This window comes from Sphingomonas melonis DAPP-PG 224 (assembly GCF_000379045.1).
GTDB lineage: Bacteria > Pseudomonadota > Alphaproteobacteria > Sphingomonadales > Sphingomonadaceae > Sphingomonas > Sphingomonas aquatilis.
Genome location: NZ_KB900605.1, coordinates 925,496 through 981,206, shown reverse-complemented (window position 1 = coordinate 981,206; position 55,711 = coordinate 925,496). Strand labels below are relative to the sequence as shown.

54 protein-coding genes, 1 tRNA gene and 1 pseudogene (2 of these 56 cut by a window edge) are annotated in these 55,711 nt (G+C 68.2%); 33 read left to right on the top strand and 23 right to left on the bottom strand.

Translation table 11 applies throughout. The features are described 5' to 3' along the window. Both egtB and egtD read left to right on the top strand, forming a co-directional pair. Positions 1-205, top strand: partial view of an ergothioneine biosynthesis protein EgtB gene (gene egtB / locus SPHME3_RS0104915; protein ID WP_017980391.1) — the end only. It extends 1,052 nt beyond the left edge of the window; only the last 205 of its 1,257 coding nucleotides appear in the window; the start codon falls outside the window, past its left edge; the stop codon is at positions 203-205. Next, positions 205-1,182 carry an L-histidine N(alpha)-methyltransferase gene (gene egtD, locus SPHME3_RS0104910; protein WP_017980392.1) on the top strand — a complete coding sequence of 326 codons (978 nt, stop codon included), beginning with the start codon at positions 205-207 and terminating at the stop codon, positions 1,180-1,182. The genes egtB and egtD overlap by 1 nt, the downstream gene beginning before the upstream one ends. Positions 1,183-1,204: 22 nt before the next feature. Here egtD and SPHME3_RS0104905 read toward each other — a convergent pair whose 3' ends face one another. Together SPHME3_RS0104905 and SPHME3_RS0104900 are read right to left on the bottom strand one after the other, a co-directional pair. After that, positions 1,205-2,272 (bottom strand): DUF1176 domain-containing protein, encoded by a 1,068-nt coding sequence (locus SPHME3_RS0104905; RefSeq protein ID WP_017980393.1) that lies wholly within the window; start codon positions 2,270-2,272, stop codon positions 1,205-1,207. Positions 2,273-2,283: 11 nt separating this feature from the next. After that, positions 2,284-3,129, bottom strand: coding sequence for a CPBP family intramembrane glutamic endopeptidase (locus SPHME3_RS0104900; protein WP_018250592.1), 846 nt, complete (start codon positions 3,127-3,129; stop codon positions 2,284-2,286). 92 nt (positions 3,130-3,221) lie between these two features. On the opposite strand from SPHME3_RS0104900, the gene SPHME3_RS0104895 reads away from it, so the two are divergent. After that, positions 3,222-4,091: a 3-hydroxybutyryl-CoA dehydrogenase gene (locus SPHME3_RS0104895; RefSeq protein WP_024310323.1), complete on the top strand. Its 870-nt coding sequence runs from the start codon at positions 3,222-3,224 to the stop codon at positions 4,089-4,091. Between the two features lie 11 nt (positions 4,092-4,102). After that, the gene (locus SPHME3_RS21285) at positions 4,103-4,249 is read left to right on the top strand and encodes a hypothetical protein (RefSeq protein WP_017980396.1); all 147 of its coding nucleotides are present in this window, start codon (positions 4,103-4,105) and stop codon (positions 4,247-4,249) included. Between the two features lie 144 nt (positions 4,250-4,393). Here the strand turns inward: SPHME3_RS21285 and SPHME3_RS0104885 are convergent, their stop codons facing one another. The 5 genes from SPHME3_RS0104885 to gluQRS form a co-directional block, all read right to left on the bottom strand. Beyond that, positions 4,394-5,671 carry an amino acid permease gene (locus SPHME3_RS0104885; protein WP_017980397.1) on the bottom strand — a complete coding sequence of 426 codons (1,278 nt, stop codon included), beginning with the start codon at positions 5,669-5,671 and terminating at the stop codon, positions 4,394-4,396. Positions 5,672-5,830: 159 nt separating this feature from the next. Next, positions 5,831-7,165 (bottom strand): NupC/NupG family nucleoside CNT transporter, encoded by a 1,335-nt coding sequence (locus SPHME3_RS0104880; protein ID WP_017980398.1) that lies wholly within the window; start codon positions 7,163-7,165, stop codon positions 5,831-5,833. A 1,076-nt stretch (positions 7,166-8,241) separates the two neighbouring features. Beyond that, positions 8,242-8,790, bottom strand: a complete 549-nt coding sequence (locus tag SPHME3_RS0104875) for a cob(I)yrinic acid a,c-diamide adenosyltransferase (RefSeq protein ID WP_017980399.1) — start codon at positions 8,788-8,790, stop codon at positions 8,242-8,244. 18 nt (positions 8,791-8,808) lie between these two features. Beyond that, a complete protein-coding gene (locus SPHME3_RS0104870; protein ID WP_017980400.1) occupies positions 8,809-9,039 on the bottom strand; it encodes a twin transmembrane helix small protein in 231 nt (76 codons plus the stop codon). 9 nt (positions 9,040-9,048) lie between these two features. Then, a complete protein-coding gene (gene gluQRS, locus SPHME3_RS0104865; RefSeq protein ID WP_017980401.1) occupies positions 9,049-9,942 on the bottom strand; it encodes a tRNA glutamyl-Q(34) synthetase GluQRS in 894 nt (297 codons plus the stop codon). A 116-nt stretch (positions 9,943-10,058) separates the two neighbouring features. Between gluQRS and SPHME3_RS0104860 the strand changes: the two genes are divergently transcribed. The 3 genes from SPHME3_RS0104860 to ppc all read left to right on the top strand — a co-directional run bounded on the left by SPHME3_RS0104860 (position 10,059) and on the right by ppc (position 14,022). Then, positions 10,059-10,625 carry an HNH endonuclease gene (locus SPHME3_RS0104860; protein ID WP_017980402.1) on the top strand — a complete coding sequence of 189 codons (567 nt, stop codon included), beginning with the start codon at positions 10,059-10,061 and terminating at the stop codon, positions 10,623-10,625. A gap of 28 nt (positions 10,626-10,653) precedes the next feature. After that, the gene (locus tag SPHME3_RS0104855; RefSeq protein WP_017980403.1) at positions 10,654-11,109 is read left to right on the top strand and encodes an EF-hand domain-containing protein; all 456 of its coding nucleotides are present in this window, start codon (positions 10,654-10,656) and stop codon (positions 11,107-11,109) included. A gap of 228 nt (positions 11,110-11,337) precedes the next feature. Beyond that, positions 11,338-14,022 (top strand): phosphoenolpyruvate carboxylase, encoded by a 2,685-nt coding sequence (ppc, locus tag SPHME3_RS0104850; RefSeq protein WP_017980404.1) that lies wholly within the window; start codon positions 11,338-11,340, stop codon positions 14,020-14,022. 826 nt (positions 14,023-14,848) lie between these two features. Here ppc and SPHME3_RS0104845 read toward each other — a convergent pair. The 4 genes from SPHME3_RS0104845 to SPHME3_RS0104835 are packed head-to-tail and all read right to left on the bottom strand — an operon-like array spanning position 14,849 to position 17,879. Continuing rightward, positions 14,849-15,244 (bottom strand): acyl-CoA thioesterase, encoded by a 396-nt coding sequence (locus SPHME3_RS0104845; RefSeq protein ID WP_029720511.1) that lies wholly within the window; start codon positions 15,242-15,244, stop codon positions 14,849-14,851. Further along, positions 15,241-15,636 (bottom strand): DedA family protein, encoded by a 396-nt coding sequence (locus SPHME3_RS19970; RefSeq protein ID WP_018250591.1) that lies wholly within the window; start codon positions 15,634-15,636, stop codon positions 15,241-15,243. The genes SPHME3_RS0104845 and SPHME3_RS19970 overlap by 4 nt, the downstream gene beginning before the upstream one ends. Beyond that, a complete protein-coding gene (locus SPHME3_RS21520) occupies positions 15,637-15,774 on the bottom strand; it encodes a hypothetical protein (RefSeq protein WP_018250590.1) in 138 nt (45 codons plus the stop codon). It lies immediately after the preceding gene. Positions 15,775-15,803: 29 nt separating this feature from the next. Continuing rightward, positions 15,804-17,879, bottom strand: a complete 2,076-nt coding sequence (locus SPHME3_RS0104835) for a S9 family peptidase (RefSeq protein ID WP_024310322.1) — start codon at positions 17,877-17,879, stop codon at positions 15,804-15,806. Positions 17,880-18,140: 261 nt separating this feature from the next. Here SPHME3_RS0104835 and SPHME3_RS0104830 point away from each other — a divergent pair, with 261 nt between their 5' ends. Together SPHME3_RS0104830 and SPHME3_RS0104825 are read left to right on the top strand one after the other, a co-directional pair. Continuing rightward, a complete protein-coding gene (locus SPHME3_RS0104830) occupies positions 18,141-19,070 on the top strand; it encodes a DUF808 domain-containing protein (RefSeq protein ID WP_017980408.1) in 930 nt (309 codons plus the stop codon). A 152-nt stretch (positions 19,071-19,222) separates the two neighbouring features. Beyond that, the gene (locus tag SPHME3_RS0104825) at positions 19,223-21,025 is read left to right on the top strand and encodes an aminopeptidase P family protein (protein WP_017980409.1); all 1,803 of its coding nucleotides are present in this window, start codon (positions 19,223-19,225) and stop codon (positions 21,023-21,025) included. On the opposite strand, the gene SPHME3_RS21280 is transcribed toward SPHME3_RS0104825, so the two are convergent. Next, positions 21,022-21,177: a hypothetical protein gene (locus SPHME3_RS21280; RefSeq protein WP_017980410.1), complete on the bottom strand. Its 156-nt coding sequence runs from the start codon at positions 21,175-21,177 to the stop codon at positions 21,022-21,024. The two genes, SPHME3_RS0104825 and SPHME3_RS21280, sit on opposite strands and share 4 nt — an antisense overlap. A gap of 95 nt (positions 21,178-21,272) precedes the next feature. On the opposite strand from SPHME3_RS21280, the gene SPHME3_RS0104815 reads away from it, so the two are divergent. From SPHME3_RS0104815 to SPHME3_RS21740, 3 genes and pseudogenes are all read left to right on the top strand, one after another. Continuing rightward, a tRNA-Thr gene (locus SPHME3_RS0104815) sits at positions 21,273-21,347 on the top strand. Between the two features lie 359 nt (positions 21,348-21,706). Beyond that, on the top strand, positions 21,707-22,606 hold the full coding sequence (locus SPHME3_RS0104810; protein ID WP_017980411.1) for an HNH endonuclease: 900 nt from the start codon (positions 21,707-21,709) through the stop codon (positions 22,604-22,606). A 345-nt stretch (positions 22,607-22,951) separates the two neighbouring features. Next, positions 22,952-23,284: pseudogene (locus tag SPHME3_RS21740) on the top strand (glutathione binding-like protein); the annotation flags it as partial. Between the two features lie 123 nt (positions 23,285-23,407). Here the strand turns inward: SPHME3_RS21740 and SPHME3_RS0104800 are convergent. Beyond that, positions 23,408-24,292 (bottom strand): LysR family transcriptional regulator, encoded by an 885-nt coding sequence (locus SPHME3_RS0104800; protein WP_017980413.1) that lies wholly within the window; start codon positions 24,290-24,292, stop codon positions 23,408-23,410. Between SPHME3_RS0104800 and SPHME3_RS0104795 the strand changes: the two genes are divergently transcribed. Then, the gene (locus SPHME3_RS0104795; protein WP_231376741.1) at positions 24,230-25,906 is read left to right on the top strand and encodes an MFS transporter; all 1,677 of its coding nucleotides are present in this window, start codon (positions 24,230-24,232) and stop codon (positions 25,904-25,906) included. The two genes, SPHME3_RS0104800 and SPHME3_RS0104795, sit on opposite strands and share 63 nt — an antisense overlap. Positions 25,907-26,123: 217 nt before the next feature. On the opposite strand, the gene SPHME3_RS0104790 is transcribed toward SPHME3_RS0104795, so the two are convergent. Together SPHME3_RS0104790 and SPHME3_RS0104785 are read right to left on the bottom strand one after the other, a co-directional pair. Beyond that, entirely contained in the window at positions 26,124-27,389 is a 1,266-nt protein-coding gene (locus SPHME3_RS0104790) for a type II toxin-antitoxin system HipA family toxin (protein ID WP_017980415.1), read from the bottom strand. Beyond that, a complete protein-coding gene (locus SPHME3_RS0104785) occupies positions 27,386-27,634 on the bottom strand; it encodes a helix-turn-helix domain-containing protein (protein ID WP_017980416.1) in 249 nt (82 codons plus the stop codon). Before SPHME3_RS0104785 ends, SPHME3_RS0104790 begins: the two co-directional genes overlap by 4 nt. Before the next feature lie 445 nt (positions 27,635-28,079). Here SPHME3_RS0104785 and SPHME3_RS0104775 point away from each other — a divergent pair, with 445 nt between their 5' ends. After that, a complete protein-coding gene (locus tag SPHME3_RS0104775; RefSeq protein WP_017980418.1) occupies positions 28,080-29,351 on the top strand; it encodes a dicarboxylate/amino acid:cation symporter in 1,272 nt (423 codons plus the stop codon). 181 nt (positions 29,352-29,532) lie between these two features. Here SPHME3_RS0104775 and SPHME3_RS0104770 read toward each other — a convergent pair whose 3' ends face one another. Further along, on the bottom strand, positions 29,533-31,314 hold the full coding sequence (locus tag SPHME3_RS0104770; RefSeq protein ID WP_017980419.1) for a hypothetical protein: 1,782 nt from the start codon (positions 31,312-31,314) through the stop codon (positions 29,533-29,535). Between the two features lie 59 nt (positions 31,315-31,373). Here SPHME3_RS0104770 and SPHME3_RS0104765 point away from each other — a divergent pair, with 59 nt between their 5' ends. Continuing rightward, positions 31,374-31,805 carry a GtrA family protein gene (locus SPHME3_RS0104765; protein WP_017980420.1) on the top strand — a complete coding sequence of 144 codons (432 nt, stop codon included), beginning with the start codon at positions 31,374-31,376 and terminating at the stop codon, positions 31,803-31,805. A gap of 3 nt (positions 31,806-31,808) precedes the next feature. Continuing rightward, a complete protein-coding gene (locus SPHME3_RS0104760; protein WP_017980421.1) occupies positions 31,809-32,537 on the top strand; it encodes a class I SAM-dependent methyltransferase in 729 nt (242 codons plus the stop codon). 172 nt (positions 32,538-32,709) lie between these two features. Here SPHME3_RS0104760 and SPHME3_RS0104755 read toward each other — a convergent pair whose 3' ends face one another. Further along, on the bottom strand, positions 32,710-33,729 hold the full coding sequence (locus SPHME3_RS0104755) for a glycosyltransferase family 2 protein (RefSeq protein WP_017980422.1): 1,020 nt from the start codon (positions 33,727-33,729) through the stop codon (positions 32,710-32,712). A gap of 167 nt (positions 33,730-33,896) precedes the next feature. Further along, the gene (gene pyk / locus SPHME3_RS0104750) at positions 33,897-35,351 is read right to left on the bottom strand and encodes a pyruvate kinase (RefSeq protein WP_017980423.1); all 1,455 of its coding nucleotides are present in this window, start codon (positions 35,349-35,351) and stop codon (positions 33,897-33,899) included. A 75-nt stretch (positions 35,352-35,426) separates the two neighbouring features. Here pyk and SPHME3_RS0104745 point away from each other — a divergent pair, with 75 nt between their 5' ends. From SPHME3_RS0104745 to SPHME3_RS0104730, 4 genes are all read left to right on the top strand, one after another. Beyond that, positions 35,427-35,816, top strand: coding sequence for a DUF1244 domain-containing protein (locus SPHME3_RS0104745; protein WP_026151867.1), 390 nt, complete (start codon positions 35,427-35,429; stop codon positions 35,814-35,816). 118 nt (positions 35,817-35,934) lie between these two features. Beyond that, positions 35,935-36,198 (top strand): DUF2312 domain-containing protein, encoded by a 264-nt coding sequence (locus SPHME3_RS0104740; RefSeq protein ID WP_018250588.1) that lies wholly within the window; start codon positions 35,935-35,937, stop codon positions 36,196-36,198. Between the two features lie 52 nt (positions 36,199-36,250). Next, positions 36,251-36,541 (top strand): DUF1294 domain-containing protein, encoded by a 291-nt coding sequence (locus SPHME3_RS0104735; RefSeq protein ID WP_017980426.1) that lies wholly within the window; start codon positions 36,251-36,253, stop codon positions 36,539-36,541. A gap of 68 nt (positions 36,542-36,609) precedes the next feature. After that, entirely contained in the window at positions 36,610-37,047 is a 438-nt protein-coding gene (locus tag SPHME3_RS0104730; protein ID WP_018250587.1) for a nuclear transport factor 2 family protein, read from the top strand. Positions 37,048-37,053: 6 nt separating this feature from the next. Here the strand turns inward: SPHME3_RS0104730 and SPHME3_RS0104725 are convergent, their stop codons facing one another. Beyond that, complete coding sequence (locus SPHME3_RS0104725; RefSeq protein WP_017980428.1) at positions 37,054-38,517, bottom strand: ATP-binding protein; 1,464 nt, start codon at positions 38,515-38,517, stop codon at positions 37,054-37,056. Between the two features lie 122 nt (positions 38,518-38,639). Here SPHME3_RS0104725 and SPHME3_RS0104720 point away from each other — a divergent pair, with 122 nt between their 5' ends. The 7 genes from SPHME3_RS0104720 to ruvB all read left to right on the top strand — a co-directional run bounded on the left by SPHME3_RS0104720 (position 38,640) and on the right by ruvB (position 42,973). Beyond that, a complete protein-coding gene (locus SPHME3_RS0104720) occupies positions 38,640-39,170 on the top strand; it encodes a DUF1003 domain-containing protein (RefSeq protein ID WP_017980429.1) in 531 nt (176 codons plus the stop codon). Positions 39,171-39,240: 70 nt separating this feature from the next. Then, positions 39,241-39,984 (top strand): YebC/PmpR family DNA-binding transcriptional regulator, encoded by a 744-nt coding sequence (locus SPHME3_RS0104715; protein ID WP_017980430.1) that lies wholly within the window; start codon positions 39,241-39,243, stop codon positions 39,982-39,984. A 154-nt stretch (positions 39,985-40,138) separates the two neighbouring features. Then, positions 40,139-40,645 (top strand): crossover junction endodeoxyribonuclease RuvC, encoded by a 507-nt coding sequence (ruvC, locus tag SPHME3_RS0104710; protein ID WP_017980431.1) that lies wholly within the window; start codon positions 40,139-40,141, stop codon positions 40,643-40,645. Further along, positions 40,642-41,238 carry a Holliday junction branch migration protein RuvA gene (gene ruvA / locus SPHME3_RS0104705; RefSeq protein WP_017980432.1) on the top strand — a complete coding sequence of 199 codons (597 nt, stop codon included), beginning with the start codon at positions 40,642-40,644 and terminating at the stop codon, positions 41,236-41,238. Before ruvC ends, ruvA begins: the two co-directional genes overlap by 4 nt. A gap of 74 nt (positions 41,239-41,312) precedes the next feature. Further along, on the top strand, positions 41,313-41,480 hold the full coding sequence (locus SPHME3_RS19965; protein ID WP_020486629.1) for a hypothetical protein: 168 nt from the start codon (positions 41,313-41,315) through the stop codon (positions 41,478-41,480). A 1-nt stretch (position 41,481) separates the two neighbouring features. After that, positions 41,482-41,961: a hypothetical protein gene (locus SPHME3_RS19960; protein WP_017980434.1), complete on the top strand. Its 480-nt coding sequence runs from the start codon at positions 41,482-41,484 to the stop codon at positions 41,959-41,961. After that, the gene (gene ruvB, locus SPHME3_RS0104690) at positions 41,951-42,973 is read left to right on the top strand and encodes a Holliday junction branch migration DNA helicase RuvB (protein WP_017980435.1); all 1,023 of its coding nucleotides are present in this window, start codon (positions 41,951-41,953) and stop codon (positions 42,971-42,973) included. Before SPHME3_RS19960 ends, ruvB begins: the two co-directional genes overlap by 11 nt. 24 nt (positions 42,974-42,997) lie before the next feature. On the opposite strand, the gene SPHME3_RS0104685 is transcribed toward ruvB, so the two are convergent. Next, positions 42,998-43,408 carry a hypothetical protein gene (locus tag SPHME3_RS0104685; protein ID WP_196795648.1) on the bottom strand — a complete coding sequence of 137 codons (411 nt, stop codon included), beginning with the start codon at positions 43,406-43,408 and terminating at the stop codon, positions 42,998-43,000. Between the two features lie 209 nt (positions 43,409-43,617). Between SPHME3_RS0104685 and ptsP the strand changes: the two genes are divergently transcribed. The 6 genes from ptsP (at position 43,618) to SPHME3_RS20445 (ending at position 51,506) form a co-directional block, all read left to right on the top strand. Beyond that, a complete protein-coding gene (gene ptsP, locus SPHME3_RS0104680; RefSeq protein WP_017980437.1) occupies positions 43,618-45,891 on the top strand; it encodes a phosphoenolpyruvate--protein phosphotransferase in 2,274 nt (757 codons plus the stop codon). Positions 45,892-45,993: 102 nt separating this feature from the next. Continuing rightward, positions 45,994-46,983, top strand: a complete 990-nt coding sequence (locus tag SPHME3_RS0104675) for a helix-turn-helix domain-containing protein (protein WP_017980438.1) — start codon at positions 45,994-45,996, stop codon at positions 46,981-46,983. Between the two features lie 76 nt (positions 46,984-47,059). Beyond that, on the top strand, positions 47,060-48,004 hold the full coding sequence (locus tag SPHME3_RS0104670) for a tetratricopeptide repeat protein (RefSeq protein WP_017980439.1): 945 nt from the start codon (positions 47,060-47,062) through the stop codon (positions 48,002-48,004). Continuing rightward, on the top strand, positions 47,967-48,992 hold the full coding sequence (gene tilS, locus SPHME3_RS0104665; protein WP_017980440.1) for a tRNA lysidine(34) synthetase TilS: 1,026 nt from the start codon (positions 47,967-47,969) through the stop codon (positions 48,990-48,992). The genes SPHME3_RS0104670 and tilS overlap by 38 nt, the downstream gene beginning before the upstream one ends. Positions 48,993-49,066: 74 nt before the next feature. Then, positions 49,067-51,046, top strand: a complete 1,980-nt coding sequence (gene ftsH, locus SPHME3_RS0104660) for an ATP-dependent zinc metalloprotease FtsH (protein WP_017980441.1) — start codon at positions 49,067-49,069, stop codon at positions 51,044-51,046. Positions 51,047-51,131: 85 nt separating this feature from the next. Continuing rightward, positions 51,132-51,506: a hypothetical protein gene (locus tag SPHME3_RS20445; RefSeq protein WP_145957884.1), complete on the top strand. Its 375-nt coding sequence runs from the start codon at positions 51,132-51,134 to the stop codon at positions 51,504-51,506. Positions 51,507-51,623: 117 nt separating this feature from the next. Here the strand turns inward: SPHME3_RS20445 and SPHME3_RS0104650 are convergent, their stop codons facing one another. From SPHME3_RS0104650 to SPHME3_RS0104640, 3 genes are all read right to left on the bottom strand, one after another. Continuing rightward, positions 51,624-52,724: an AI-2E family transporter gene (locus SPHME3_RS0104650; RefSeq protein ID WP_017980443.1), complete on the bottom strand. Its 1,101-nt coding sequence runs from the start codon at positions 52,722-52,724 to the stop codon at positions 51,624-51,626. Positions 52,725-52,793: 69 nt separating this feature from the next. Further along, on the bottom strand, positions 52,794-53,333 hold the full coding sequence (locus SPHME3_RS0104645) for a SixA phosphatase family protein (protein ID WP_017980444.1): 540 nt from the start codon (positions 53,331-53,333) through the stop codon (positions 52,794-52,796). After that, positions 53,330-55,711, bottom strand: partial view of an ATP-dependent DNA helicase gene (locus tag SPHME3_RS0104640; protein ID WP_017980445.1) — the 3' portion only. Its footprint extends 348 nt past the window's final position; 2,382 of the gene's 2,730 nt are visible here — the last part of the coding sequence; its start codon lies beyond the right edge, outside the window — the gene reads right to left on this strand; the stop codon is at positions 53,330-53,332. The genes SPHME3_RS0104645 and SPHME3_RS0104640 overlap by 4 nt, the downstream gene beginning before the upstream one ends.

Here is a 55,711-nt window from a genome sequence, read left to right as displayed (position 1 = left end):
CAGCGCCTATCGCCCCTACCCCGGCTTTCGCACCGTCGACGGCGCGGTCGGCGAATATAACGGCAAGTTTATGAGCGGGCAGTTCGTGCTGCGCGGCGGCAGCTGCGCCACGCCGCGCGGCCATGCCCGCCCCTGCTATCGCAATTTCTTCTACCCCCACCAGCGCTGGCAATTCACCGGCGTCCGGCTCGCCAAGGATATCTGATGCTGAAGCCCGAAATCGAGGACGGTCAGGCGAGCCTCGCCGATCCGCAATTCCGTGCCGACGTGCTGTCGGGGCTCGAGCGGCGCCCGCGCGCAATCCCCGCGCGCTGGTTCTACGATCGCCGCGGATCGGAGCTGTTCGAGGATATCACCGTGCTGCCGGAATATTATCCGACGCGCACCGAAACCGCGATCCTGGAAGAAATCTGCCCCGAGGTGACCGAGGTCGTCGGCCGCGGCCGCGCGGTGGTGGAGTTCGGGTCGGGATCGTCGACCAAGACGCCGCTGCTGCTGCGCTGTGCCGCGCCGTCCGCCTATGTGCCGATCGACATTTCGGGCGATTTCCTACGCGAATCGTCGCGCGTGCTCAGCGAAGCCTTCCCCGACCTGACCGTGCTGCCGTTCGAGGCGGACTTCATGCGGTCGCTGACGCTGCCGGCCGAGGTGGCGGACACACCGAAGCTCGGCTTCTTCCCCGGTTCGACGATCGGCAACATGATCCCGCTGATGGCGGTTGACCTGTTGCGCGCGATGCGCGCGTCGCTGGGCGAAGGCGCGATGCTGCTGATCGGCATGGACCGGATCAAGGACGAAAGCACGCTGGTCGCCGCCTATGACGATGCGGCGGGTGTGACGGCGGCGTTCAACCTCAATTTGCTGGACCGGATCAATCGCGAGCTGGACGGCACGATCCCGGTCGACGCCTTCGCGCACGAAGCGCGCTGGAACGACGATCGGGCGCGGATCGAGATGCATCTGGTGGCGCAGCGCGACGTCGCCTTCACCATCGAAGGGCGCCCCTTCACCATCGGTGCGGGCGAGAGCATCCACACCGAGAACAGCCACAAATACGCCTCGCGCGATGCGCGTATCCTGCTGCGCTCGGGCGGGTGGACGCCGATCCGCGAATGGACGGACCCCAAGGGGCTGTTCGGCCTCTACCTGGCCGAAGCGCAGCCGGAGCGGCCGGCGCCATAAGCGCGCCAGCCGCCGGAGGGCGTCACGGCCGCATCGTGGCGCGCCATGTCGCGATATATTCGGTATTGCCGCGGCATTCGCTCATCTCGTCCTGCGACACCAGGCGATAGCGGCTGCCGTCCCACGCGAAGGTCTGACCCACACCGCAATCCCCCAGGCCGCGGCCCTTGGCGTAACTGGTCAGGACGTTGCGGTCGAAATCGCCGTTGACGACGCTGTGGACGGGGGTCTGCGAATCCGCGCCCGTCGCGTCGAAGCCGGCGAGCGCGTCGACCTGCGCCGGGCGGACGTCGGTGCCGCGGACGACGAACAGCGCGCCGATGACGTTATACGCCCCCGCCGAACAGGGCTGGATCACCAGCAGGCGCCCGTCCGGCGTCCTGGCGACCGAGGGGGTCGAGTCCATCCCTTCGGACAGGTCGCACCGGCCGATCCGCTTCATCGTCGCGACCACGGATGGCGGCAGCTTGGCGGTATAGGGCGTCAGCCGCTGTGCGGCGACGATCGGCAGCGCCGGTGCGGGCGGCACGCTCGCTGCGGGCTTGGCGCCCGTCGCGACGGTGGCCGTCACGGTCCCGGCGCGCCCCTGCATCGCATCGATGTAGCGCAACGCGGCCGAGGCGCCCTTTAGCGAGATCGTGCCGCCGGGCACCTTGAGAACCCGACCGTTCGCCATCGCGGCGGCAAGGGCATTCGCGTCGCGGCCCAGATCACGACCGTCGACGGTGAAACGGACCGCGGGCTTGCGCCCCGACGCATCGGTCACCCCCTCCCCCAATATCGCATGATAGCGACCCTGCGGGCCCGGGTCGCGCGTGAGGTTGAGCGTCGCGCCCGCACCGGCACCATCGTCGGGCAGCAGCGACGCCATGGTACACACCAGCCCATTGTCGCAGCCGACCTGCCAGTCGCCGAACGTCTTGAGCACGCCGGGTTTCGGCGTGACCGGCGCATCCGTCTTCGCCGTCGCGGGTTGACGTGCCGCCGTGTGGGGGGTGGCCTCCGGCGTCCGGGTTGGCGTCGCGTCGGCCTGCGGCTGGTTGGAGCAGGCGGCGAGCATCAGGGCGGCGAGGGCGACATGGCGGGTCATGATGGTCCTACTCAGCGAACGGGCTCCCGGTTCCAACGCCGCAACGCCGCGCGCAGCACCACGACGAAGATGACGAAGCCGACGATCACCGCGGGCAGCGACGCTTCGGGTCCGAAGGCGCCGCCGCTCAGCCAATCGGGACTGCCCTGCACCGGCGCGCTGACGAACAGGCTGCCCGTGTCGGTGCCGCCCGACACGCGCGCGCCGAACACCGGCCCCTGAACGAATTTCCACGCGGCATGCACCCCCACCGCCATCCAGATGCGCCCGGTGACGAGGTAGAAAGCGGCGAGCATCAGCCCCGCCTCCACCGCGATCGCCAGCGCGGCGACCAGCGTCGCATTGGGGTTGGCGAGGTGCATCGCCCCGAACAGCAGCGCCGAGATCGCCAGTGCCGGCCACAGGCCGCCCGCGCGCATCAGCAGGCGGAACACGACGAGGCGCAGCAGCAATTCCTCGGCAAATCCGGTGCGCAGCGCCCAGACGATGTCGGTCGGCCAGTCGCCCCATTGGCCGGGCGCCAGCGTGTAGACGCCGAGCAGGCGCAGGCTGGTGAAGACGAGCGCGAACATCCCCGCCCCGATCGCGAGGCCGGCGAGCAGTTCGGGCAGCAGCGGCCGGGCGGCGATCTCCACCGGCGCGCGCCGCTCGCCGTAGCGGACCGCCAGCGCGTAGACCGCATAGGCGACCAGCACCGATCCGATCCGCACGGCGTTGCGATAGGCAGGCGCCGCATGCAGCCAGCCGGGGAAGAGCAGGACGCTCATCACCGCGAACAGCGCGACCATCCAGCCGATCGCCGCCAGCCACCGCCACCGGCCCGGCCGCAACAGCCCGCTATCCCCCAATATGATCATGCCCCTCTCCTCTGTGCGCGCGAGCCTATCCGGCTGGCAGGCGCCGGGAAAGCGGCTATGGCGAACGACAAAGCGATCGATGGAGAGACATGATGCAGGCAGTGGGTGTGATCGGTGCGGGCCAGATGGGCGCCGGCATCGCGCAGGTGAGCGCGGCCGCGGGCTATCGCGTGATCCTGTCCGACGTGTCGGTCGAGCGCGCCGAGGCGGGCAAGGCGGGGATCGCCAAGCTGCTCGCTCGTGCGGTCGAGAAGGAGAAGATCGACGCCGCGACGCGTGACGCTACGCTCGACCGGATCGAAGCGGTTGGCGACGTCGCCGCCATGGCGCCTTGCGGCCTCGTGATCGAGGCGGCGACCGAGCGTGAGGAGATCAAGCGGGCGATCTTCGGCAACGTCGGCAAGGTGCTCAGGCCGGATGCGATCCTCGCGTCGAACACCTCGTCGATTCCGATCACCCGGCTCGCCCAGGCGACGCCCGATCCGGCGCGGTTCATCGGCGTGCATTTCTTCAATCCGGTGCCGGTGATGGGCCTGATCGAGGTGATCCGCGGGCTTGCGACGTCGGACGCCACCGTCGGCGTCATCAAGGATTATGCCGAGCGGCTGGGCAAGGCGGTGGTCCGCGCCAACGACGCGCCGGGCTTCATCGTCAACCGCGTGCTGATGCCGATGATCAACGAGGCGATCTTTGCGCTGGGCGAGGGCGTCGCGACGATCCGCGACATCGACCTTGCCTGCCAATTGGGGCTCAACCATCCGATGGGGCCGCTGACGCTGGCCGACTTCATCGGCCTCGACACCTGCCTGGAGATCACCCGCGTGTTGTTCGAGGGCACCGGCGACCCCAAGTTCCGGCCGGCGCCGCTGCTGGTGAAGTATGTCGAGGCCGGCTGGTACGGCCGCAAGACCGGCCGCGGCTTCTACGATTACAGCGGACCGCAACCCGAGCCGACGCGCTGAGGAGACTGGCCATGAGCCTGGACGACACGATCGTCGATACGCCCGAAGGTCCGATGACCTTCAAGGAATGGAAGAAGAAGAACCCGGTGCAGCTGCCTTCGCGCCGGACCAAGGGCAAGGATTTGCCCAACAAGGTGAAGACCCGGACGGGGGAATGACCTGCAAGTCCTCCCCCGCCAGGGGGAGGTGGCAGCGAAGCTGACGGAGGGGGAGGACGGCGGCGTCCTGCACCAAGAACGGCGCCGCTTACCGCCCCCTCCGTCACCGCTGCGCGGCGCCACCTCCCCCTGGCGGGGGAGGACTTACGGGCGCCGGAGCCACACCGCATACACCCCCGCCAGCACCGCCAGCACCGGCACGCCGTAGACCAGCGTGAGTGCGAAGGCCGCGGTGAAGGGTGTCGTCGCCAGGATCGTGAGGATCGCGCCCGCGCCGGCGAGGCTCACCCACGGATAGCCCCACATCCGGAACCCCGCCGGCGGCCCGTGCCGTCGCCGGAACGCGAGGTGCGTGACGAAAATCATGCCCCAGGTGAACAGCGCGCCGAAGATCGACACGGCGATCATCACGCCAAGGGCCGCATCGGGCCGCCACGCATAGACGCCGCCCGCCACCGCAATCCCCGCCGCCGACACGAGCAATGCCGCCACCGGCACGCCGCGCGCATCGACCATGCCCAGCCGCCGCGGCGCGAGGCCGCTGTCGGCGAGGCTAAACAGCATGCGCGAGGCGGTGTAGAGCTGGCTGTTCATCGCCGACAATGCCGCGACCAGAACGACGGCGTTGATGACGCCTGCCGCATAGGGCAGGCCGCTCGCGGCCATTACCGTCACGAATGGGCTGGTCGCGGTGCCAGCCTGCGTCCACGGCAGCACCGCCAGCATCACCGCGAGGCTGCCGAGATAGAATAAGGCGAGGCGCAGCATCGTCGAGCGGAAGGCGCGGACGATCGCGCGTTCCGGGTCGCGTGCCTCCCCAGCCGCGACCGCGATCATCTCGATACTGAGGTAGCTGAAGATCGAGACGATCACCGCGCTCCAGATGCCGCTGAGGCCATGGGGCGCGAAACCGCCATGGGCGGTGTAGTTCGCCAGCCCGACGCCCGGTGCGCCGCGGCCGATCACCCACAGGCCGAGCGCAATGAAGGCGGCGATCGCGACGACCTTGATCGCCGAGAACAGATATTCGACCGCGCCGAACGCCCGTACGCTGACGAGATTGACGGCGAGCAGCGCGAGGCCGAACCCGCCGATCCACCAGGCGCCGGCGATGTCGGGCAGCCAGTAGCGCATGTAGATGGCGACCGCAGTCACCTCCGTCCCGATCGCCAGGATGATGCAGGTGACGTAGGCGTAGCGGACGAGGAAACCGGCGAAGCGGCCGAGGTAGCGTTCGGCGAACAGCCCGAACGATCCGGTCGCGGGGTCGGCGACGGTCATTTCGGCAAGGCACCCCATCAGCGCCAGCGTGATCAGCCCGCCGATGGAATAGCTGACCAGCACCGCCGGCCCGGCGAGCTGGATCGCGAAGCCGCTGCCCAGGAACAGCCCGGTGCCGACCGCCCCGCCGATCGCGATCATCGCCAGCTGGCCCGGCCCAAGCGTGCGCTTGAGGGCTTTTTTGGAACCCTGCGGAAGAGCAGGGTTCCCGGCGGTGCCGGGCCGCCCCCCCTCCCGGCCCCCCATCAGGATACCGTATGGGTGGTCGGGAGGGGGAGCGGGCCGGTCATAGCGTTCGCCTTAGCCGATCAGCAGGCCGGCGAGCGCCGCCGACATCAGGTTGGCTAGGCTACCCGCGGCGAGCGCGCGCAGGCCGAGCTTGGCGATCATCGGGCGCTGGTTGGGGGCGAGGCTGCCCGTCACCGCCATCTGGATGGCGATCGACGAGAAATTGGCGAAGCCGCAGAGCGCGAAGGTGACGACGGCGATGGTGCGCGGGCTGAGCTGTGCGGCCTGCTTGCCGAGATCGATATAGGCGACGAATTCGTTGAGCACGATCTTCTCGCCGAACAGGCCGCCGGCGATCCCCGCCTCGTTCCACGGCACGTTCAGCAGGAACATGACCGGCTGGAAGAGATAGCCGAGCAGCGCCTGGAAGCTGAGGCCGGGCAGGCCGACCATATTGCCGAACCCGCCGAGCAGGCCGTTCGCCAGCGCGACCAGAGCGACGAAGGCGAGCACCATCGCGCCGACCGCGACGGCGAGCCGCACGCCGGTCTGCGCGCCTTGGGCGGCGGCCATGATGAGGTTGGCGGGCTTTTCCTCGTCATGCGTCGCTTCGGGCAGCGGCTCGCCCGGCGTGCCTTCCGGCAGCAGCGCGGCGGGGCCGGCGCCGCTGATGCGATGGTCGGCGAGCGCGATCACGCGATTTTCGTCGGGCACGTCGCCCAGCGGCAGCTCGCCCTCGGGCGGCATGGAGCGATCGGGCATGATGATCTTGGCCATCAGGATGCCGCCCGGCGCGGCCATGAAGCTGGCGGCGAGGAGATATTCGATGCGGATGCCCATCGAGGCATAGGCCGCGAGGATCGTGCCCGCGACGCCCGCCATGCCGCTGGTCATCACCGTGAACAGCTGCGGCGGGGTGAGGCCGGCGAGATAGGGGCGGATCACCAGCGGCGATTCGGACTGGCCGACGAAGATGTTGGCCGCGGCACACAAGGATTCGACCTTGGACGTGCCGATCACCTTTTCGATCGCGCCGCCGACCCAGCGCACCACGACCTGCATGACGCCGAGGTAGTAGAGGATCGACACGAGGCTGGCGAAGAAGATGATGACCGGCAGCGCCGCGATCGCGAAGCTCTGGCCGCCGATATCGGGGCTGGCGAGCTTGCCGAACAGAAACTCCGTGCCCCGCTGCGAATAGCCGAGCAGCGCCGACACGCCCGCCGACGCCCCCGCCAGCGCCGCACGACCCGGCCCCCAGTAGAGCACGATCGTCGCGATCGCCGCCTGCAACGCGAACGCCGCGCCGACGACGCGCAGCCGGATCGCCTTGCGGTCGGTGGACAGCGCGAAGGCGATGACGAGGATGACGAGGATGCCGGCAACGCCGATCAGGATACGGTTCATGGTGTTTCCGCGAGGATAGGGAAAAGCCGCGGCCCCCCGGCAGCGACGGGGCAGCATACACGCGCTTTTTGTCGAGGAAAGTGAGGATTGAAGCGCGGTGCTCCGGCGGGGCGCGGCGATGGCGCGAATCGGGGTTTGCGCGGGAGGGCGCGCGCGGAAGTGGACGAAGTGGACGGTATGCTATCGTCGGAAGCGAGGGGTCCGCGGCGCCCGTCGCGCATCGGCGGGGCGAGGGGCGGACGGGTCATGACGGGGGTGTAGCAGATGGGGGGCGTGTAGGACAGGGCCGACGGGGTGCACGCTTCCTGAGTCCTATGGCGCGTTACCTTGCCGCACCCACCCCGTCACCCCGGACTTGGTCCGGGGTCCACCGGGCCGCGAGGGAACGGCAAGAGGCTCCGGCCATCCCCCTCGCCGCAGAGTGGACCCCGGAACGAGTCCGGGGTGACGGGTCTTTTTTGGGCTCGGTTCCGGCCGCCACAGTGCGTCGCTTCAGCGCAGGTTGGGGCTTGTGGCGCGCTGGTGCCTCCACTCGCAGGTCCTGCCTTAGGCGTCTGGTACATGCATTGCAGCCGCCCCACCCACCCCGTCACCCCGGACTTGGTCCGGGGTCCACCGGGCTGCGAGGGGGCGGCAAGAGGCTCCGGCCATCCCCCTCGCCGCGGAGTGGACCCCGGAACGAGTCCGGGGTGACGGATCTTTTTAGGCTCGGTTCCGGCCGCCACATTGCGTCGCTTCAGCGGAGGTTGGGGCTTGTGGCGCGCTGGTGGCCTCCACGCACAGGCCTGCTTCAGGCGTCTGCTACACGAATTGCCGTCGCCGCACCCACCCCGTCACCCCGGACTCGTTCCGGGGTCCACCGGGCCGCGAGGGAACGGCAAGAGGCTCCAGCCATCCCCCTCGCCGCGGAGTGGACCCCGGAACGAGTCCGGGGTGACGGGGCTTTTTTGGGCTCGGTTCCGGCCGCCACTTTGCGTCGCTCCAGCGCGGGCTGGGGCCTCCCGGTGGCTTCTCCGTGAAGATGCTCGCCTTCGCCGGACGACGAATAGTGACGAACGAGACGCCCCCGCCCCGCCCTATCGGCTGGCGCCGGGCTTCCACAGGACGTCGCCCTCGCCTGCGCCGTTGACGACGCGGGTGGCGACGAAGAGCCAGTCGGACAGGCGGTTGAGGTAGGCGAGGGCCTGTGTCGCCTCGCTGCCCATCGTCACGACGCTGCGTTCCGCGCGGCGGACGATCGCGCGGGCGAGGTGGAGGGCCGCCGCCGCGGGCGTGCCGCCGGGCAGGATGAAGCTGGTGAGCGGGGACAGGCCCTCGTTCATCGCGTCGATCTCCGCCTCCAGCCGCGCGACCTGGGCGGGCACGATGCGCAGCGCGCCCTCGATCCCCATCGGCGTGGCGATATCCGCGCCGAGGTCGAACAGGTCGTTCTGGATGACGAGCAATCGGTCCGCGGGCGCCGCGCCCTGCAACGCGGCGATCGAGACGCCGATCGCGCTGTTCGCCTCGTCGACGTCGCCGATCGCCTGCATCACCGCGGCGGCCTTCGACACGCGCGATCCGTCGACGAGGCCCGTCGTGCCCGCGTCGCCGGTGCGCGTGTAGATGCGGTTCAGCTTGACCATCGAGGCAGCGTCAGCGGCTCAGGTGCGGCCGCCGACGAACAGGATGACGACGATGATGAGGATCGCCAGCGCCTGAAAGAAGACGCGCATCTGCATCATCTTGTTCGATTTGAGCGAGGCCGCGGATGGCCCTTCGCCATTGCGGACCTGGGCGTGACTATCCTGGAGGAAGGCGATGACGCCCCGCACCAGCGCGACCACCGTCGCCAGCATCGCCGCGATCAGCAGAATGACGAGGAAGGTGTTCATGCGACATACTTAAGCATCGTGCGCGACAAAGCCAATGGGAAGCCGCCCGGCGCGCAAGCGTTCGGCAAGGGCGCGTCCGTCCTCGCCCGCCTGCCGCAGATCGGCGAGCGCGGGGGCGCCGTTGCGCTTGGCGAGCCGCGTGCCGTCCGGGCCGGTCAGCAGCGGGTGGTGGCGATAGAGCGGCGTCGGCAGGTCGAGCAGCGCCTGCAGCAGGCGGTGGACGTCGGTCGCCGGGTAGAGGTCGACGCCGCGGACGACGTCGGTGACGCCCTGCGCGGCATCGTCCACCGTCACCGCGAGGTGATAGCTGGCGGGCGCGTCCTTGCGCGCGAGCACGACGTCGCCGAACGCCGCCGGATCGGCGCGGCGCCCGCCCGCGTCACTGTCGTGCCAGTGGAGCGGGCCGGTGCGGGCCAGCGCCGGTTCCATGCGCAGCCGCCAGGCATGCGGCTCGCCTGCCGCGATCCGCGCCGCCGCCACGGCCGGGTCGAGATGCCGGCAGAGGCCGGGATAGACCGGTCCGTCCGGGCCGTGGTGCGGCGCGCTGGCGCTCTCCGCAATCTCGCGCGCGATATCGGCGCGGGTGCAGAAACACGGGTAGAGCAGCCCCGCCGCGCGCAGCCGGGCGAGCGCCGCGTCGTATAGCGCCAGCCGCTGCGATTGGCGGACCACCGGGCCGTCCCACGACAGTCCCAGCCAGGCGAGATCGTCGAGGATGCCGGCGACGAATGGCTCGCGGCTGCGCGTCCCGTCGATATCCTCGATCCGCAGCAGGAAGCGGCCATGCGCGGCGCGGGCATGGTCGTGCGCCTGGATCGCCGCATAGGCATGACCCAGGTGCAGCAGGCCCGTGGGGCTGGGGGCGAAACGCGTGACGACGGTGCCGGCACCGGAGGCGCTCATGCCGTGCGGCCCCGCCGGCCACCGCAAGCCGCTTGACCGCACCCAAGGGCGCGTGCTGTCATACCCCCGTCACTCTCATGGGCGACATGGCCCATGGGTAACCCGTGGGAGGAGCCGTGTTTCATCCCGATCTGATCCGCCATCCCGACAATTGCCCCGCGTTGGTGCTCAACGCGGACTATACGCCTTTGTCCTATTATCCCTTGAGCGTCTGGCCGTGGCAGACCGCAGTCAAGGCGGTGTTCCTCGACCGGGTCGACATCGTCGCGCATTATGAGCGTGAGGTGCGCAGTCCGAATGCGGCGATCAAGCTGCCGTCGGTCATCGCGCTCAAACAATATGTGCGCCCCTCCGCCTTTCCGGCCTTCACCCGCTTCAACCTGTTCCTGCGCGATCGCTTCGCCTGCCAATATTGCGGGGTCAGCCGCGACCTGACGTTCGACCATGTCGTGCCGCGCGCGCAAGGGGGCCGGACGACGTGGGAGAATGTCGTCACCGCCTGCGCGCCGTGCAACCTCAAGAAGGGCGGGCGCACGCCGAAGCAAGCGGGCATGCCGCTGTATGTCGAGCCGATCCGCCCGACCAACTGGCACCTTCAGGAACATGGCCGCGCCTTTCCGCCCAACTATCTGCACGACACATGGCACGACTGGCTCTACTGGGATGTTGAGCTGGAAGCATAAGCGGAGACGATAGTTGCGGCGACACGGAATGACGGCATCGCTGGTCCTTGCGGTGGCCCTGCTGAGCGCGTGCGGCAAGAAGAGCGAGGAGAAAGCGGCGCAGGCGGATGCGGTCGCCAATGCGGCCGGCTTCGTGCCGCCCGCCGTGACCAGCCGTGTCGATTTCTCGACCGCGATGGACCAGCGCTTCCGCAGCCTGGACCGCAACGGCGACGACCGCATCGACGCCACCGAGCTGCCGCGCCAGAACAGCCGCCTGATGGGGCTGGACCGCAACAAGGACGGCGTGATCAGCCAGATCGAATGGAGCGAGGGCACGATGCGCCGCTTCGACCAGATGGACCTCAACCACGACGGCACGGTGACGTCGGAAGAGGAAAGCGAATGGCGCGCCGCCCGCGACGCCGGCCGAGCCCCCCCGGCGCAGCCGACCACGCCGGTGCTGGGCGATACGCTGAGCAACCAGGGGACGCGGGCGCAATAGGGGCGTCGTTAGGCCTCCAACCCACGCCGTCACCCCGGACTTGGTCCGGGGTCCACTCTGCGGCGAGGGGGGTGGCTGGAGGCTCTTGCCGCCCCCTTGTGGCTCAGTGGCCCCCGGAACGAGTCCGGGGTGACGAGGAATTTGCGGCAAAGGCTCCGCACCTCAGCTTTTGCCCCGCAAACCCCAAGCCCGGTTGACCCGGTCCCTGCCGCAGCGCAGCATGCGGGCATGGCCAATATCGACCCCGCTTCGCTTCCGCCGATCGCCAACAACCCCGACGTGCGCTTCCTGGGCGCGAAGCTCGGCGACGTCATTCGCGCCTATGGCGGCGAGGCGTTGTTCGAAGCGACCGAGGCGATCCGGCGGGCGTCGGTGGAGCGCCATCGCGGCACCGGTGACGGCGATGCGGTGCACCGCCACCTGCAGGACCTGGGCCTCGACGAAACGCTCGATTTCGTCCGCGGATTCATGCTCTTCTCGATGCTCGCCAACCTGGCCGAGGATCGCCAGGGCATCGCCGCCGAACAGGGGGCGGATGTCGCCGCGGCGCTCGCGACGTTGCAGGCGGAGGGGATCGACCGCGCCGAGGTGCAGCGCCTGCTCGCCCATGCGCTGATCGTGCCGGTGCTGACCGCCCACCCCACCGAGGTGCGGCGCAAGAGCATGATCGACCACAAGAACCGCATCGCCGAGCTGATGGCGCTGAAGGATGCGGGCCGCAGCGAGACGCCTGACGGCGATCTGGTCGACGATGCGATCACCCGCCAGATCGCGCTGCTGTGGCAGACGCGTGTGCTGCGCCGCGAGCGGTTGTACGTCACCGACGAGGTCGAGACGGCGCTGAGCTACATGCGCGACGTGTTCCTGCCCGCCCTCCCCGCGCTCTACCAGCGCTGGGACCGCGCGTTCGGGGAGCGCGTGCCGAGCTTCGTCAAGCCGGGAAGCTGGATCGGCGGCGACCGCGACGGCAATCCCTTCGTCACCGCCGATTCGCTGCGCACCGCGCTGTCGCGTGCGGCGGAGGCGGTGCTCGGCTTCTACCTCGACGCGGTGCATGCGCTGGGCGCGGAGCTGTCGATCTCGACCGAACATGCCGCGGTGGACGACGCGGTGCTCGCGCTGGCCGAGGCGAGTGGCGATACCGCCGCCAGCCGCAGCGACGAACCCTATCGCCGTGCGCTGTCGGGGATCTATGCGCGCCTTGCCGCGACGCACGAGGCACTGACCGGCAAGCCCGCCGCGCGCCCCGGCCGGCTGACCGGCGAGCCCTATCCCGACCCGCAGGCGTTCCGCGCCGACCTTGCCGCGATCGCCCATGCGCTCGCGAGCGCCGGGGCGCTCAAGACCGGCGGCGCACTCGGCCGGCTGATCCGCGCAGTGGAGACGTTCGGCTTCCACCTCGCGACGCTCGACCTGCGCCAGAACAGCGCGGTCCACGAACGCGTCGTCGCCGAATTGCTGAAGACCGCAGGGGTGGAGGACGATTACCTGGCCCTCGACGAGCCGGCACGCGTCGCGCTGCTGCGGCGCGAACTGGCGCATGCGCGGCCGCTCGCCAGCCGCTTCACGACCTATTCGGACGAGACGCAGTCCGAATTGCAGATCGTGCTCGCCGCCGCGGAGGCGCATGCGACCTACGGCCCGGCGTGCATCACCAACTATATCGTCTCGATGGCGCAGTCGGTGTCCGACCTGCTCGAGATCAACCTGCTGCTGAAGGAAGTGGGCCTGTACCGCGGTGGCGACGAGCCGTCGGCGGCGATCATGGCGGTGCCGCTGTTCGAGACGGTCGGCGATCTGGAGGCCGCGCCCGGCATCATGACCGATTGGTTCGCGCTGCCGGAGATCGCGCACATCGCAGCAAAGCGCGGTCATCAGGAGGTGATGATCGGCTATTCGGACAGCAACAAGGATGGCGGCTACCTGACCTCCACCTGGCAGCTGTCCAAGGCGTCGACCGCGCTCAAACCCGTGTTCGAGGCGGCGGGCGTCGGCATGCAGCTGTTCCACGGCCGCGGCGGCGCGGTGGGACGCGGCGGCGGCAGCGCCTTCGCGGCGATCCGCGCGCAACCGCCGGGCACGGTGCAGGGCCGCATCCGCATCACCGAACAGGGCGAGGTGATCGCGGCGAAATACGGGACGCGCGACAGCGCGATGACCAATCTGGAGGCGATCGCCTCGGCGACCTTGCTCGCCAGCCTGGAGCCCGAGCGGCTGTCGAACGCGCAGAATGCGGACTTCACCGGCGCGATGGACGCGCTGTCCGACACCGCGTTCCACGCCTATCGCGACCTCGTCTACGGCACGGACGGCTTCCGCACCTTCTTCCGCCAGATGACGCCGATCGGCGAGATCGCGGGCCTCAAGATCGGCAGCCGCCCGGCGAGCCGCAAGAAGAGCGACGCGATCGAGGATCTGCGCGCCATCCCCTGGGTGTTCAGCTGGGCGCAGGCGCGCACGATGCTGCCCGGCTGGTACGGCGTGGGGCAGGCGATTGCAGCGTTCGAAGACAAGGCGCTGCTACGCGACATGGCGCAGGGGTGGCCGCTGTTCGCCGCGACGCTCGCCAATATGGAGATGGTGCTGGCGAAGTCCGACATCGCGATCGCCGGCCATTATGCCGAACTGGTCGAGGACAAGGGCCTGCGCGACGGCATCTTCACCCGCATCCGCGACGCCTGGCATCTGACGCACGACGGGCTGCTCGACGTGACGGGGCAGACGCGGTTGCTGGACAAGCACCCGGCGCTCGATGCCTCGATCCGGCTGCGGCTGCCGTATATCGAGCCGCTGAACTTCCTGCAGATCGAACTGATGAAGCGCCATCGCGCGGGCGAGGACGATCCGCGCATCGGCGAGGGCATCCTGCTGTCGATCAACGCGATCGCGACGGCGCTGCGGAATAGTGGGTGATGTAAGTCCTCCCCCGCCAGGGGGAGGTGGCCGCCGCAGGCGGTCGGAGGGGGAGGATACGGCGACCGAACGATATGCGGAAACGCCCCCTCCGCCACCGCCTGCGGCGGCGGTCCCCCTCCCCCGCTAAAGCGAAGGAGGACTTACGGTAGGAACGGGGCCGCAACCTCGGGCCGGACGCGCATCAGTCGCCCGCAGCCCCCGCTGAGGCGGCGCGCCAAAGCACGCCAGACACACCCCGTCACCCCGGACTTGGTCCGGGGTCCACTCCGCGGCGAGGGGGATGACTGGAGGCCCTGGCCACCCCCTGGCGGCCCGGTGGACCCCAGCCTGCACTGGGGTGACGTAAGTTTGTGGAGGGCGGATCAGCTGGCCAGGAACGGCGCCGCCATCTCCGGCCGGACGCGCATCAGGCGGCCGGTCACGCGTTCCAGCGCTGCGGAATAGTGGGTGATGTAAGTCCTCCCCCGCCAGGGGGAGGTGGCCGCCGCAGGCGGTCGGAGGGGGAGGATACGGCGAACGGACCGTATGCGGACCCCCCCCCNCCNCCACCGCCTGCGGCGGCGGTCCCCCTCCCCCGCTAAAGCGAGGGAGGACTTACGGTAGAAACGGCGCCGCCATCTCCGGCCGGACGCGCATCAGGCGGCCGGTTACGCGTTCCAGCGCTGCGGAATAGCGGGTGACGTAAGCCCTCCCCCGCCAGGGGGAGGTGGCCGCCGCAGGCAGTCGGAGGGGGAGAATACGGCGAACGGACCGTATGCGGAAACGCCCCCTCCACCACCGCCTACGGCGGCGGTCCCCCTCCCCCGCTAAAGCGAGGGAGGACTTACGGTAGAAACGGCGCCGCCACGTCCGGCCGGACGCGCATCAGGCGGCCGGTGGCGCGTTCCAGTAGGGCCCAGGTCGTGACCGCCTCCACCTTCACCTTGCCGTCGGCGCCGGTGAAGCGGACGTGGCGGTCGAAGCGGGCGCCCTTGGGCGGTTCTGGCACCCAGGTTTCGCCGGTCACCGTCTCACCCGCGACGACATTGCCGCGATAGTCGATTTCGTGGCGGGTCACGACCCAGACCATCGTCTCGCGATGCTCTGCCGGAGCCACCGCGTCCCAGTGCGCGACGGCGATGTCCTGGATCCAGCGCACCCACACGGCATTGTTGACGTGGCCGAGTTCGTCGATGTCCTCCGCCGCAGCGGTGATCGTCATCGTGAAGCGCGCGCTCATGCCCGCCGGCTCCGCCACCAGCGGAAGGCGGCGAAGCCGCCGCCCAGCAGCACAGCCGCACCCGCGACCCACAGCCATTGCCGCCCGTGCGGGCGATAGCGGCCGAGCAGTTCGGCGATCCCCGTGCCGAACACATAGCCGAGGCTGGTGAACAGCGCGCCCCACACGGCCGCGGCGACCGCGTTGATCCACAGGAACTGGCGCGTGCGGACATGCGTGGTGCCGATCGCAATCGGGCTGACGGTACGCAGGCCGTACAGGAAGCGGAAGGCGAAGATGAAGCCGACCGGATAGCGTTCCAGCGTCGTCAACGCCTTGGCGAAAGCAGGCTTTTTCTGCGCGCGCTGCACCCAGCGGTGCGAGCGGAAGCGCCGCCCCGCCGCGAAGAACAATTAGTCGGCGACGAACGACCCGCACGCCGCCGCGATCATCGCGCCGGGCAGCGACAGCATGCCTTCATGCGCGAACAGGCCGCCGGCGAGCACCATCGTCTCGCCTTCGATCCCCGCGCCCAGGAAGACGGCGGCCAAGCCGTATTCGGCGATCAGTGTCTCGATGCTCAGCCGCTTATTCCCATCTGCCCCAATCCCAACTGCCACAGCACGAAGGCATGTTCCTCCGCGGCCTCGCGTAACGATTCGAAGCGGCCGGATTTCCCGCCATGCCCTGCCCCCATGTTGGTTTTCAGCAGCAGCACATTGTCATCGGTCTTGGTGGAACGCAGCTTGGCCGCCCATTTCGCCGGTTCCCAATAGGTGACGCGGGGATCGTTCAATCCGCCCGAGATGAACATCGGCGGATAATCCTGCGCCGTGACATTGTCGTACGGGCTGTAGCTGCGGATCAGGTCGAACGCCGCCTTGTCCTCAATCGGATTGCCCCATTCGGGCCATTCGCCTGGCGTCAGCGGCAGGTCGGCGTCGAGCATGGTGTTGAGGACGTCGACGAACGGCACGTCGGCGATCACCGCGCCCCACAGATCGGGATCGGAATTGACGATCGCGCCCATCAGCTCGCCGCCCGCCGAGCGGCCCGCGGTGGCGATGCGGCCGGCGCTGGTCCACCCCTGCTCGATCAGCCCCTTGGCGACGTCGACGAAGTCGTTGAACGTGTTGGTGCGCTTTTCGAGCTTGCCGTCGTGATACCATTGCTGGCCGAGGTCGTCGCCGCCGCGGATATGCGCGATGGCATAAGCGAAGCCGCGGTCGAGCAGGCTGAGGCGCCCGGTCGAAAAGCCCGGCGGGATCGCATAGCCGTAGGCGCCATAGGCGTAGAGGAACAGCGGCTGCGACCCGTCGCGCTCGAAACCCGCCGGATAGACGATCGATACGGGCACCTGCGTGCCGTCGCGGACCGTGATCTTCAGCCGTTCGGTGCGATAGCCGGCGGCGTCATAGCCTGCGGGAATCTCCTGAACCTTCAGGACGGTAAGGCCGCCGGTGGCGACGTCATAGTCATAGACCGTGCCTGGCGTGACCATCGATTCATAGCCCAGCCGCAGCGTCGCGACGTCATATTCGGGATTGTCGCCCAGGCCCGCGGCATAGCTCGCCTCCGGGAAGGTGATCGGCTGGGGCACGGTCGGCGCGTCGTAGCGGTGGATGGCGATCTGATCGAGGCCGTCGCGGCGCCCTTCGACGACGAAGAAGTCCCGATAGCATTCGACTCCGGTCATGTAGAAATGCGGGTCCGCCGGGATCAGCTCGTGCCAGTCGCCGGGCGCGTCGAGGCTGGCAGTACACAGCCGCCACATCGGATCGGTATCGTTGGTGTGGATGAAGAGCGTGCCGTCGTGCGCGTCGACGTCATATTCGCGGCCTTCCTGGCGGGGCGCGACCAGGATCGGCGTGGCGAAGGGATCGTTGGCGGGCAGCAGCCGCACTTCGCTGGTGACGTGATCGCCGGTGCCGATGACGATCCACTGGCGATCGCTCGTCTCGGCGACGGCGACGCGATAGCCTTCGTCATCCTCGTGGAACAGCTCGACGTCGTCTTCGACGGGCGTGCCGAGCCGGTGGAAGCGCGCATTGTCGGTGCGCCACTGGTCGTTGGCGACGCCGTAGAGGAAGCCCGTATCGTCGGCGGTCCAGACGATCTCGGACAGCATGCCGGGGATGACCTCGGGCAGATGCTCGCCGGTGGAAAGGTCCTTCACGCGCACCTCGAACCGCTCGGCGCCGCTGTCGTCGATCGCATAGGCGAGCAGCCGCCCGTTGTTGCTGATCGCAAAGGCGCCGAGGCGGAAATATTCCTTGCCCTCGGCGAGGGCCGGCTCGTCGAGCAGCAGTTCGTCCGGCCCGCCCGCGACGGGCTTGCGCCACCATTTGCGATACTGGCCGCCGGTCTCGAACGCGGTCCAGTAGAGCCAGTCGCCATCCTTTTGCGGGACCGAGGATTCGTCCTCCTTGATGCGCGCCTTCATCTCTTCGTACAGCGTGTCGACCAGCGGCTGGTGCGGCGCCATGACGGCTTCGAAATAGGCGTTCTCGGCTTCGAGATAGGCGAGGACGTCGGGGTCGGTGACCTCGGGATACTTCGGGTCCTTCAGCCAGGCATAGGGGTCGTCGATCGTCACGCCATGCGTGGTGAAACTGTGGGGGCGGCGCTCGGCGACGGGGGGCGTGGGGTCGGTCATCGCCTTGCTGTAGAACAGGATGGCGGCGTGATCACTCCCCCGACGACCGCACATTTTCCGTCATCCCGGCCTTGAGCCGGGATCCCGCTTCTTTTTTTCGGGGGCCTCAAAGAAGATAGAAGCGGGACCCCGGATCACGTCCGGGGTGACGGAGAGTGTGAGGCGACCGGCCCGCTCCAGCAACACGCCAGCAACACGACCGCAGTTGAACCCGTGCGCGCGCGCCGCCATGCACATCGCGGATAACTCAGGGGAACATACATGGCCGGCGGACTGGTCGCACTGCTCGACGATATCGCGGCGATGGCGAAGCTTGCCGCCGCCAGCCTGGACGATGTCGCGGGTGCGGCGGGCAAGGCGGGGGCGAAGGCGGCGGGCGTGGTGATCGACGATACTGCGGTGACGCCGACCTATGTCGTGGGCCTCAGCCCCGCGCGCGAGCTGCCGATCATCTGGAAGATCGCCAAGGGCTCCCTTCGCAACAAGCTGCTGTTCCTGCTGCCAGCCGCCCTGATCCTCAGCGCGCTGGCGCCCTGGGCGATCACGCCGATCCTGATGGCGGGCGGTGCTTTCCTGTGCTTCGAGGCGGCGGAGAAGATCCTCGGCGCGCTGACCGGCCATGGCCATGGCGACGAGGCCGCGGCCGCCACCTCGCCGGAAGAGCTGGAGCAGCGGCAGGTGTCGAGCGCGATCCGTACCGACCTGATCCTGTCGGGCGAGATCATGGCGATCGCGCTCGCCGAACTCGCCGATCAGAGCCTCGTCAATCAGGCGATCGCGCTGGCGCTGGTCGCGGTGGCAATCACCGCGGGCGTCTATGGCCTCGTCGCGCTGATCGTGAAGATGGACGATATCGGCCTGCACCTCGCCCGCCGGCCGGGATCGGTCAGCCAGGCGCTAGGCCGCGGCCTCGTCGCGGCGATGCCGCGCGTGCTGTCGGCACTGTCGATCATCGGCACTGCGGCGATGGTATGGGTGGGCGGCGGCATCATCGTCCACGGGATGGAGGCGTTCGGGTTCACCGCCATCCCGCACGTCATCCACCACGCCGCGGAGGTCGCCGCGGCGTCGGCGGGGGCGCTCTCCGGCGTCGTCGGCTGGCTGGTCGGGGCGATCGGATCGGGCATCGTCGGGATCGTCATCGGCGGCGTCATCGCGGGCGTGCTCCACCTGCTGCCCAGACGGCACTGATCCGCGCACCAATGTTGGATCGCCACGAAGGGAAACTGTCCTACACGCTCTTGCCGTGCAAAGCGGGACCGACTCGGCTTGTGACGCTCCCGGTGCTAGAGCGAAAACACATGCCTGGGCGTGACTTTTGTGACTTTTGACGGACTCCTTCGATGACCCCTCATGCCAACCTCGCCGCCCTCCGCGCAGAGCTCGCCGCCCGCGGCCTCGACGGCTTCGTCGTGCCGCTGACCGACGAGCATATGAGCGAATATGTCGGCGCCTATGCGCAGCGGCTGGGCTGGCTGACCGGCTTCGGCGGATCGGCGGGCAGCGCGGTCGTACTGGCGGACAAGGCGGCGATCTTCACCGATGGCCGCTATACGCTGCAGGTGCGCGAACAGGTGTCGGCGGACGACTGGGCCTATGTCCCCGTGCCGCAGGAGAGCATCGCGGGCTGGCTCGCCGCCAATGCCAGCGAGGGGAGCCGCATCGGCTACGACCCGTGGCTGCACACCAGCGCCTGGGCGAAGGACACCGCCGCCACGCTCGCCGACCGCGGCGTGACGCTGGTGCCGGTCGACAGCAACCCGATCGACGCGGTGTGGACCGATCGCCCCGCCCCCTCGCCCGCCCGGATGAGCGTCCACGCCGATACGCACGCGGGCCAGTCCTCCGCCGCCAAGCGCGCGGCGATCGCCGACTGGCTGGGCGCGCAGCGCGCCGATGCAGTGGTGCTGACCGCGCTCGATTCGATCGCCTGGGCGCTCAACGTGCGCGGCACCGATGTCGCACACACGCCGGTAGCACTCTCCTATGCGATCGTCGGCAGCGACGGGACGACCGACCTGTTCGTCGCGCCCGAGAAGGTCGACGATGCGGTGCGCCAGCATCTCGGCAATGCGGTGCGCATCCATGACCGCGATGCCTTCGCGCCCGCGCTGCGCGGCTATGCCGGCCAGCGCGTCGCCGCCGATCCCGAACGCGCCGTCGCCGCGGTGTTCGACGCGCTGACCGCGGGCGGCGCCAAGGTGCTGGCGCTGCGCGACCCCGTCGTCCTCGCCAAGGCGCTGAAGAACCCCGCCGAGATCGCCGGCCATCGCGCCGCCAGCATCCGCGACGGCGCCGCGCTCAGCCGCTTCCTGCGCTGGATCGAGGCGGAGGCGCCCAAGGGCGGCCAGACGGAGCTATCCGCTGCGGCGCAGCTGCTCGCCTTTCGCGGACAGACCGGCTGCCTGCTCGACACGTCGTTCGACACCATCTCGGCCACCGGCGCGCATGGCGCCAGCCCGCATTATCACGTCACCGAAGACTCGAACGCTCCGATCCTGCCCGGCCAGCTGTTCCTGATCGATTCGGGCGGGCAATATGCCGACGGCACCACCGACGTGACCCGCGTCGTACCGGTCGGGCCGCCGACCGCGGAGATGCGCGACCGCTTCACCCGCGTGCTGAAGGGCCATATCGCCATCGCCACCGCCGTCTTCCCCGACGGGACCAGCGGCGCGCAGATCGACGCCTTCGCCCGCCGGCCGCTATGGGAGGCGGGGCTCGATTTCGCGCACGGCACCGGCCACGGCATCGGCAGCTATCTGTCGGTGCACGAAGGGCCGCAGCGGATCGCGGCGCCCAATTATCCCGGCGGCGCCAGCCTGGAGCCGCTGCGCGCGGGCATGATGCTGTCGAACGAGCCGGGCTATTACAAGGCCGGCGAATACGGCATCCGGATCGAGAACCTGCTGCTGATCGTCCCCGCCGCCATCCCCGGCGGCGACCGCGAGCGGACGATGCTGCGCTTCGAGACGCTCACCTTCGCGCCGATCGAGCGCACGCTGATCGATCCGGCGCTGCTGACCCGCGACGAGCGCGACTGGCTGGACGCCTATCACGCCGAGGTGGCGGCGCGGATCGGCCCCGAACTCGACATTACAGAGCGCGCGTGGCTCAACGCCAAATGCGCGCCGATCGGCGGCTAATCGGCCGATCCGTCGGTCGCTGGCGGCGCCGGCGCGGGCGCGGTGCCGCGATCGGCTCCCGCCGCCACCGCGCGCGCCTGCGCCTTGCGCCGATGCAGGTTCGCGCGCAGCTGCGCGGCCAGCCGGGCGGCCCGTTCGTCGCTATTTGCCATGCCCGGACCCTAGCCCCGTCCGGTAACGCTTGACAATCCGCCCCCGGTCGTCTCTAGGCGCCCTTCCCGCGGCGAACGCCGGCGGAAAAACGAGTGCTGCCGTAGCTCAGTGGTAGAGCGCATCCTTGGTAAGGCTGAGGTCGTGAGTTCAATCCTCACCGGCAGCACCATTTTCTCCTGATATTATCGCCGGTTGACGGAAGCAGGCCTCGAAAGAGGCTGCTTACAATGGGTCAGAACAGGCCATTGTCAGCACATTGTCAGCAAAGTTCGTAGAGCCTCAATTTTTGGGGGTGTGCCTGCTGGCTGCGCAGGGTGATCCGGATGCCGAGTCGTTGGCCCGTGTTGCCCCCTGTAGCATCCCTCTTACCGGCAAGGCGGGACGGAAAGCTGGGAAATGATGGCGTCGCGCAAACCTCGGTGACGCCACAGGATCACGTCATAGAAATGCGCTTGTCAGGATGGCCCTTCCGCCTCCTGTTTTCGAAGAATCCGTTCCCTTCGGCACCAGCCGGCCGTATCGAACGGCGTGACCTTTGGCGTCTTTATCCACCGATCTGATTCGATCTACGACGACACGCCCGCCGAGAAGTACCAATTCCCCGAGCAATATCTCGACCGTGCGCGTGCCTGCCTTGGTGACTGGATCGTCTATTACGAGCCACGCAAGGTCGCCGAAACGAAGGGCTATTACGCGGTCGCCAAGGTCGAACGCATTATCCCCGATCCTTCGACGCCGGGCATGTATCTCGCGCTAATCGAACCCGGCAGCTATCTCGATTTTGCTACGCCGATCCCGTTCGCTGACGCAAATGGCCCGATTGAGCAAGGCGTGCTCAACGATCAGGGGCGTATTTCCGGTCGAGCGCAAGCGGCCGTCCGCGGACTTTCGGCCAGCGACTTCAATCGTATTGTGCAGGCAGGACTGGCTGAAGGAGACGCGCTCCTGCCACGCACCGGTGTCCTATCCGATGCCACTACCGTCCGCGAAGAGCGTCTACCTTTCGGGTTCGACGAGACGCGTGAGCGGGTTTCAAGCCTGGTATCACGGGTAGTCCGCGACCGAGTGTTCCGGCGGATCGTGCTACGCGCCTACGACGAACGCTGCGCCGTGACCGGCCTGAAGCTCATCAATGGTGGCGGCCGAGCAGAGGTGGAAGCGGCCCATATCCGCCCTGTCGAGGCAAACGGCCCGGACATCGTCAGCAACGGCATCGCGCTTTCGGGCACCGCGCACTGGATGTTCGACCGCGGTCTGATCGGCCTGGATGACGATTTGCGGATCATCGTATCTCGTCAGGCAAACGATCCAGACGGCATCCGCTCCGTAGTGAATCCGAGCGGTCGCATCCTCGTGCCTCCCCGCGAAGCCGATCGACCCCACCCGCAGTTCGTGCGCTGGCATCGCGAGCATTGTTTCAAAGCCTGACCTCGCGGCGAAGCAGACGGCCGGGGTTGAGGCAAAACTGGTGGAAAGCAGCCTGTTCGCTTCTGGGCGAGCCGGCTCGGTAAGCTGCCGTTGGTTAAGGGCGAGGGCAGGGGGTCTCCGACGCCCGTGGATGGTGGAAACCGGCCTGGCCGGTTTGGTGCGCAGACCGCATTGGATGGCCCCTCGTGGGGCTAAAATCGTCGGCAGCATGAAAGCCTCACGGTACGGCTAGATCAACCTTGGGCGGATGCGCTTGCTGGTCGCCGGGCATACTCTCAGCGGAGCGTGTGCTCCGAAAAGCCGCTTTTCCTCACGATCAACCCGAAAGGCTATGTCGCGGCGCTCATGCTCGACGATGCCCAGGTGCTCACCGAAGGTCCTGCGATCCTTCAGTATCTGGCCGACCTCCGTCCGAAATATGGACTCGCACCGGAGAACGGCAGTCTGGAGCGGGTTCGTCTCCAGGAATGGCTCAACTTCATCACCACGGAAATTCACGCCGGATCAAGTCCGCTGTTCGACAAGAGCCTGCCGACTGCCGTGCAGGAGACCGTCAAGGCGAAGCTGTTCCGCCGTCTCGATATCGTCGAAGCCCGGCTCGCCGATGCCGACTATTTGATGGGCGAGCGGTTCACGGTCGCGGACGTCTATCTCTTCACGGTCCTGGGCTGGATGCGATTCGATCGGCCTCGATCGATGGCCTTCGCTACCCGGCTACATGCGGCGGGTTGCGGAGCGGCCGTCCGTTTCTGCAGCGCTCGCACGCGAGCAAGAGATCGCGCCGGTTGCCGAATGAGCGTGTCAGGCTCGAAGCGCGACAGGTCTGCTGCTCGGGGCGCGATGCTCCCGGAAGGCCGCGGTGATGGCGCGCAACGTGTCCTTCGTCCGCGGATCGGAAAGCGAGGAATGGAGCACGATCGACAGCGATGGAAGCGGCGGGAGCCCGAGCGCGTCGCCGATATCGAGCGTGTCCGCGGGTGCCAGACGGCGTGGGAAGGCGGCGACCGCAAGACCAGCAGACAGTGCCGCAGCGATGGCTGTCGTCCCGCCGATGAAGACTTCCTCCCACGCGATCGAGGCGCGGTCGAGCGAGCGAACGGCCACGTCGCGGACCGCGCAGCAGGGCGAGGTCGCTGCGAGTTGGAGCGGTTCGCCGGGATGATGCTCGAAGGTCGGCGAGGCGAACCATCCGAAATGCTCCGGCCCGAGGATTTCACCGTCGCGTCGATCGTCGTCACTGCGGATGATGACGGCGTCGAGCGCGCCGCCCTCGAAACCGTCAAGCAGCACGCGCGAATTGTCGAGCAACACCTCAATCGTGAGCGCCGGGTCCTGCGATTTCAGGCGCGCCAGCAGGCTCGGCATTTCCGGCCCCATCACATGGCCCGCGATGCCGAGCCGGAAGCGGCGACGCGGCGCGGTCAGTCCGGCAACCGCCCGCTCGTGCGCGGCGAGGAACTCGCGCGCGGACTGGATGAAGATCTCGCCCTGCGCGGACAGCCTGACCTTGCGCGGCGTGCGCTCGATCAGACGCAGTCCGATCCGATCCTCCAGACGCTTCAGCTTGACGCTGACGGCACCCTGCGTCGTCCCCAGCGCCTCGGCCGCGCGGGTGAAACTCGCGTGATCCGCCACCGCGAGGAAAGTCCTGACAGCATCCACTTCAAGCGTCGCCACCGCGATCATCCAAATTCGTTGTCACTGATATGTTGTGCCATCCGGTTGCAGGATGCTCAAGCTCCCACCACCGTCGCGCTCATCACCATGAAAGGTTTGACGATGGGTATGCAGACATCGCGCGGGAACAGGGTGGCGTTGGCGGCAGTCTGTTTATCGGCCCTGATGCTGGGGCTGGAGATTTCAAGCATCCCGGCGATCCTGCCGACGCTGGAGCATGTCCTTCCAGCCGACTTCCGGCAGCTCCAATGGATCATGAACGCCTATACGATTGCGATGACCACCTGCCTGATGGCGATGGGCGCGTTGGGCGACCGCTATGGGCGCAGGCGGGTCTTCCTGATCGGCATCGTGATCTTCGGCGCCGCCTCGCTGGCGTGCGGGCTTGCGCCGAATGCGCCGCTGCTGATCGCCGCCCGCTTCCTCCAGGGTGGGAGCGGCGCGGCGATGCTGGCCTGCCAGATCGCCGTCCTTTCGCACCAATTCCGTGAAGGCCCGGAGCGCGGCATGGCGTTCGGTTGGTGGGGCATCGTCTTCGGGGTCGGCTTGGGCTTCGGTCCCCTGGTCGGAGGTCTGATCGCTACCGTCGCGAGCTGGGAATGGGTGTTCCTCGTCCACGTCGGGTTGGCGATGGTCACGCTCGTGCTGGCGCGCTCGGGTATCGTCGAATCGTCCGATCCCCAAGCCGTCCGTATCGACTTAGCCGGGATCGCGACCCTGTCGCTCGCCGTATTTTGCCTCGTCTTCCTCATCACGCAGGGACAGCGCGTGGACGCCGGCAATCCCGTCGGGCTCGCGCTGGCAGGCGTCGGCATCGCGAGCCTTCTCGCCTTCATCGCGGTCGAGACGAGGACTGCCCGACCGATGTTCGACTTCGGCGCCTTCCGTGCGCGCGCCTTCTCGGGCGCGCTGCTCGGATCGGCGGGGATGAACTTCAGTTTCTGGCCGTTCGTCATCTATCTGCCCATCTATTTCCAGGCCGTCCATGGGTTGAGCAATGTATCGGCCGGGTTGGCACTGCTCGCCTACACGTTGCCGACGCTGGTCGTGCCGCCTTTCGCCGAACGGCTGTTGCTGCGCCGCGGGCCGGGCGTGGTGATTCCGCTCGGTCTCTTCACGATCGGGCTGGGGTTCGTCGTCATGCGGGTTGCTGCCTTGAGCCAGGACGCGAGCTGGCTGGCGATGTTGCCCGGCTGCATTCTCGCCGGCATCGGCCTCGGCCTCACCAATACCCCCGTCACCAACACGGCGACCGGCGCCCTCCCGGTCGAGCGGGCGGGCATGGCCTCCGGCATGGACATGAGCACGCGCATGATCTCGCTCGCCATCAACATCGCGCTGATGGGCTTCATCCTTCTCGAAGGCATCCGGTCGGGGCTTCACCGCATCGTGCCCGAGGCAAGCGCCTCTGCACTGGGCGCTCTTGCCGAAGCCGTCGCGGCGGGAAACCTGGGAACGGCGGTTAGGGCGAGCGTGAGTTTTTCGGATGCACGCGCAGCATTGGTCGACGGCTTCGGCTGGGTTATGCTGTATGCGACGGCCTGCGTCTGGGGGTTGGCGCTCCTGAGCTATGTCGCGTTCGGACGACATCAAAGGGCGTCCACCGACATGGAGCGCGTATGAATTCGGAGCTGATGCTTCAGATACGCACGAGGAATATCGAAGCACGCCGAGCGGGCAGGCGCTCCTGGATTGCCCAGAACGGATCGGCGGGACCTGCTGACATTTGACGTCCTCCCTATTTTTTCAATTATGTTGAACGAGAGTTTTCCGGCCCTTTGAAGCCTGCGGGCAAGGATCTTGGCCCCCACGCCACAACAGTGGCGCGATCAACAGCGGCCTACTTCACGCCTTCCATGTCATCGAGACCAGCGAGGATAGCGCGGCACCGCTCCGACACGGCGTCGACGATCATTGGCAGGGTGGCGTCACCGCCTGCGGGCATGGCTTCGACATCCATCCGCGCCCGATCGACATTGGCGAGCACCCGGGTCGCCAGCGCGCGGACGCGGCGGATGGTCGGTGCAGCGCCGAGTCCGCAGGCGGCGGCGAGGCGCAGCCAGTGCCTTCGCTTCAGATAGTTGCCGCGGTTCTTGTCGGCGACCGTCTGCGCGAGATTGTGGGTCACGCCATCGAACACCTCCGCGCACATCACGTCGTATAGGGGAGCGGTGCGCACCCGCGATCCTGCGGGGATCAGGATCGAGTAGTTCTTGGCATGGGCATCGGTGTTGCACGCCAGTACGTTGAAGACGATGGCGTCGAACAGCCGCAGTGCATCAGGACCGAGCGCCTGGCGCCGGACGAGGTTCATCATGTCGGCGACGGTCGGGCCACGGACGCCCGTTCTGTTCCGCTCGTACTTGGCGAACGGTGGCTTACCCAGCGCTTGGCAAAAGTCCTCCTGATGCAGCCGACGCCATTGCGCTCCGTCTGGCACGCGGTCGTAGCGCGGGATCAGGAAGTAGCGCCTTCCGCCCGCCACTCCGGTCGTAACCGGCGGCACCGTCAATCCGCAGAGCCTAGCCAGCGTCAGGCACCAAGCCTCGTTCTGGACGCTGCCGTGGAGGCGTTCGCTGTCGGGCTTGAGGATATGGGTCGAGGGCGACCCGTCGAGCGGAATGCAGATCCGGCCGTCGGCGTCGCAGGCCACCGCCAGCTTGGTCTGGACGCCCGCCAGCGACATCGACACGCCGTCATCGCCCGCGAGGAACGGCTTGCGGGGAAGCTCCTCGATGATGCGTTCGAGATCGTCCTCTGTCTCGATCCGCTGCCAGCGCTCTGTGCGGGTCAGCCCCGGCGCACCAAAGGAAAGCGCGCCGGCGGTGTCGCGGCCGATCGCCTCCAGCAGGGCGAGGATGTCTGTCTGCGCGACACCGAGTTGACGGGCGATGACCACGAGCTGCTCCGCCTCGGGAAGCAGGTTGCTGGCCCAGGTCAGGAACCGAGCAGGCTCCACCTCGCGCTCGCCCAGCGGCATGGTGATCGAGATGGGGAAGGCCTGTCGGTCCTCCGTCCACGATGCTGCGTACACGAACCGCGGTCCGTCAACGACCTCATGGACTTCGCCGACCAGATGCTCCTCAAAATAGACCGGGAGGATCATGAGGCGCTTTGCTGTTCAAGCAGGGTGACCGGGTCCAGCCCGACCAGCCCGGCGACGACGAGGGCGCGGCCGATCTGGCAGGTCGGCTTGCCCTTCTCCAATTCGTGGATGAACCGGATACCCACGCCCGCGACGGTCGCCAGATCCTCGAGACTTAGCCCCATCTGCTGTCGGCGCGAGCGGACGAGGGCACCGAAGCGGCGCGAAAACCATGCGGCATCGTTTTCCGTGTCAGCCTGATCCATTGACCCACCTTTCCCGAGCGGGAAAGATCACCCTACAGAGTTGCAAAATCAAGCGGGCTTTTCCCGTTCGGGAAAGTTTGATGCCAAGTGGAGCACCTGAGGCCCGATCTTTCCCGTTCGGGAAAGATGCCGCGCTACCCGGCGGAAAGCCGCGCGACAGCAGTCCGGAGCTGATCCGCGTCGATGCCGCCGCTTGCGAACTGCGCGGCCAACGTAGCGATGAGCATGTTGTCGTCCACCTCGGCAGGCATGGACCGGCTCACCGTGTGCGCTGGGACCTGAGAGACAGTCCGCCGCCTCGGCGCAATCCGTCGTTCCCTTGCCATCTAGGACAGGGTACGTGACTCGCCGAAGCAATCGCCGGCTTGATACCGGCATCGCTTTTCTTGCCTCCCCTTCCGCCGCGAGGGGCCTACATCGGTGCGATGACACAGGAATTCGGCGCATGACCCGCCCATCGTTCGGCGTACAGGTCTTCATCGGCATGGCCCTTGGCCTCGTGCTGGGCTTCGTCGCCCGCAGCTATGACCTCACCGGCCTGGCCGACGCGTTGCGGATCGTCGGCGAAATGTTCGTCCAGCTGTTGAAGGCGCTGGTGGTACCGCTGGTGTTCACCGCGATCGTCGCGTCGATCGCGGCGCTGCGCGACCTCAACAATGCGGCGAAGCTGGTGGCGAGCACGTTCATCTGGTTCGGCATCACCGCCCTGATCGCGGTATCGATCGGGCTGACGCTGGGCATTGTGCTGCAACCAGGCGCGCATGCCGGGGTGAGCGCCGCCGCCGCGGTGCGCCCGGATACGGCGGGGTCGTGGCTCGATTTCCTGCGCGGGCTGGTGCCGGCGAACATCCTGGGGCTGGAGGCATCGACCGCGCTGAAGGACGGCGGCGCGAGCACCAAGCTGTCGTTCAACGTACTGCAGCTGATCGTCGTCGCGATCGCGATCGGCGTCGCTGCGGTGCGGACGGGCGAGGCGGGCGCGCCGTTCCTGGCGTTCAACGCGTCGGCGCTCGCGATCTTCCGGCGCATCCTGCGCTGGGTGGTGCGACTGACCCCGATCGGGACGGGCGCGCTGCTGGGCAGTGCGATCGTCCGCTACGGCTGGCAGTCGCTGTCGGCGCTCGGCACGTTCGCCATCGCGGTCTATGTCGGCCTCGCGCTGGTGCTGTTCGTCGTCTACCCGCTGCTGCTGCTGGCGAACGGGATGAGCCCGCGGCGGTTCTTCGCCGCGGCCTGGCCGGCGATCCAGCTGGGCTTCGTCTCGCGCTCATCGATCGCGACGCTACCCGTTACCGAGCAGGTGGTGGAGCAAGGGCTGGGCGTGCCGCGCGGCTATGCCGCCTTTGCTGTGCCGTTCGCGGCGACGACCAAGATGGATGGATGCGCCGCCATCTATCCCGCGATCGCCGCGCTGTTCGTGGCGCAATATTACGGCATCCCGTTGCACGGGACCGATTATCTGCTGATCGTCGCGGTATCGGTGCTGGGATCGGCGGCGACCGCGGGGCTGACGGGCGCGCTGGTTATGCTGACGCTGACGCTGTCGACGCTGGGCCTGCCGCTGGAGGGCGCGGGATTGCTGCTGGCGATCGACCCGATCCTCGACATGGGGCGGACCGCGGTGAACGTCGCGGGCCAGGCGCTGGTGCCGGCGATCGTCGCCAAGCGGCAGCGGCTGAGCGAAGACCTGCCGGCGGGGGAGGCGCTCGCCGCCTAGGGGCGCGCCATTCGGGGCAGCGCGTTCTTTCCTCCCCGCCAGGGGGAGGCGGTGGCGGAGGGGGCGGGCAGCAGACGCTTTGTGACAGGGCGTTACCCTGACCTCCCCCTCCGTCATGCCTGCGGCATGCCACCTCCCCCTGGCGGGGGAGGAATGAAGCTCGACCCAAAATGCCGATCGGTCAGTCGACCTTGAACAGGCGGAGCGGCGACCCCTTGGGCAGCGGCAGCGGCGTCAGCCACGTCGGCGTCTGGCCGTGGGCGAGCTGGTCGTAGAAGCCGCCGGGATTGCGCGCGCGGTAATTGGTCGATTCCGAATGGTTGGGGCAGACGAGCAGCATCGTCGCGCCGTGGCGGCGGATGATGGCATGCGCCTGATCCGCAGTCCCGCCGAACGCATGCTGCACGTCGAGGATCGCGTCGCCGTTGCGGTGATAGGGCCCGGCGATGGCATTGTGGTGCGTCACGGTGATGAGCCGTGGCCCCAGATCGACGAAGGTGAAGATCGTCTGCGCCGGATAGTGATCGAGCGCCTTCAGCACCGTGTAGCGGACGCAATTGCCCGTCGCGCCGTTGACCCGCTTGGTATAGGCGTTCGGGCGCGCAACCGGCAGATATTTGATGATCAGCCCGGCGAACATCCCGCTGACCAGCAGGAACGCCGCCACCGTGCCGCCGACGCGCACGGGCAGCGAACGGTGGTTGAGCAGCCAGGGCAGGATGACCCAGCCGAGCAAGGTGGCGCCCGGCACGGCGAGCAACTGCGCCGCGGGGCCCGCCCGCACCTGCCACAGCAGCATCAGCGTGGCGAAGACGACGAACAAGGCGACGGCGGTCCATCCGATCAAGGCTGGCGTCCGGCGCGCGCGCCACGTGCCCCACAGCACGCCCACCATGCCGACGATCGGCAGCGCCGCGATCGGGAAGGCGAGGCGGAAGGGGTGTTTGTAGATCGGTTTGGCTTCGCGGACGTTGTTGAGCCAGTTCTTCTCCAGCTCCGGCGACACGCCTTCGGGCCGGCCGAGACATTGCGGGAAGAAATGGACGAAGCCCGCGACGATCACGCCGCCCGCGACCACCGCCATCGCGATGCGCAGCCCGCGCGATTCGGGGTTGGCCCATGCCATCAGCAGCAGCAGCGCGCCCGCCGCGACGCAGACGCTGAGCCACACCGGCGTCAGCGCGTCGCAGCGCATCGCGTAATTGGCGTTGGAGGCAAAGGCAGCAAAGCCGACCGCCGCACCGCCGCCCAGGCTGACCGCATAGGCCGCCAGCCGCCGCGCCTCGGTGCGGTCCCACACCCAGCGCAGCGCCAGGATCGCGCCGGCCATCGCGCAATAGGGCAGCATTTCCAGCCCGATCGACAGACTGACCGCGCTGGCGAGGCCGACCATCAGGCCCCCGCGGCGGTCGCGCTGGTCGCACAGGCCGGCGACGGTCAGGCTGAGCATCGCGAGCTGCCAGCCGTGATGATCGATGCGTTCGGGCAGGAACATCAGCATCGTCGCGGCGGTGCCGAGCAGGAAGACGATCGCCAGCGGCCACGCCAAAGGATGGATCAGCCGCCGCACGGTGGCGCCGACGCCCAGCATCGTGATCGACAGCGGGATCAGCGGCGCGATGCCGCAGGCCAGCCGCTCCGCCCAGTAATTGCTGGTGAACAGGCGGAAGAACAGGATCAGCCCGGCGATCGGCAAATCGACGATGCGGCTCCAATGGATGTTGAAGCCGACGGGCGGATTGAGGCGATAGTTCGTGAGATCGTACCAGCCTTGGCCCCCCAGCCACGCGCGGACCTGCATCAGCCGCATGTTGTCGTCGGTGTCGCCCAGCGACAGCCAGCGCACCATGTTCCAGTCGTTCCAGACGTACCAGGCCGCGACCGCGACCCAGGCGAGCAGCGTCAGCGCGATCCAGCGCCTGTCGAGCGTATCGGCCAGCCGACCGCGGGGGGGATTATACAAACTGGCGACCCTCGAATTGACCGTTTCGTTCCCGGCGCATTGCCTTTAGGGGCTGGCCGATGACGAGGGAAGCGCCTGCCCTGCTCCACATCCTGCAAGCCGACGACATGCGCGGCCAGATCCTGCGCTTCGGGATCACCGGCGGTCTGTCGACGCTGATCTATTCGGCGGTCTATCTGCCGCTGACGCTGTGGATCTTCGCGCGCGAGCATGCCGTCTACGCCGTGCCGCCCGCCTTTGCGGTGGCGGTGATATTCGGCTACGTCATGCACAGCCGCTGGAGCTTCAAGGGACAGGGCGCCGAACGGCGCGGCCCACGCCAGCAGCTGCAGTTCGTCGCGGTACAGGGCACCGGCATGGCCCTCAACGCGCTGGTGACGTGGATCGGCACGGCCGTGCTGGGGCTTCCCGGCTGGGCGCCGCTGCTGCCTGCGGTGGCATTGGCCACCATCGTCACCTTCATCCTCAATCGCTGGCTGGTGTTCGCTTAAATCATGGACCGCATCGTCTACGACCGCATGGCGGCGCATGATTCCACCCATTGGTGGTATCGCGCGCGTCGCGACATCCTGAGCGATTATCTGGAGCGCTACGGCAACGTACCCAAGGGCGCGCGCATCCTGGAGATCGGCTGCGGCACCGGGCACAACCTGCCGATGCTCGGCCAGTTCGGCGACGTCGACGCGATCGAGATCGATCCCGCCGCGCGATCGATCGCGAGCGAGCGACTCGGTAGGCCGGTGGGCGACGCCCCCCTGCCCGACCTGCCCGGCGTGGCGAAGGGATCGTACGATCTGGTCGCGGTGCTCGACGTCGTCGAGCATATCGAGGACGATGTCGCTGCGCTGAAGGGCATGGCGAGCCTGTTGAAACCGGGCGGCAAGATCCTGATCGCGGTGCCGGCGCACCAGTGGATGTGGAGCGCGCACGACGTGGTGAACCACCACCACCGCCGCTATTCCAAGGCCAGCCTGGTCAAGGCGATCGAGGCGGCGGGCCTGAAGAGCCGGAAGCTCACCTATTTCAATTCGCTGCTGTTTCCGCTGGCGGCGGCGGCGCGGATCGCGGGCCGTTTGACCGGCCGCGACGACAGCGACGATTCGCCGCCCGCCAAGCCGCTGAACGCGCTGTTCGAGGCGATCTTCCGGCTGGAGCGCCATGCGGTCGGCCGCGTGCCGCTGACGCCGGGCGTGTCGATCGTGACGCTGGCGGAGCCGCGGTAGACCGGCGCCTCACGGTCTTCGTCACCCCGGACGTGTTCCGGGGTCCACCGGGCCGCAGGGGCAAGGCAAGAGGCTCAAGCGCTTCCCCTCGCCGCAGAGTGGACCCCGGAACCAGTCCGGGGTGACGGACGTGGTTGGGCGAGCGTCGCGCATAGGCACGATGCTCCAGGCCTCACTCCGCCGCCTTGCGCTCCTCGGCGACTTCGAACTCCGGCGAGGGCTCGGCGGCGTTGAAGCCGAGCGTCGAATGGCCCTTCACCGGGCCGGCGATGTCGGCGACGAGGTACAGCGGGCGCCGCTTCGATTCGATATAGAGCCGGCCGAGATATTCGCCGATCATCCCCAGCACGAACATCTGCACTGCGCTGAGCACCGTCACGACGAGCATCGTCGACGTCCAGCCCTGCACCGGCGAGCCTTCGAAGAAGCCCCACAGGATGTAGACGAGCAACAGCAGCGATGCCGCCGCCAGGATCACCGAGGCGTGGCTGGCGAAGCGCAGCGGCGCGGTGGAGAAGCCCGTCACCGCGTCGAAGGCGAGGCGCACCATCTTGCCGAGCGGATAGTTGGTCTCGCCGGCGTGGCGCTCGGCGCGGTCATAGGGGAACGGCACCTGGCGGAAGCCGACCCAGGCAACCATGCCGCGGATGAAGCGCGCCTGTTCGGGCAGCGACAGCAGCGCATCAAGCGCGCGGCGGCTCATCAGGCGGAAGTCGCCGGTGTCCAAGGGGATCGGCGTGTCGGTGACGCGATCGAGCACGCGGTAGAAGGCGGCGGCGGTGGCTTTCTTGAAGATCGTCTCGCCGTCGCGCTTGCGGCGCACCGCATAGACGACGTCCGCCTTCTGCGCCGCCATCGTCGCGCGCATCTCGGCGAGCAATTCGGGCGGGTCCTGCAGATCGGCGTCGATGATGAGGATCTGTTCGCCCGAACACAGGTCGAGCCCCGCGGTCAGCGCGAGCTGATGGCCGTGGTTGCGCGACAGGTTGATCGCGACGACGCGTGGGTCGGCCGCGGACAGGCGTTGCATCACCGGCCAGCTGTCGTCGCGGCTGCCGTCGTTGATCAGGACGATCTCATGATCGTCGCCCACTGCCGCCCTGGCCGCAGCGGAGACGCGCGCGTGCAGCAGCTCGAGGCACGCGGCCTCATTGTAGCAGGGAATGACGACGGACAGCGCGGGACGGTACATAACGCTCCGTCTGTAACGGGTCCGGCCCCCGTCATCCATACGTATCGTATGGATGAAAGCCGTCACTTACCGTCACCCCGGGCTTGACCCGGGGTCCCGCTTCTTCGTCAGCGCCGGGAAGAAGCGGGACCCCGGCTCTTCGGCCGGGGTGACGGGGGGAGGTCAGTTCAGGCGTAGTCGCGCAGTTCGTCGCCGGTGATGTGGACGACGTGGAGCACGTTGGTCGAGCCGGGCGTGCGGAAGGGCACGCCGGCCATCACGATCACGCGATCGCCCGCATGCGCGATACCGGTGCGCAGCGCCATGCGCTTCGCCTTGCCGACCATGTCTTCGAACGATTCGACGTCGCGGGTGTGGACGGCATGCGTGCCCCACAGCAGGCCGAGGCGGCGCGCGGTGTCGCGGTTGGGGGTCAGCACCAGCAACGGCACCGACGGCCGCTCGCGTGCGATGCGGCGCGCGGTCGAGCCCGAGGTGGTGAAGCAGATGATCGCGGTCGCCGACACGGTCTTGGCGATCTGCTTGGCCGCTTCCGCCAGCGCGTCCGCGGTCGTCGGATCGGGACGCATTACGGTGAAGTGGACGCGGTCGCCGTGCATCGGATCGCTTTCGACCGAGACGCCGATCGAGTTCATCATCGCGACCGATTCGACCGGCCACTGGCCCGCGGCGCTTTCCGCCGACAGCATGATCGCGTCCGCCCCGTCGTAGATCGCGGTGGCGACGTCGGACACTTCGGCGCGGGTCGGCGACGGGCTCTGGATCATCGATTCGAGCATCTGCGTCGCGACGACGACCGGGCGGCCGAGGCGGCGCGCGGTTTCAACGATGCGCTTCTGCAAGGGCGGCACCGACTGCGGCGGCAGTTCAACGCCGAGGTCGCCGCGCGCGACCATGACGCCGTCGCACGCCTCGACGATCTCTTCCAAGCGATCGATCGCCTGCGGCTTTTCGATCTTCGCGAGCAGCGCGGCCTTGCCGCCGATCAGCTTGCGCGCCTCCCACAGATCCTCGGGCCGCTGCACGAAGGAAAGCGCGATCCAGTCGACGCCCTGGTCGACCGCGAAGGCGAGGTCGCTGCGATCCTTTTCGGTCAGCGCCGCCATCGGCAGCACGACGTCGGGGACGTTCAGCCCCTTGTTGTTCGACAGCGGGCCGCCGACCTCGACGACCGTCGTGATCCGGTCAGAATCATGGTCGGTGACGCGCAGCACCAGCTTGCCGTCGTCGAGCAACAGGCGCGCGCCCGGCTCGATCGCTTCGAAGATTTCCTTGTGCGGCAGTTCGACGCGGGTCGCATCGCCCGGCGTGGGATCGCGATCAAGCACGAAGGTGCTGTTATGCTCCAGCACGGTCCGGCCGCCGTCGAACTTGCCAACGCGCAGCTTGGGACCCTGCAGATCGGCGAGGATCGTCGTCGGACGGCCGAACTCTTTTTCGAGCGCGCGGATCGCCTCGATCACCGCGACCTTGGACTGCTGGTCGCCGTGGCTCATATTGACGCGGAAGGCGTCGGCGCCCGCCTGGAACAGCGTGGCGATCATCTCGGGGGAATTGCTCGCCGGACCGAGAGTCGCGAGGACGCGGACCTTCCTCGATCGGGGCGCGATGGCAGTGGTCATGAAACAGGCTCCTGGGGAATGGCCGCGCTTCCCTCTAATCCCTATCTACCCGCGATCAACCTATCGGAGACGCCCGTGACCGACAAACTCGATTCGCTGCCCGATGCGGTCGCCGCGCAGGCGTTCCGCCGCCTCGTCCGCCACCTGCGCCATCGCACCGACGCGCAGAACATCGACCTGATGGGGCTGGCCGGATTCTGCCGCAACTGCCTGTCGGACTGGATCGAGGAAGCCGGCGGGCTGGACAAGGCGACCGCGCGTGAGACGATCTACGGCATGCCGCAGGACGAGTGGAAGGCGCGCTACCAGACCGAAGCGACCCCCGAACAGCTCGCGCGGATGGACGAGAGCATGACGCGCAATCCCCCCGCCGACGCCACCAAGGATGCGGCCCTGGACGAAGCGCTGGACGAGAGCTTTCCCGCCTCCGATCCGCCCGCGATGACCGAGCCCGGCCGGGGTTGAGGGCCGGGGTTGAGCGCAAACCGGTTAACGCCTAGACGCACCCCCCTGCCGGCCCGGCGCCGGCATCCTTTTCACGCGAATCAGAAGGGCCACGGGCGACCCGTGGCGGGTGGGACATATGGAAGACCGGCAAGAAGGCATGGGCGGCGGCCAGGTCGCGGCGGACGAACTGCGCCTGCTGATCGAACGCGCCGAGCGACTCGAAGAAGAGAAGAAGGGTATTGCCGACGACATCAAGGACGTGATGGCCGAAGCCAAGGGCCGCGGCTACGATCCCAAGGCGATCCGTAAGATCCTTTCGATCCGCAAGAAGAAGAAGGAAGAGTATCAGGAAGAGGAAGCGATCCTCGAGGTGTATATGCAGGCGCTGGGCATGATCTGATCTGCGAATTGCAGGTCACGATTTCTTAAGACGTCGATACGCATCGTAAGCGATGCCGACTCCATCCGCATTCCTCGTCCCCGCCGCACTGGCGCTGGCGGCGATCAACCTGATGACGGTGCTTGCCTTCGCCCACGATAAGGCGCGCGCCGCATCGGGCGGCTGGCGGGTACGCGAATCGACCCTGCTCGCCCTGGCGCTGTTCGGCGGATCGCCGGGCGCGCTCTGGGCGCGGCGGCGGTTCCGCCACAAGACGCGCAAGCAGCCGTTCGCAACGCAGCTCGACCTGATCGCGATGGTCCATGCGGGCCTTGCGATCGGTCTGGCGACGCTGCTGGTCTGACACCACGCTTGACCCACGCCGTCGCACCGTATTAGCCATATACATCACACGGGCGAGGGGCGGGGTATATGGCGATCGGATGGGCAATGGCGATGCTGGCAGCGGCGACGCCCGTGACCCCTTCCCCCGATGCGGCAGCGATCGAACGGCTGGTGGAGCGCTTCAACACCGCCCGCACGGACTTCGATGCAGCGGCGCTCGCCGATACGCTCGCCCCCGAGTATCAGGAAATCTCTCCGGTCGGCGACGTCGACGATCGGGCGAAGGTGCTCGGCTTCTACCGGCCCGAGGATCGCCGGCCGGCGCCGTCGATGCAGGGCAGCGAACGGCAGATCGTTGTACGCGGCGCGACGGGCATCGAGACGGAGCGGCGGACGATCACCATGACGCGTCCCGACGGCACGACGGTCACCCGTTCGATCCGCGTCCGCTATGTCGCGATGCGCGCGCCGAACGGATGGACGCTCGTATCGGCGCAGTACACGCCGATTCCGCCGGCAAAATAGCGGCGCCTAGGCCGCCTCGCTCGCCGCGGTCGTCCAGCCGAGGCGCGGGATGGTGATCGAGCGCTTGCCGGAGAGATCGACGCGGGCGACGATCAGCTCGCGGCTTTCGATATAGCCGATCAGACGGCGCACCCGGCCCAGCGAGCTGGTGCCGTAGGTTTCCGCCAATGCCACGTCCGACGGACACGGCTCGCCGGCCCGCGCCGCGCGCGCGATCAGTAGGAAGGCGCCGATCATGTCGTCGGGTAGCGTGTTGGCGAGCTCCATCGCCTCGGCCCAGTCGGGGTCGGTGACGTCGAAGATACCGGCGCGCGCCGCGGACAGTCGCCGGGTGAAGCCGGGCAGGTCGAGCGGCGGCTTGGCGAGGCCGGCCATGCGGCAGCGGACCTGGAAATCCTGGAACAGCACCGACGGCGGGCGCAGCGCGGAATCGCGATCGGCGACGATCGCTTCGAGGACGCTGGCATAGATCGCCTCGACCTCCACGTCCGACTTGTCCGGCAGCGGCGCAAGCGTCGCGGGGGCGGCGGGGCGTTCGATCGTGTCCAACAATTCGTCGGTCGGCACGCGACGCGGGCGCGGGTCGAAGCTCATCGGCAGCTGCGGCGCCTCTTCGGGCGGCGGCGCGAAGATCAGTTCCTGCAAATTCTCGACTGGCGCGCTGGGTAGAGGCGTCAGCTTCGGGCTGCCCGAGCGCGCGGAGGTGGCGACCGCGCCGATCTTCACCGTGATCGGCCGGCGCGACACGGCGGGGCCAAGCGCCAGGAACGTGCCGCGCGCCAGATCGCGGATGCCGTCCGCCTGGCGCCGTTCCATGCCGAGCAGATCGGCGGCGCGCGCCATGTCGATGTCGAGGAAGGTGCGGCCCATCAGGAAGTTGGACGCTTCCGCCGCGACGTTCTTGGCGAGCTTGGCCAGGCGCTGCGTCGCGATCACGCCGGCGAGGCCGCGCTTGCGGCCGCGGCACATCAGGTTGGTCATCGCGCTGAGCGACGCGCGCCGCACCTCTTCGGCGACTTCGCCGCCCGTCGTCGGCGCGAACAATTGCGCCTCGTCGACGACGACCAGCGCCGGATACCAATGTTCGCGTGGTGCATCGAACAGCGCCGACAGGAAGGCGGCGGCGCAGCGCATCTGCCCTTCCGCCTCGAGCCCTTCGAGACTCAGCACGACGCTGGCGCGATGTTCGCGCAGGCGGGTGGCGATCCGCGCGATCTCGGGCACCGAATAATCCGCCGCCTCGATCACGACATGGCCATAGGGGCCGGCGAGCGTGACGAAATCGCCCTCGGGATCGATCACCACCTGCTGCACCTGCCCCGCCGATCCTTCGAGCAGCCGGCGCAGCAGATGTGACTTGCCTGACCCGGAATTGCCCTGAACGAGCAATCGGGTGGCGAGGAGTTCTTCGAGGTCCATGGTCACGGGCGCGCCGCGCTCGTCGGCTCCCATGTCTACGCTGACGGTCATTGTGGCTGCCGTTTGGCCGATCCGGGGGGCATCGGGCAAGCGGTTTGCGCCCGGTTGCCCCGTGGCGATCGGGCCGGTACGGGCCGGTTCCGTTCCGCTATCCCTGCGCGAGGATGCCCCGCATGGCCCAGATCCCGTTCGCCGACCTCGCCCTGCGGCTGCTGCGCAAGCCCGCGCATGCGCTCGATGCCGAGGAACGGCGCGTTCTCGACAGTATCGAAAGCGGCACTTTGGTCAGCCGCGATGCCGCCGATGAGGCCGATGCGCGCGCCAGTGTCGGCGACCGGCTGGCCGACAAGGTCGCGGCGATCGGCGGGTCCTGGGGCTTCATCATCAGCTTCACCGTGGTGCTGCTCGGCTGGATGCTGCTCAATTCGGACGTGCTCGCGCATTTCGGCGCGGCGTTCGACCCCTATCCCTATATCTTCCTCAACCTGATGCTCTCGACGCTCGCCGCGATCCAGGCGCCGGTCATCATGATGAGCCAGAACCGCCAGGCGGCGAAGGACCGACTGGCGGCCAGCCTGGACTATGAGACCAATTTGCGGGCCGAGCTCGACATCCTGCGCCTGCACGAAAAGCTGGACGGCGTGATCCTCGATCGGCTGGCGGCGTTGGAAGCGAAGATCGACACGCTCGTGAAGCAGAGTTAGAGGACGCGCTCATTTTGCGGGTCGCACCCCTCGCCGGGGTCCCCGCAAAGTACCACTTTGCGGGGTTTTCATGGCAGGCCATTCCAAGTTCAAGAACATCATGCACCGCAAGGGCGCGCAGGATAAGAAGCGCTCGGGCATGTTTTCCAAGCTCAGCCGCGAAATCACCGTGGCGGCGAAGATGGGTCTGCCCGACCCCGACATGAACCCGCGCCTGCGCGCCGCGGTGAACGCCGCCAAGGCGCAGTCGATGCCCAAGGACAATATCCAGCGCGCGATCGACAAGGCATCGAAGGGCGATACCGAGAATTACGAGGAAATCCGCTACGAGGGCTTCGGCCCCGGCGGCGTCAGCCTGATCATCGAGGCGCTGAGCGACAACCGCAATCGCACCGCCACCAACGTGCGCACCGCGGTGTCGAAGAACGGCGGTAACCTCGGCGCGAGCGGGTCGGTGAGCCATGCCTTCGATCGCGTCGGCCTGATCAACTATCCCGCGAGCGCGGGCGACGCCGAAAAGGTGTTCGAGGCGGCGCTGGAGGCGGGTGCCGAGGACGTGACCTCGACCGAGGAAGGCCACGAGATCTGGACCGCACAGGCCGATCTGCACGAGGTCGCCAAGGCGCTGGAGCCGGTGCTCGGCGAAGCGGAAGGCGCGAAGCTCGCCTGGCGCCCACAGACGATGGTCGCGGTGACCGAAGCCGATGCTGCGACGCTGTTCAAGCTGATCGATGCGCTCGACGACGACGACGACGTGCAGACCGTGTGGGGCAATTACGAAGTGTCCGACGAGGTGATGGAGAAGCTGGGTTGAGTCTCATTCCTCCCTCGCGAAGCGGGGGAGGGGGACCATGCGCAGCATGGTGGAGGGGGCGGCGGCGCAGCCGCCGTTCCACGGCGGCCCCCCTCCACCACTCGCCGTTGGCGAGCGGTCCCCCTCCCCCGCTGAAGCGAGGGAGGAATGATTCATGATCATCCTCGGCCTCGACCCCGGACTCGGCACGACGGGCTGGGGGGTCATCCATGCCGACGGCAACCGGCTGCGACATATCGCCAACGGCCAGATCAAGACCGATCCGTCGATGCCCCTGCCCCGCCGCCTGTCGAACCTGCATGCCGCGCTGGTCGACGTGATCCTCGCCGAGCGGCCCGACGGCGCGGCGGTGGAAGAGGTGCTGGGCAACACCAATGCGCAGTCGACGCTGAAGCTGGGGCAGGCGCGCGGCGTGGTGCTGCTCGCGGCCGCCAGCGCGGGGCTGCATATCGGCGAATATCACCCCTCGACCGTCAAGAAGGCGGTGGTCGGGACGGGCGGCGCGGAAAAGCGGCAGATCCAGGCGATGATGGCGGTGCTGCTGCCGGGCGCCAAGCTTGCCGGCCCCGACGCCGCCGACGCGCTGGCGGTGGCGATCACGCATGCGCACCATCTTGCCTCTGCCCAGGGCATGGCGCGCCGCGCTAGGGTGACGGCATGATCGCACATCTCAAGGGCCGGCTCGATTCGACGGGCATCGACCATGCCGTGATCGACGTCGGCGGCGTCGGCTATCTCGTCGGCGCCTCGGCCCGTACGCTCGCCGCGATCGGCCCGGTGGGCGAAGCGGCGATGCTGCACACCGAGATGCTGGTCGCCGAGGATTCGATCCGTCTGGTCGGCTTCGCGCGCGCCGAAGAGCGCGACTGGTTCCGCCTGCTCACCGGCGTGCAGGGCGTGGGATCGCGTGTCGCGCTCGCCATACTGTCGGCGCTGGATACGCAGGAGATCGCGCGCGCGGTATCGGCGCAGGACAAGGCGATGGTCGCACGCGCGAACGGCGTCGGCCCGAAGCTCGCCGAACGAATCGTGCGCGAGTTGAAGGACAAGGTGGGGACGGTGGCTTTGGGCCCCGCCGCCGCGGCGCAGGTGGTGCCGGTCGGCGCCAGTGCGGATGCGGTGTCGGCGCTGCTCAACCTCGGCTTCCGCCCTGCCGAGGCCGCGAACGCGGTCGGTGCGGCGGAGGAGGATCTGGGGCCGGGCGCGACGCTCGACGCGCTGGTACGGCTGGCGCTGCGTAAGGCGGCGAAGTAGCCGTTGCCCTTTCGTTCCGCGCCAGATATCGGTTGGGCATGGCGCGCATAACGATCACCGTAGATGGCGCCCTGATGGCCTGGATCGAGCAGCGGGTCGAGGCGGGCGGATATGCCGATGTGTCCGCCTATCTCTGCCACCTGATCCGGCAAGACCTGCAGGCCAACGGCTTTGCGCTGCCCGCCCCGGACCAAGACGACGTGTCGGAGCAGACGGGCGCAACGCTTTCAAGCACGGTGTGACATGGCAAATGTCCAGCCGTCGATTGCGCGCCGGCTCTTCGCTCTGGCACTTGTACCTGGCCTGATCGGCAGCCTCACTGGGGGTTCATACGCGATTACAGCCGGTCCATTCGATCTCTCGGCATTTGTGTTCATGACGATGATCGTGGCGATGCCTTTGATTTTCCTCGCCCTATGTGTCGGTGCGCCGATGATCATCCTTACGCGCCGTTACGCGATCCGACCGATTCCCACCGCGCTCGCGGGTGCCCTTATCGTCGCGCTGCCGGCCGCGCTGATGATGATCCGTTCCGAACCCGTTGAGGGTCTTCGTGATGGCTTCTATGAAATGCTCAGCACGCATCATCCGCGCGGCACACACGCTTGGTTGGCCGAGATTGCGTCCGAGGTGGCGAACTTGGCCGCCATCGGGTTCGCAGGTGGCGTAATATATTGGGTCTTGTGTGGTGGCCCGTGGCATAGGGCGCACCGTGACCGATAGCGACCGCCTCCTCACCGCCAGCCGCCGTCCCGAGGATGTGGACGCGGCGCTGCGCCCCAAGAGCCTGGACGATTTCGTCGGGCAGCAGGCGGCGCGCGAGAATCTGCGCGTATTCATCGAGGCGGCGCGGGGGCGCGGCGATGCGCTGGACCATGTGCTGTTCTTCGGGCCGCCGGGGCTCGGCAAGACGACGCTGGCGCAGATCATCGCGCGCGAGATGGGCGTGGGGTTCCGCGCCACGTCCGGCCCCGTCATCGCCAAGTCGGGCGACCTCGCCGCATTGCTGACGAATCTCGAGGACGGCGACGTGCTGTTCATCGACGAGATCCACCGCCTGCAACCCGCAGTCGAGGAGGTGCTGTATCCGGCGATGGAGGACCGCGCGCTCGATCTGATGATCGGCGAAGGGCCGTCGGCGCGTTCGGTCCGGATCGACCTGCCGCGCTTTACGCTGGTCGGTGCGACGACGCGGCAGGGGCTGCTGACGACGCCGCTGCGCGATCGCTTCGGCATTCCCGTCCGCCTGCAATTCTATACGGTGGACGAGCTGACCCGCGTGGTGACGCGCGCCGCCGGGCTACTTGAGTTGGCGATCGCGCCCGACGGCGCCGCCGAAATTGCGCGGCGCGCGCGCGGGACGCCGCGCATCGCCGGGCGGCTGCTGCGCCGGGTGCGCGACTTCGCCAATGTCGCGGGCACGCCGACCGTCGATCGGATCGCCGCCGATCGCGCGCTCAACCGGCTGGAAGTCGATGCGCTGGGCCTCGACGCGATGGACCGGCGCTACCTTCATATGATCGCCGACATTTATCGCGGCGGGCCGGTGGGCGTGGAGACGCTGGCCGCGGGCCTTAGCGAACCGCGCGACACGATCGAGGAGGTGATCGAGCCGTATCTGATCCAGCTCGGCCTCGTCGCCCGCACCGCGCGCGGGCGCGTGCTGAACGCGGGCGGGTGGAAGCATCTGGGGCTGAACCCGCCGGTGGGCAGTCAGGATGGGCTGTTCGACTGATCCCTGCGACGCGGGAGCCGCGTCTTATGCCGCTTGCTCGGTCCGACAAGTCGTCCTGGTGCCCGCGACCAAAATAGTCGCCCTTTCGCCAGCGGCCATCGGGGTCACGATCGTCTGCCCTTTCCAGATGAAGCGGAAATTGACCGGGCCGACCAGATGACAGACCGCACCCTTGCCCATGGGTTCGCACGCCTTCTCCAGCCTGCGATAGTCTTCTACCGTTGCGGGTTCGACAGGCGTAACGCCGACCCCGGTGGCCGCCGACCCGCCGAAGACGAATCGCTGGCCGAAGTTCATGGCGTTGACCGTCCACTCGGTCCGTCCGTCGGGGGCAGCGGGCTTGTCGATGCCGGCATTTGCGGCAAGCCTCGCACAGAAATCAGGTGCCGCCTTGACGTCGTCAGGCGCCGCGCCGAGGGCGAGACCGGCAAGCAATGAGACTATCATAACGTTCATTGCGATGCTCCCCCGACGACGCTCTTGGTCTGGCAGCGACCGCTTTCGTCCGCAAGGCCGATCAGGACCTTTCGGGTTCGGGGACCGGCCCCGGCATCGCCCGGGCAGCCTCATGCCCGCGAATAGATGTACCAGCGATGCAAATTGCCGCGTGGCACCCGCCCGCGGCATCTGTTAGCCCTAGTGTCATGCCCAGCTCGGCCGTCGCCTCCGCCCGCGAAATCCTCACCCGCCTTCACGACGTCATGGCCGGGCGCAACCCGGCGCAGGCGAAGCTGAACGCCGTCGTCGGCATCATCGCCGAGGCGATGGATAGCGAGGTCTGTTCGATCTATCTGCTGCGCGAAGGCGTGCTGGAGCTGTTCGCGACGCGCGGGCTCGATCAGGCTGCGGTCCACGTTACCAAGCTGGCGCTGGGCGAGGGCTTGGTCGGCACGATCGCCGACGATGTCGAGGTCCTGAACCTCGACGAAGCCGCGAGCCATCCGGACTTCGCCTACAAGCCCGAAACCGGCGAGGAACGCTATCACAGCTTTGCCGGCGTGCCGATCATCCGGCGCGAGCGCGCGGTGGGCGTGCTGGCGGTGCAGCACAGCGAGCAGCGCAAATATCAGGACGTCGAGATCGAGGCGTTGCAGACGGTGGCGATGGTGCTGTCCGAGCTGATCGCCAATGCCGGGCTGATCGATACGGCGGCGGGCGCGAGCGGGCGCGAGAAGTCGACCGCCGCGATCCGCCTGCCGGGGCAGAAACTCGTCGAGGGCATGGGGTCTGGCTATGCCGTCTTCCACCAGCCGCGCATCGTCGTCGAACATACCGTTGCCGAGGATACCGACGCCGAGCGCCACCGCGTCTATGCCGCGTTCGACAAGATGCGCGAACAGATCGACCGGATGACGCGCGAGGCGGAGTTCGGCGTCGGCGGCGAGCATGAGGAGGTCCTGCAGACCTACAAGATGTTCGCCTATGACGAAGGCTGGGCACGGCGGATCAACGAGGCGATCGACAGCGGCCTGACCGCGGAAGCGGCGATCGAGCGCGTCCAGCAGCGCACCCGCCAGCGCATGCGCCAGATCGACGATCCGCTGCTCGCCGATCGCATGCATGACCTGGAGGACCTGTCGAACCGGCTGCTGCGCATCGTGTCGGGCCAGATGGGCACTGCCGCGCAGCTGGGGCTGCGGCAGGATACGATCCTGATCGCGCGCAACCTGGGGCCCGCCGAGCTGCTGGAATATGACAAGCGCCGGCTGAAGGGCGTGGTGTTGGAGGAAGGATCGCTGACCGCGCACGTGACGATCGTCGCGCGGGCGATGGGCGTGCCGGTGCTGGGCCGGGTGCGCGACGTGCGCCGCCAGATCGCCGAGGGCGACCTGCTGCTGCTCGATTCGGTGGCGGGCAACGTGTTCGTGCGGCCGTCGGGCGGGATGGAAGAGGCGTTCGAGGCGAAGCTGGCGCTGCGCCAGAAGCGCAAGGCCGCCTTTGCCGCACTGCGCGACGTGCCGCCGGTGACGAAGGACGGGCATCGCATCACGCTGATGGTCAATGCCGGCCTGCGCGATGACGTCGCGGCGCTCGACACGACGGGGGCGGACGGCATCGGGTTGTTCCGCACCGAATTCCAGTTCCTCGTGTCGGCGACGCTGCCCCAGCGCGAGCGTCAGCAGCGCCTCTACAAGGAGGTGATGGACGCCGCCGGGGATCGCCCAGTGATCTTCCGCACCGTCGACATCGGTGGCGACAAGGCGCTGCCCTATCTCAACAAGGCCGATGCCGACGAAGAGAATCCGGCGATGGGCTGGCGCGCGTTGCGGCTGGCGCTCGACCGCGACGGCCTGATGAAGGTGCAGGCGCGCGCGCTGATCGAGGCGGCGTCGGGCCGGACGCTCAACGTCATGTTCCCGATGGTCAGCGAGGCCTGGGAGTTCGCCGAGGCTAAGGCGCTGTTCGAGGCGCAGCGCCAGTGGCTGGGTGCGCGCGGCCGGCGGCTGCCGACCGGCATCCGCTATGGCGCGATGCTGGAAGTGCCCGCGCTCGCCGAGCAGCTCGACCTGCTGCTGCCCGATCTCGACTTCCTGTCGGTCGGCACCAACGACCTGACGCAATTCCTGTTTGCCGCCGATCGCGCCAACCCGCGGCTCGCCGAACGCTATGACTGGCTGAGCCCATCGATCCTGCGCTTCCTGTCGCGCGTCGTCGGGCCATGCCGCGAAGCGGGCGTCGACCTGGGGGTGTGCGGCGAGATGGGCGGGCGGCCGGTGGAGGCGATGGCGCTGATCGGCCTGGGCATCAACCGCCTGTCGATTACCCCCGCCGCGATCGGCCCGATCAAGGCGATGGTACGCAGCCTGGACCATGACGCGGTCCGCGCATTCGTGACCAAGCTGATCGCCCGGCCGCCGCGCGACATGCGTGCCGCGCTAAGTGATTGGGCAGCCTCGCAAGGCGTCGACATGGCCTGAAACCTCGCCGAATAGGGTTCCGGGCGCGTTGACTTGCAGCAGTCCATCGGGGAATGTCCCGCCCGTCAGCGATCCGCAAACGCCCCTCCCCCGGAGATACGAATGGACGAGGTCGAATCCGGCCAGCCTGCCCCCACCCCCGTCGAACCGGCCCGGCCGGGCGATCGGTTGCGTGCCGCGCGGGACAGCCGGGGCCTGAGCCTGGCGGAGATCGCCGCACGCACCCGCGTGCCGCAGCGCCATCTGGAGGCGCTGGAAGCGGGCGATTATGGTGCCCTGCCCTCGCCTACCTATGCGATGGGCTTCGCCAAGGCCTATGCCCGCGCGGTGGGCATGGACGAGGTGGAGCTGGCCGCCGACCTGCGTCGCGAACTCGACCGGATGGGGCCGCGCCAGCCCGAATATGTGCCCTATGAAACCGCCGATCCGGCACGCGTGCCCTCGCGCGGCGTCGCCGTGCTGGGCGTCGGCATCGCGCTCGCCGTCCTGATCCTGGTCGGCCTGTGGTATGGCACCAACCTGTTCCAGCAGCATGGCGCCACGCCGCCTGCCGCGCAGGATGCGGTGGTGGCGCAGGCGGTGACGCCCCGGCCGACCGCCGCCGCGACGCCGGCCGCGCCGACTGGCGGGCAGGTGGTGCTGACCGCGAAGGACGAAGTGTGGCTGCGCGTCTACGACGCCGACAACAAAACGCTGTACCTCGGCACGATGAAGCCGGGCGAAACCTTTGCGGTGCCGGCGACCGCCAACGATCCCAAGATCAACGTCGGCCGTCCCGACAAGCTGGACGTGACGCTGAACGGCACCGCCATCCCGCCGCTGGGCGACGGGTCGCGCGCGATCAAGGACGTGCGCGTCAGCGGCGCGGCGATCGCCGCCCGCCTGTCCGGCGCACCGGCACCGGCACCGACCGCGACGCCCAGCGCCGCCGCGACGAGCGCGACGCGTTCGAGCGAAGAGCGCTCGCCTCGGCGCAGCGAGCGTCGCGCCGATCGTCCCGCAACCAGCGAGACGCAGCGGGCGAACCTGCAATCCGCCGAGACGGCGCCGACGCCACCGCCGGCAACGACGGGCAATTCGTCCGCGCCTTAAGGCTGGCGACAGGCATGGCAATGCAGCTATGACTCGTTTCGTGTTAACCAAGGCTGCGCCGGGGGGCGCCACATCCATGCGTACGATCATCTGGGCGCTCGCTGCCGCCACTATCCTGACGCCGGTCGCCGTATCGGCACAAAGCAACGTCGAAGGCCGCGTCGGCAAGCTGGAAAGCGAAATGCGCGCGGTGCAGCGCAAGGTCTTCCCGGGTGGCGCCGGCCAGTATCTCCAGCCGGAGATCACGCGCCCCGATACGCCGCAGCAGATCGGTGGTGTGCCCGCGACCAGCGCCGTCGCCGACCTCACCAGCCGCGTGACCGCGCTGGAAAGCCAGATGGCGTCGATGACCGACCAGATCGAGCAGAACGGCTATAAGGTCCGCCAGCTGCAGGACGCCTTCGACGCGTACAAGCGCAGCACCGATGCCAAGCTGAAGGCGATGGCGAGCACGCCCGCACTCGCCGAAACCCCCGCCTCGGCGCCGTTGACCGGCGACACGGCGGCGAGCGACGCGCCGGCCAAGCCTGGGCGTACGCCGACGAAGACGCCGACCTCCACCGCGGTCGCCGCCGCGGGCGATACCGCGCCCTCCGCCAACGCCGCCAAGGTCGAGAAGCCCTCGACCGGCGACGCGCCCGAGGACGACTATCTCTATGGCTATCGCCTGTGGGCGGCGAAGCAATATCCGCAGGCTGAGGCGCAGCTGAAGAAGGTGGTCGCCACCTATCCCAAGCATCGCCGCGCCAGCTATGCGCAGAACTTGCTTGGCCGGTCGTACCTGGACGAGGGCAAGCCGAGCCTTGCCTCGATGGCATTCTACGACAATTACAAGAAGATGCCGGACGGCGAACGCGCGCCGGAAAGCCTGTATTATCTCGCGCAGGCGCTGATGAAGCTCAACAAGCCGGCCGATGCGTGCAAGGTCTATGGCGAGCTGACCGACGTGTACGGCAGCAAGATCTCCAGCCAGATGAAGGCGAATGTCGAAAAGGGCCGCACCGCCGCCAAATGCCAGTGATGCCGCAGGGCCGGAGGGCCAGCGGTTTCGGGACGACCTGATCCGCGCGCTGGGGCACGCCCCGCGCGGCGGTATCCTGCTGGCCGTCTCGGGCGGGCCGGACAGCATGGCGATGCTGACGCTGGCGCAGGCCGGCGGAGTCGAGGGGGTGCATGTCGCGACCGTCGACCATCGCCTGCGCGCGGAGGCGGCGGCGGAGGCGGCGATGGTCGCCGATCACTGTCGCGCGATCGGCGTGCCGCATACGATACTGACGCCCGCCGAACCGATCGGCGGCGCGAGCATCCAGGCGGCGGCGCGGCGCGCGCGCTATGCGCTGCTGACCGACCATGCGCGCGCGCTGGGGGTCGATGCGATCGCGACGGCCCATCACGTCGATGACCAGGCCGAAACCTTCCTGATGCGCGCGGCGCGCGGATCGGGCATCGCGGGGCTGGCGGGCGTGCGGGCGCGGGCGATGGTCGAGGGTGTGACGATCGTGCGGCCGCTGCTCGAATGGCGGCGCGCGGAGCTGCGCGCGATTGTCCGGCGTGCCGACGTGCCGTTCGTCGATGATCCCAGCAACCACGATCCGGCACACGATCGCACGCGCTTTCGCCGGCTGATCGAGGGCAATGAATGGCTCGGCCCGCCCCAGCTCGCCCGATCGGCGACCGCGCTGGCGGAAGCGGACGGCGATCTGCGCGCGATCGTCGACTGGCTGTGGGGTACGCGCGTGCGCATCCTCGACGCGAGCATCCGGCTCGACGCCGCCGATCTGCCGCGCGAGGTGCTGCGCCGGCTGGCGCGCCGCGCGATCGGAGAGGTGATCGCGACGCATGCCGTGGCGACCACGCAATGGAGCGAATCGGCGAATATCGAGGCGTTGCTCGATGCGCTCCTGTCCGGTCGTCGCGCGACGCAGGCGGGGGTCATCGCCAGCCCGCATGGCCCCGAATGGCGTTTCCGCCCCGCCCCACCGCGGCGTTCGTCGTCGCCGGCCGGCTGATCGGCGTAATTCCGCCGGGGTGTTCCATTGCCATTAACCTCCATGCGCCTATCTTGTGTCGTGAAAGGCACTCCATGAACGACAACGACAAGCAGCCGCGCGGCGACGGCGGGAATGATGGCGGCAACGGCGGCGGCAGCCCCTGGATGAAGAGCCTGCTGATCTGGGTCGGCATCCTGCTGGCGCTCGGTCTGTTCGTGACGATGTTCGATGGCCGCACCAGCGCCGCGAACAGCAATACCGTCGCCTATTCGAAATTCCTCGACCAGATCGACGAGGGCACGGTGAAGGACGTGGCGATCAGCCGCGACATGATCACCGGCACCTATACGAGCGGCGAGAAGTTCCGCACCTATCCGATCAGCGATCCGACGCTGGTGCCGCATCTGCGCCAGAAGAACGTGACGATCTCCGCCAAGCCCGATGAGGGCACGTCGGTGTGGATGGTGCTGCTGTACCAGTCGCTGCCGTTCCTGCTGTTCCTGGGCATCGCCTTCTTCGTCATCAAGCAGATGCAGAAGAATACCGGCGGTGGCGCGATGGGCTTCGGCAAGAGCCGTGCCCGCATGCTGACGCAGAAGGAAGGCAAGGTCACGTTTGACGATGTCGCCGGCATCGACGAGGCGCGCGCCGAGCTGACCGAAATCGTCGACTTCCTGAAAGACCCGTCGAAGTTCGCGCGGCTGGGCGGCAAGATCCCCAAGGGCGCGCTGCTGGTCGGTTCGCCCGGCACCGGCAAGACACTGCTTGCCCGCGCGATCGCGGGTGAGGCGGGCGTTCCGTTCTTCACCATTTCGGGTTCGGATTTCGTCGAGATGTTCGTCGGCGTCGGCGCGAGCCGCGTGCGTGACATGTTCGAACAGGCCAAGAAAAGCGCGCCGTGCATCGTCTTCATCGACGAGATCGACGCAGTCGGTCGCCATCGCGGCGCGGGCCTGGGCAACGGCAATGACGAGCGCGAACAGACGCTGAACCAGCTGCTGGTCGAGATGGACGGCTTTGAGGCAAACGAGGGGATCATCATCGTCGCGGCAACCAACCGCCCCGACGTTCTCGACCCCGCGCTGCTGCGTCCGGGCCGCTTCGATCGCCAGGTCGTCGTGCCGCGGCCGGATATCGAGGGTCGCGTCAAGATCCTCGAAGTCCATATGAAGAAGGTGCCGCTGGCCCCCGACGTCGATGCGCGCACCATCGCGCGCGGTACGCCGGGCTTCTCGGGCGCCGACCTCGCCAACCTCGTCAACGAAGCCGCGCTGATGGGCGCGCGCAAGGGCAAGCGCCTGGTGGCGATGGCTGAGTTCGAAGAGGCGAAGGACAAGGTCATGATGGGCGCCGAGCGGCGGTCGATGGTCATGACCGAGGACGAAAAGCGCATGACCGCCTATCACGAGGCGGGCCACGCGATCGTGTCGATCCACGAACAGGCGTCCGACCCGATCCACAAGGCGACGATCATCCCGCGCGGTCGCGCGCTGGGCATGGTGATGCGTCTGCCGGAGCGCGACAGCTACAGCTACCATCGCGACAAGATGTACGCGAACCTGGCGGTGGCGATGGGCGGCCGTGTCGCCGAAGAGATCATCTTCGGGTATGACAAGGTATCTTCGGGTGCCTCGGGCGACATCCAGTACGCCACCGGCCTCGCCCGCGACATGGTCACCAAATGGGGCATGTCGGACAAGGTCGGCCCGGTGGAATATGCTCAGCCTGAAGGCGAAAGCTTCCTCGGCTATTCGTCGAGTCAGCCGGTTCGCATGTCCAATGCGACTGCGCAGCTGATCGACGACGAGATCAAGAGCATCGTCGAAGGCGGCCTGACCCGTGCCAAGCAGCTGCTGACCGACCATGTCGATCAGCTTCACCTGCTGGCCGGCGCGCTGCTCGAATATGAGACGCTGTCGGGCGACGAGATCAAGAAGCTGATCGCCGGTGAAGAGATCGGCCGCAGCGATCCGTCGGGTCCGAAGGCGAGCGTGCCGCGCGCCGGCACCTCGATCCCGAAGACGCGCCGTCCGGGCGGCCCGTTCGGCAATCCGGCACCGCTCGGCGCCTGATCCGGGCGCCGGAGACTGGCGGCGGTTCAGCCCGCCGTCAGTTTGATCTGATTATGCGGCGGCATTCCCATCCGGAGTGCCGCCGTTGTCGTATAAACCTTTGATCGCCCTTGCCGTTTCGCTGGGCCTCGCCACGCCTGCCGCTGCTGCGATGAGCGTCGGCACCTTCCTGGCCAAGGCCGCGCCGTTGCGCGCGAACCCCTTCACCGCGCTGACCAACCCCGATTATCCGGTACTGAAGGCGGAAGCCGATGCCGCGACGCGCCAGCTTCGTGCGGAGGGGGCGGCGCGGGTCGCTGCGGGCAAGCCGCCGATCGCCTGCATCCCCGATGGCGAATCGATCGGCATCCTCCAGATGCTGGGCGGGCTGGATGCGCTGTCGCCGGCGGACAAGAAACTGCCGCTGAAGGACGGCTATGCGCGGGTGTTGGCCAAGACCTATCCGTGCCAACGGAATTGAAGTGCTTCCTACCCAGTCGCTCTGAGCCTGTCGAAGGGCGCGTTCCCCAAACGTAGCACCTGTGGAGAGCCCCCCCTTCGACACGCTCAGGGTGAACGGCGTTCTTGGCGTGGCACGTCACGCCTCGCGCGGTGCGTCCTCGGCGTCGACGCCCGCCGTCACCCGCCGCCCCTCGCGCTCGTCGGTGAGGATCTGCCAGCCGGTGAGGAACAGCGCGGCGACCAGCGGGCCGACGACGATGCCGCTGAGCCCCGCCACCTCGATGCCGCCCAGCGTCGTCACCAGCACCAGCCAGTCGGGGATCCCCGTGTCGCGGCCGACCAGGATCGGGCGCAGGATATTGTCGGCCAGACCGATCACCGCGACCCCCGAGACGATGACGACCACGGCCTGCCAAATGGCACCCGTCGCCAGCAAATAGATCGCCACTGGCCCCCAGACGAGCGCGGGCCCCACCGCCGGCAGCAGCGCGACGAGTGCCATCAGCAGGCCCCACAGCAGCGCCGCGGGCAGACCGACGATCCAGAAGGTGATCGCGCCCAGCGCACCCTGCGCGAGCGCGACGAGCACCGAGCCCTTGATCGTCGCGCGCACCACCGCAACGAAGCGACCGAGCAGGCGGTCGGCCACGGCACGCTCCAGCGGCAGCGCGTCTCGGATCTTGGGCGCGAGCCGGTCGCCGTCGCGCAGCAGGAAATAGGTGACGTAGAGCCCGACACCGAAGGCGAGCAGGAACGCCGCCGTGTTGCGGCCGATCGACAGCGCCTGCGACGCGATGCCGCGGAAGCTGGAGCGCACCGCCTCGACGATGCGGGCCTGCGCGTTGTCGAAACTGCCGAGACCCGAGCGGTCGAGCGGGCGCTGCACCCATTGCGGCAGGCCGTCATGGACCTGCTTGAAGTAGCTGGCGAAATCGATCTGGCCGCTTTGCACCTTGGCATAGACGCCGGCGGTCTGGTCGATCACCATGCCACCGATCGCCAGCGTCGGAACGATGACCGCGACGAAGATGATGAGCAAGGTCGCCGCCGCCGCACGGTTGCGGTGCCCCGGCCAGCGTTTGAGCAGCCATTGGAACAGCGACTGGAACAGGATCGCGGCGAGCACCGCCCACAAGAGCGCGCCGATGAACGACGACACGATCGCGAGCAGGCCCACGCTCACCGCCACGAGGAAGACGATCAGTCCCCCCGATTCCAGCCGTCGCCTGTCGATCATATCGCCCCCGTCTGCACCCCCGCCGACTGCGGGACGGGGCAAGAACCCGTCAGGACCGTTTCGGGTCCGTCACCGCTCGTCGGGGCCGAGCGCGGGATCGAGGTCGCGGGGGCGGACGTAGCGGTCGAGCCGCGCCTGCCCCTCGGCGACCGCACGCCAGCATTCCGCCCCGGTCGCCATCTCGGCAAGCGTTGCGGTCGGGTATTTTTCCTCCAGCCGGTCGCGCAACGCGCCGCCGCCAAACGGCACCAGCAGCATCGCCAGATCCTCGAGACCGGGGTTGTGGCCGACCATCAGGACCCGTTGCGCCTGATCCGGTAGCTCATGCACGACGTCGAGCAGCGTCGCGGCGGAGGCGAGGTAGATGCGCCGTTCCCACACCGGTTCCAGCTTGCGGCCATAGCCGCTGGCGATCGCGTCGAGCGTCTCCATCACGCGCACCGCGGGCGAGGCGACGATATGGTCGAAGACGAGGCCCTCGTCGCGCATGTGCCGGCCCATCGTCTGCGCGGCGCGGCGGCCCTTGTCGTTCAAGGGACGGTCGAAATCACGGGCGACGGGATCGTCCCAGCCGGACTTGGCGTGGCGCAGCAGCGTCAGCGTCTTCAACCGGCGTCTCCGTCCTCGACCGCGATGCGCGCCTCATGCCCGATCGCGGGCGACAAGGAAAGCCGCCCACCGATGCGCGCGGCGACGCGGGCCACCGCCTCGTCCAGCGTCACGCGCGTCACGGCCACGCCGGGCGGGAAGGCGGCGAGCAACCGCGAAGGCATCGCGGCCGACAGCATCACGAACGCCCCCGAATCGTCGGCGCGGCGGATGAGGCGGCCGAACGCCTGGGCGAGCCGCGCGCGGACGATACGGTCGTCATAGGCCGAACCGCCCCCCGCCAGCCTTCGCGCGGCGTGGAGCACGCTCGGCTTGGGCCAGGGCACGCCCTCCATCACGACGAGCCGCAGCGACGAGCCGGGCACGTCGACGCCGTCGCGCAAGGCATCGGTGCCGAGCAACGAGGCGGCGGGATCGTCGCGGAAGATGTCGACCAACGTGCCCGTGTCGATCGGGTCGACGTGCTGCGCGTGGAGCGGCAACCCTTCGCGCGCCAGCCGGTCGGCGATGCGGCCGTGGACGCCGCGCAGGCGCCGGATCGCGGTGAACAGGCCGAGCGTGCCGCCGCCCGCCGCGACGATCAGCCGCGCATAGGCATTGGCGAGCGCGGGCAGGTCGCCGCGCTTGACGTCGGTGACGATCAGCACCTCGGCCTGGCGGTCATAGGCAAAGGGGCTCGCCGCCTCGAACCGCGATGGTGCGCGGGCGAGGTGTGGCGTGCCGACACGCGCCTCCGCGGTCGGCCAGTCGCCGCCGCCAGTCAGCGTCGCTGAGGTGACGAGCACGCCATGCGCGGGCTTCAGCACCACCTCGGCAAAGGGGCGCGTCGGGTCGAGCCAGTGGCGATGCAGGCCCATGTCATATTCGCGCCCCTCGATCCGCTCGACCGCCAGCCAGTCGACATGGTCGGGATCGGCGGGGCCACCGACGCGCGCGAGCAGCGACAGCCACGCCGCCACCGTCTCCGCACGCCAGCCGATCGAGGCGATCGCGCCCTCGATCCGCGCACGTGCCGGACCGTCCATCCAGTCGGGCGCCTCCGCCAGCACCGCCTCCAGCCGCCGGCCGAGCGTCACCAAGGGGCGGACGAGCGCGTCGAGCGCAGCCGCGGCGGGCGCCGCCGCCTCGATCAGCTCGGGATTCGGTTCGGCGAGTTCGGTTTCGAGGCCATAACCGGCGTCGCCCGGCTGTTCGGCGCGGGCATAGGTGAGGCCGCGGACGGCGGCGAGCAGATGCTCGATCGGCCCGAACGGCGCACCTTCGGCGATCCGCCCCAGCCAGCCGTCGCTGGCGAGGTTGCGTGCCGCCTCCACCGCATCCTGGATTGCGATGCCGCCCTGTTCGTCATAGCTCGCGACATCGGACAAGCGCGCCTGAAGCCCGCGCCGCCGGCCGCGCCCGCCGCTTTCGGGGCCGAGAATCCAGCGCCGGAGTTCAATCGTCTCCTGTCCGGTCAGTGCGGTGGCGAACATCGAATCGGCGGCTTCGAACAGGTGATGGCCTTCGTCGAAGACGTAGCGGGTGGGGCGCGTCGTCGTTTCCCGGCCGCGTGCGGCGTTGACCATGACGAGCGCATGGTTGGCGATCACGATGTCCGCGTCGGCCGAAGCGCGCGCGGCGCGTTCGATGAAGCACTTCCGGTAATGCGGGCAGCCCGCATAGACGCATTCGCCGCGGCGGTCGGTCAGCGCCGCCGGGCCGTTGCGCCGGAACAGCGTCGGCAGCCAGCCGGGCAGGTCACCGCCGACCATGTCGCCATCCGCGCTATAGGCCGCCCAGCGCGCGACCAGATGCGCGAGGATCGCGGCGCGGCCGGCAAAGCCGCCCTGCAACGCATCCTCCAGGTTGAGCAGGCACAGGTAATTTTCGCGGCCCTTGCGCGTCACCACCTTCTCGCGGCGCACCGTGGCGTCGGGGAAGACGCGCTCGGTTTCCTTGGCGAGCTGGCGTTGCAGCGCCTTGGTATAGGTGCTGATCCACACCGCGCCGCCCGCGCGCTCGGCCCAGAGCGAGGCGGGGGCGAGATAGCCCAAGGTCTTGCCGATCCCCGTCCCCGCCTCCGCAAGGACCATGTTGGGCGCGTCACGCATCGCGCGCGGCGCGAAGGCTTCGGTCGCGGCGGCGGCGAAGGCGCGCTGGCCGGTGCGCTCCTCGGCCCCCGCGCCGGTGAGGGCGTGGAGCCGCGCCTCGGCATCGCCAGGGGGGACGGTCGCGGACAGTGGCGCGGGACGCGGGGCGTGCTCCTCCCATTCGGGCAGCGCGGCGAACAGCCAGCGTTCGTTGGTGCGCGGCTTGGCGATCAGCGGGCCGATCGCGGGGGCCCAGGGCCAGCGCAGCCGGCCGAGCGACTGCACCGCGGTCCACGCGCCCTCACGTTC

What these genes read in the sequence shown, in the direction of transcription:
- SPHME3_RS0104775 (WP_017980418.1), top strand. Translation starts at nt 28,080, where the DNA reads ATGACCCGCCCATCGTTCGGCGTACAGGTCTTCATCGGCATGGCCCTT.
- SPHME3_RS0104785 (WP_017980416.1), bottom strand. Translation starts at nt 27,634, where the DNA reads ATGGATCAGGCTGACACGGAAAACGATGCCGCATGGTTTTCGCGCCGC.
- SPHME3_RS0104675 (WP_017980438.1), top strand. Translation starts at nt 45,994, where the DNA reads ATGGACGAGGTCGAATCCGGCCAGCCTGCCCCCACCCCCGTCGAACCG.
- ptsP (WP_017980437.1), top strand. Translation starts at nt 43,618, where the DNA reads ATGCCCAGCTCGGCCGTCGCCTCCGCCCGCGAAATCCTCACCCGCCTT.
- SPHME3_RS0104715 (WP_017980430.1), top strand. Translation starts at nt 39,241, where the DNA reads ATGGCAGGCCATTCCAAGTTCAAGAACATCATGCACCGCAAGGGCGCG.
- SPHME3_RS0104765 (WP_017980420.1), top strand. Translation starts at nt 31,374, where the DNA reads ATGACGAGGGAAGCGCCTGCCCTGCTCCACATCCTGCAAGCCGACGAC.
- SPHME3_RS0104870 (WP_017980400.1), bottom strand. Translation starts at nt 9,039, where the DNA reads ATGAACACCTTCCTCGTCATTCTGCTGATCGCGGCGATGCTGGCGACG.
- SPHME3_RS0104900 (WP_018250592.1), bottom strand. Translation starts at nt 3,129, where the DNA reads ATGATCATATTGGGGGATAGCGGGCTGTTGCGGCCGGGCCGGTGGCGG.
- SPHME3_RS0104720 (WP_017980429.1), top strand. Translation starts at nt 38,640, where the DNA reads ATGGCCCAGATCCCGTTCGCCGACCTCGCCCTGCGGCTGCTGCGCAAG.
- SPHME3_RS0104830 (WP_017980408.1), top strand. Translation starts at nt 18,141, where the DNA reads ATGGCCGGCGGACTGGTCGCACTGCTCGACGATATCGCGGCGATGGCG.
- SPHME3_RS0104740 (WP_018250588.1), top strand. Translation starts at nt 35,935, where the DNA reads ATGGAAGACCGGCAAGAAGGCATGGGCGGCGGCCAGGTCGCGGCGGAC.
- SPHME3_RS0104730 (WP_018250587.1), top strand. Translation starts at nt 36,610, where the DNA reads ATGGCGATCGGATGGGCAATGGCGATGCTGGCAGCGGCGACGCCCGTG.
- SPHME3_RS0104845 (WP_029720511.1), bottom strand. Translation starts at nt 15,244, where the DNA reads ATGAGCGCGCGCTTCACGATGACGATCACCGCTGCGGCGGAGGACATC.
- egtD (WP_017980392.1), top strand. Translation starts at nt 205, where the DNA reads ATGCTGAAGCCCGAAATCGAGGACGGTCAGGCGAGCCTCGCCGATCCG.
- SPHME3_RS0104735 (WP_017980426.1), top strand. Translation starts at nt 36,251, where the DNA reads ATGCCGACTCCATCCGCATTCCTCGTCCCCGCCGCACTGGCGCTGGCG.
- SPHME3_RS21285 (WP_017980396.1), top strand. Translation starts at nt 4,103, where the DNA reads ATGAGCCTGGACGACACGATCGTCGATACGCCCGAAGGTCCGATGACC.
- tilS (WP_017980440.1), top strand. Translation starts at nt 47,967, where the DNA reads ATGTCGAAAAGGGCCGCACCGCCGCCAAATGCCAGTGATGCCGCAGGG.
- SPHME3_RS0104855 (WP_017980403.1), top strand. Translation starts at nt 10,654, where the DNA reads ATGACGGCATCGCTGGTCCTTGCGGTGGCCCTGCTGAGCGCGTGCGGC.
- SPHME3_RS0104790 (WP_017980415.1), bottom strand. Translation starts at nt 27,389, where the DNA reads ATGATCCTCCCGGTCTATTTTGAGGAGCATCTGGTCGGCGAAGTCCAT.
- SPHME3_RS0104895 (WP_024310323.1), top strand. Translation starts at nt 3,222, where the DNA reads ATGCAGGCAGTGGGTGTGATCGGTGCGGGCCAGATGGGCGCCGGCATC.
- SPHME3_RS0104875 (WP_017980399.1), bottom strand. Translation starts at nt 8,790, where the DNA reads ATGGTCAAGCTGAACCGCATCTACACGCGCACCGGCGACGCGGGCACG.
- SPHME3_RS21280 (WP_017980410.1), bottom strand. Translation starts at nt 21,177, where the DNA reads ATGGCAAATAGCGACGAACGGGCCGCCCGGCTGGCCGCGCAGCTGCGC.
- ruvC (WP_017980431.1), top strand. Translation starts at nt 40,139, where the DNA reads ATGATCATCCTCGGCCTCGACCCCGGACTCGGCACGACGGGCTGGGGG.
- ftsH (WP_017980441.1), top strand. Translation starts at nt 49,067, where the DNA reads ATGAACGACAACGACAAGCAGCCGCGCGGCGACGGCGGGAATGATGGC.
- SPHME3_RS19965 (WP_020486629.1), top strand. Translation starts at nt 41,313, where the DNA reads ATGGCCTGGATCGAGCAGCGGGTCGAGGCGGGCGGATATGCCGATGTG.
- SPHME3_RS0104670 (WP_017980439.1), top strand. Translation starts at nt 47,060, where the DNA reads ATGCGTACGATCATCTGGGCGCTCGCTGCCGCCACTATCCTGACGCCG.
- SPHME3_RS0104800 (WP_017980413.1), bottom strand. Translation starts at nt 24,292, where the DNA reads ATGATCGCGGTGGCGACGCTTGAAGTGGATGCTGTCAGGACTTTCCTC.
- SPHME3_RS0104760 (WP_017980421.1), top strand. Translation starts at nt 31,809, where the DNA reads ATGGACCGCATCGTCTACGACCGCATGGCGGCGCATGATTCCACCCAT.
- SPHME3_RS0104835 (WP_024310322.1), bottom strand. Translation starts at nt 17,879, where the DNA reads ATGACCGACCCCACGCCCCCCGTCGCCGAGCGCCGCCCCCACAGTTTC.
- SPHME3_RS0104725 (WP_017980428.1), bottom strand. Translation starts at nt 38,517, where the DNA reads ATGACCGTCAGCGTAGACATGGGAGCCGACGAGCGCGGCGCGCCCGTG.
- ruvA (WP_017980432.1), top strand. Translation starts at nt 40,642, where the DNA reads ATGATCGCACATCTCAAGGGCCGGCTCGATTCGACGGGCATCGACCAT.
- pyk (WP_017980423.1), bottom strand. Translation starts at nt 35,351, where the DNA reads ATGACCACTGCCATCGCGCCCCGATCGAGGAAGGTCCGCGTCCTCGCG.
- SPHME3_RS0104905 (WP_017980393.1), bottom strand. Translation starts at nt 2,272, where the DNA reads ATGACCCGCCATGTCGCCCTCGCCGCCCTGATGCTCGCCGCCTGCTCC.
- gluQRS (WP_017980401.1), bottom strand. Translation starts at nt 9,942, where the DNA reads ATGAGCGCCTCCGGTGCCGGCACCGTCGTCACGCGTTTCGCCCCCAGC.
- SPHME3_RS0104650 (WP_017980443.1), bottom strand. Translation starts at nt 52,724, where the DNA reads ATGATCGACAGGCGACGGCTGGAATCGGGGGGACTGATCGTCTTCCTC.
- SPHME3_RS0104880 (WP_017980398.1), bottom strand. Translation starts at nt 7,165, where the DNA reads ATGAACCGTATCCTGATCGGCGTTGCCGGCATCCTCGTCATCCTCGTC.
- SPHME3_RS19960 (WP_017980434.1), top strand. Translation starts at nt 41,482, where the DNA reads ATGGCAAATGTCCAGCCGTCGATTGCGCGCCGGCTCTTCGCTCTGGCA.
- SPHME3_RS0104755 (WP_017980422.1), bottom strand. Translation starts at nt 33,729, where the DNA reads ATGTACCGTCCCGCGCTGTCCGTCGTCATTCCCTGCTACAATGAGGCC.
- ppc (WP_017980404.1), top strand. Translation starts at nt 11,338, where the DNA reads ATGGCCAATATCGACCCCGCTTCGCTTCCGCCGATCGCCAACAACCCC.
- SPHME3_RS0104885 (WP_017980397.1), bottom strand. Translation starts at nt 5,671, where the DNA reads ATGATCGCGATCGGCGGGGCGGTCGGCACCGGGCTGTTCCTGGGCAGC.
- SPHME3_RS0104825 (WP_017980409.1), top strand. Translation starts at nt 19,223, where the DNA reads ATGACCCCTCATGCCAACCTCGCCGCCCTCCGCGCAGAGCTCGCCGCC.